The organism is Streptomyces phyllanthi (assembly GCF_009377205.1).
Lineage (GTDB): Bacteria > Actinomycetota > Actinomycetes > Streptomycetales > Streptomycetaceae > Streptomyces > Streptomyces phyllanthi.
Genome location: NZ_VJZE01000014.1, coordinates 1 through 49,327 on the forward strand (window position 1 = coordinate 1; position 49,327 = coordinate 49,327).

Here is a 49,327-nt window from a genome sequence, read left to right on the forward strand (position 1 = left end):
AGAGAGGGCCGACCCATGTCCGCAGAACATCGGCAGAACCCGCCCGATGGAATCTCCGAGAATATCGTCCACGAGTTACTCTCCCGGGCACTCGAGTCGATTCCACGCAGCGATCAGCGGCGTTGGGAAGCGCTGGTCGGGAAGCGCCGGTCGGGAAGTACCGGCCGGTGAGGCGCCGGCCCGTGAGGCGCCGGTCAGCCGCCCCAGCCGGACCGGGCGAGCATCCGGTCGGGTGTCAGCCGGCGGAACAGCGGTGCCCAGTCGCGCGGGGCCTCCCCGGGCTCGTTGTAGAGCTCGAAGGTCCTGCCCCGGGCCTCCGGGGCGACGAGTGCCTGTACACAGGCCTCGGCGACGGCCGTCCTGGAGACCCAGCCGTTCCCCCGGTCCTCCTGCTCCAGGCGGACACGGGCGCCGGCGAAGGGCTCGTCGGTCAGCCAGCTGGGCCGTATCACCGTGTACGGAAGACCGGACGTCCGCAGGGCGTCCTCGCCCCGCAGCCGCCAGTCGAGCAGTCGGCCGTAGGAGTTCATCGGGTGGTCGCGGCGGGTGACGTAGATCTGGCTGACCAGCACCACATGCGGGCGTTCGCCGCGTTCGGTGGCGGCGGCGAGCACGTTGCGCACGCCGTCGTGCATGGTGGCCTCCGGGCTGTCGGGACCGGAGTTCGCGGTTCCGGGCTCGACGGTGAACACGACGCCCGCGCAGCCCCGCAGCGCCGGGGTGAGCGTCGCCGCGTACCGTATGTCGGCCCGGTACGGCTCCACTCCGGGCGGAAGCCGGACGCCTTGCGGGTCACGGCTCACCACCCGTACCTGATGGCCCTGTTCTGCCAGCCGGTGAGTGATGTGTGCGCCGAGCCGGCCGGCTCCACCCACGACGGCGATGGGGCTCTGCATGGGGTCCCCCTCCTGGTCGAACGCCTTCGCACCCGTTCACAGCCAGCGCAGGATGTCCTCGGCGTTCCTGAGTTCGGTTCTTGCCGGCAGGCCCGTCAGCGCGGGCACCTTGAGGCGCGGGTAGACGGTCACCCCGCAGAATCTCGATCCCGGCCGGAGCACGGCGCCGTCGCCGATGGCCGACCAGCGTTCGAGGCGGGCCGGCCGGGCGCGCTCCGAGTGCACCTCGGCCATCGGTCCGAGATAGCTGTCCGCTATCTCGGCGTAGCCGCCGACCACCGCGGACTCGCCCACGGTGGACCGGACCAGGGTGCTGCCCTCGCGGACCTCGGCCCCGTCGCCGATGTCCACGCTCTCCAGGCGCACTCCCGGCCCGATCTCCACGTCCTGGCCGATCCTGACCCCGGGACCGATCACCACCGAGCCCTGTTCGATCTTCTGGGCGAGCGTGGTGCCGGTGACGTCGTCCTTCGTCTGCAGGCTGGACTCGTGGATCCAGCGCCGCCCGTCGACGTCGTCGGGGCTGTCCATCAACCTGTTCATCTGCTCGTACGCGCCGTTGAGTACGAGTCGCACGGTGTCGAGGTAGTCCGGTACGTTCCCCAGGTCGCCGAGCCTGCCGATGGTGTGCGTGGCCACCGGATGGCCATGGCGGACCAGCCAGGGCAGCAGGTCGCCGCCCCAGTCGAGCCGTTGGTGGGACTGCCGGAACAGCTCCGGCTCACGCGCCAGCAGCCGCAGCCGGCCGCAGTCCACCAGGTACATTCCCGCGTTGGTGGGCAGCGTGGTCCGCGGGTCGCGCACCGTCCGCGGGAACAGTTCGCCCAGCTCCGTCAGGCCCGGCTTCTCCACGAAGCCGCGCACCAGACCCGTCTCGCCGGTCCGCATCACCCCGTACTTGTGGGCGATCTCCGCGGGAGTGCGCGCGACCGAGGCCACCGTCACCAGGGCGCCGTGCGTGTCGTGGCTCGCCTCCATCGCCTTCAGGTCGAAGTCGAAGAGGGAGTCGACGGGCAGGACGAGGGCGCGTCCCTGCAGGTCCCACTGTTCGAGGTTGTGCAGGGTGGCCCCGGCGGAACCGGCGTTGTAGCGGTCGAAGCGGGAGCGCGAGTACGTGATCGACACGCCGTACCGCTCGCCGTGCCCCAGCAGGAGCTTGATCTGGTTGCGGTTCTCCAGACCGTGCGTCACCACGTAGAAGCGGCGGATGCCCTGTTCCCGGCAGGAGTCGAGAACCCACTCGATGAGCCGTCTGCCGACGAACGGGATGAGCGCCTTGCTCCTGATGTAGTCCGCGGACTCCAGGGTGATCGGCCTGGCCCGTTCACCGCGGCCGCCGGCCAGGATGATGCCTACCGTTTCCGGCCTGGTCGCCTTGGTTCTCATCACGCCCCAACCGTGTCGAGTGAACTGCGGTCGATGAATGAGGAGCTACGGCCACTCGTCCTCGAGCGGGCTGAACGGCCGGTCGCCGGCCGACCGCTCATGGACGATCCCCCCGGACCGAGCGGATGCCGCCGACGCCTGCTCGGTGGCTGAGAACTGCGTTGCGGAGCCGATCAATAAAGCGGTTGACAGGACTCCGAATAACTTCTTCACGGGAGAATCCGTGAGTTTCATAATCCCTCCCCTTTGGCTGAAAGACTCGTGTGCTTCCGCCTCCTGAATCATGCCGCAGGAAACAACCTCGAACTGCTTTCGGGTAGCATCGTGATCACGCAATGTAGAAACCGGAAGGGGGGTCATGTGTGTAGAAATCCGGACATTCTCCCGCAACCTCACGTCGTCACTCTCTGCGGAGAGGGTCTGGAGCGATATCGGCACGCCTTGATCAATGGTCCGTTATCCGGTGAAGTCCCTGAATGTCTCGTGGAGCTGGGGCTGCTGCGGCCATTGGCCGAAGACCCGGCACTGATGGGAGCCGTCCCTCCCGACATCGCGAGCAGCGAACTGCGGCGCCCCATCGAGCGCGCCCTCCTGGTGCAACAGCACGCCATCGCCGCCATCCGGGAGGCCCTCTACGCGGCGGAGGACGTCTACCGCGAGGAGCACCGCGAGTCAGGCACGGCGGTACGGCTGCTGAACGGCTCCGATGTCATCCGGGCCGCTCTCCAGCAGGCGCGCGAAGCCTGCGAACACGAACTGCTCACCGCCAAACCGGGAGGCACCAGGCCCCTGGACAACCTGGCCAGAGCACTGCCGAACGATCTCGTGCTCCTGTCCCGGGGAGTCAAGCAGCGGACGCTGTACCAGCACACCGTGCGCACCCACGGCCCCACCCTCGCCTATATCGAGAAGGTGACCACGGCCGGAGCGGAGATACGCACACTCGACGAACTCTTCGACCGGCTGATCATCTACGACCGGCGCATCGCCTTCATCCCGGACCCCCTGCTCGACGTCAGCACGGCGGCGCTGGTCATCGAGCACCCGGCGATCGTCCACTATCTGGCCACCGTCTTCGACCACGCCTGGCAGCGCGCCGAGCCCGTCAGCATCACCCCGGAGCAGATCCGCCCGCCGCTGATGACCGACGAGACCCGCCGGGCCGTACTCCGCCTCATGGTCGAGGGCCACACCGACGCCGCGATCTCCAAACGGCTCGGCATCAGCACGCGCACCGTCTCCACCCACATCAGGAAGGCCTCCGAGGCCCTCAACAGCCGCAGCCGCGCGCAACTCGCCTATCTGCTGGCGAAGTCGGAGCTGCTGGACGACGTCGTGCTCTGATGCGCGGTGTGCTGTGATGCGCGGTGTGCTGTGAGCGGCCCGGATGTCCGGCGTCCGCCGACGGGCCGGCGTGGCGCGCGGACCGTACGGCCGGTTCACGCCTCCGGCGCCGGCCGGGTGCTCACGCGCAGGCCGCCAGCTGGTCCGCGGCCCTCAGCACCCCTGTCACCTGACCGCCGGCCCGATCGGCGGCGCCGTGCGCGGCGGTCACCTCACGCCCCGGCAGCAGCCGTGCGAGTGTCGCGGCCACCCCTCCGGCCCCCGGGCACGCGCTCGTGACCACGAACTTGCTGTGTCTCAGGGCCAGTTCGCCCGCCGCCGCCTCCAGATGGGCGTCGTCCAGACACACCAGGTGGGCGTGTGCGAGCCAAGGGGCCGCCTTCCGTACGGCCCGCGCCAGACCGACGCCCTCCTCGCCGACGGACACCAGGCAGACCGCCTGGGCGCGCGCACCGGTGAACTCCCAGAACACGGGCGGGACCGGCGCCGGCGCCTCGGGACCGAGGTCCGCGCGCGGCCAGTCCGGGACGGGAACGTCACCGACCCGGATATGGAACGGCCGGTCGGAACGCGCCGCCGCCCGCAGGACCGCCCGCGTCTCCGCGTCACCGCAGGGCGCCGCGAGCGCCACCCCCTTCAGACGCCGCAGCACCGCGTAGTCCTCCAGAAAACCGGCGTACGGCGTCACGACCGTGGCCCCCGCCTCCAGATAGCGGGTGCGCAGGTGGAGACTGCCCGCCGCGCCGGGCCCCGTGGGGGACGCCACCGTGCAGACGAACGGGCGGAACCCGGCGGCGACCAGCCCCGACACCACCTCCACCATGGCGGAGGCGATACCGGGCAGCCCGAAGAACCGGTCTGGATGGGCCGCTTCGAAGGGGTGGCCGACGGCGCCCGGTGATGCCGCGAGGCACACCACACGGCTGTCCTGCGCGGCGACCGCGCACAGCTCCCGGCGGTAGGCCTCGTACCCGGAAAGGCTCCCCACCCCGGCGCCCGGAGTGAGCTCCCGCACCACCCCGGCCACCTCGTACGGTTCCATCTCCTCGTCTCCCCCTCGCGTCCCCGTCACCGGGATCCGTGCAGGCGTACTCGCAGAGCGAGCACGCGTGAAACCCCCCAGCAAAAGTCCCCCTCGAGTTCCCCGGACGTGACTCCTGCCGCCTCCCCAAGCGGCTGGCCTGGACCAAGGGTGCCGTCAGCGGGCCGACGTACATAAGGTGTTCGGACAACCACGTTCCGCATCCGAACCGGTGTTTGGAACACCTCTTCCCTGGTTAGCTACCACCTGGATGCGAGCGGCACCACGGGCGGAGTGACAGGTTCCGGCCACGTCGACGGTGGAGCGGCAGGCCATCCAGGCCCCCGAGACCCGTTGTGGGTCGTCCCATCCTCTCCCGGGGGCGCTAGGGGAGTGAGGAACGGGTGCCTGACGAGGGCCGCCTAGTCCGCGACGGGCTGCTCGGGCTCTTGGAGCTGCTGGCCTCGAAGGCACCGGCGCGGCGCTTCGACGAACCTCCGGCGCGGGCGCGCCTCGCCGGGGCCTCCACCGAAACGCTTCTCCTGCTCGACCGGGCCAGGGCCATGGCCCTGGACGTCCGCGGTCTGTCCGCCCGCCACCGGCAGCGTGAGACGGTCCTGTCCGCGATGGTGGACACCGCCCGCGAACTGGCCCTCTCCCACGACGTGGACGCGCTCCTCGACATCGTCGCCCGCCGCGCCCGCCTGCTCCTGGACGTCGACCTGTCCTGGGTCGGTCTGAGCGACCGGGCCGAAGACACCCAAGACGCCGAAAACGCCAAAGACGCCAAAGACGCTGAAAACGCCAAAGGCGCCGAGGACCCCGAAGGCGCCAAGGGAAACGCGCGGGTGCTCGCCGTCGACGGCGAGTGCACCATCCTCACCGTCGGCCTCCGCATCCCGCCCGGCGGTGGGGTCGGCCATGCCGGGCCGGCCCGCTCCGCGCCGTTGTGGACCCCCGACTGTCTCGCGGACGAGCGGTTCCCCCGGGTCGGGGCCCTCGACGACGTGATACGCGCGGAGGGGCTGCGCGCGCTGATGGCGGTGCCGTTGAAGGAGGGCGAGGTCGCCTTCGGCACCCTGTACGTCGCCGACCGCGCGGTCCGCCACTTCACTTCGGACGAGATCGGCCTGATGGTGTCACTCGGTGACCTCGCTGCCCAGGCCATCGGGAGGGCCCGGCTGCTCGACCGGGCCCATGAAGAGATCAGCGCACTGGAGCGGGACTCCGCGCGGGCCCGCGGCTCCTCGTCCGCGGCCCGGCGGCTGAACCGGGTGCACACCCTGCTGATCGACATGGTGCTGCGCGGCTGCGACCTGGCGGAGCTGGCGTCGGCCGCCGCGCTCCATCTGGGCGGCCCCCTGATGGTGCGCGACGCGGAGGGGCACACCCTGGCGCAGACGGGCGGCTTCCCCGAGCCCGACGAGGACGAGTTGTTCCGCCGCATGCTGGACGCACACGCCGAGCGCGCGCCGATCCGTTCCTCCGGCGGCCTGTGGCTGTGCCCGGCCACCGCCGGCGAGGAGGTGCTGGGCACCCTGTTCCTCGCCCCCGGCGGCGGTGCGTCCGATGCCGACCGGGTACGGCTCCTGGAGGTGGTCGCCCAGTCCACGGCGGTGCTCCTGCGTACGCAGGCCAGTGCGGCGGCGGCCCAGGGCGCGGGGCGCGACGAGCTGTTGCGCGAACTGCTCGGCGACTCCCCGCGGTCCCCGAAGCAACTCTCCTCATGGGCGAAGCAGCTGGGAGTCGCCCTGGACGAGCCGCATGTCGTCCTGGTCATCCGCCCGGATGGCGGCCCGCAGGGCCGGGCCCTGGTCTGGGCCGCCTCCTACGCCACCCGGCACACAGGCCTGAAGACCACCGACGAGGGCTGCCTCGTCCTGTTGCTGCCGGGCAGCGACCCCTCGGCAGCCGGGCGGGCCGCCGCCGAGAGCCTGAGCGCCGTCATCGACCGCCCGGTCACGGTCGGCTCGGCGGGACCGGTCACCCACGCGGCCTCCGTCCACCGCACGTTCACCGAGGCCGAACGGTGCCTGGACGCGATCACCGCACTCGGCAGCACCGGAGGCAGCGCCTCGCCCCAGGACCTGGGCTTCCTCGGCCTCCTGCTCACGGACCACCCCGACCCGTCGGCGTTCATCGCGGACACCATCGGCCCGGTACTCGACTACGACGAGGCACACGCCACCGAACTGGCCCGCACCCTGGAGGCCTACTTCGCCTCCGGCGCCTCCCCCCGCCGAGCCGCGGAAACCCTCCACGTCCACGCCAACACGGTCTCCCGCCGCCTGGAACGCATCACCGAACTCCTCGGCCCGTCCTGGCAGAACCCCACCCAGTCCCTGGAAGTCCAGCTGGCGCTACGCCTGCGCCGGACCCGCCACACGATCCGGGGCATGAACACGCCGTGATCAAGGCGGGTCCGGAGCGGGTGCCTGCGCACAGGCCACCACGGCTCAGGTCCGGGTGGCAGTCCGGCACCCCGCGTCGTCGGCATCCCGCACCCGCGAGTCCATCGACTCGCTGCGGTCGTACGGGTCGACCTCGCGGCCGTCTCCCGAGCCCGAGGTCGCACGATCGGCGGTGAACTCGGGTGTGAAGTAGCCGGTGTAGGTGTCGCAGCCGCCGTTGGCGGTGTCCGACGTGTAGGAGACGAGGGAGAACGTACCCGGCTCGGTGATCACCTTCGCCGGGTCGTCCCAGCTCATCACGACCTCGCGGCGCACGATGGTGCGCGCGACCTCGTCGCTTCCCTCGGCGGCGCGTACGACCGGATAGACGTACGTGACATCGGTGGTCACCTCGACCGCGCCGCGCTTCCCCTCCCGGTACGTGATCCGTCCCCGCGTCTTGACCACGTCCCCGACGAGCCGCACCTCCGACTTCTCGAACCGGCTGAACAGCCGCAGCGGATCGTTCTCCTCGCTGGGGGCGCTGAACGCGGTCGCCAGGTAGTCCTGGACGTCCTTCTGGTGCGGGTTGATCAGCGCGATCGCCTCGCTCGGCCGCTCCCCGCGCAGCACGGCGGGGTCAAGGTTGGACTCGGCGAGGAAGTCCCGGCTCCGGTCGAGCGCCCGCGCGACCTGCTTCTTGCTCATCCAGCCGGTCGCCCGTGCCGCGGGCAGCCCGATCCCGGCCGTCCCGTCGCCCCACCGCACCGCGGGCGACCCCTTGAACGGCTGCTCCAGCGTGGGCTGTTGGTCCGCCGCCTCGGTCGGTGGCGGCTGGTCCGGACGCTCCGACTCCGTGGCGAGCGGTGCGCTCTCACCGTCTCCGCCGCCGAACCATCCGACCACCCGCCCCGGATCCAGCGCCACGACGAGCAGGCCGACCGCGAGCAGCAGACCGACCACGTACCAGCCCTTGCCCCGTTTCCGCCGCGGCGGTTCGTGAGTCCGCCACCCCCTCGGCGGGCCGGGCTCCTCCCGCAGCCGCCGCGCCACCATCCGGGCCCGCGCCGACGGCTCCTCGGGGGCGTCCTGGACCCCGGCCTCGGCCTCCCGCAGGAAGCGCTCCCACTCCTCGTCCGGTATGGACGTCCCATCCTTGCCCACGACCGCTCCCGTCCCCTCCCAGAGCTCCGGCCCCTTCCCCAGGGCCGACCGGTGTCCGTGCATCATCACACGCCTCGGCGACGCCAACACGTCGGTGACAACCGGAGAGGGGCCCGCACGGCAACGCTCACGATCGCCTCGCCTCGCCTCGCCCCGGCCCGCCCGCGGGCCCGTACTACGATTCGCGGCCTGAAGATCCTCGAAGGGCGAACACCCCTTCGCGGGAACCCTGCATGACCACGACCCCAGCGGTCGAGGACCGGTCACTCCGGTCCGGGCCGAAGCGGTCAGCTGCCCTTGGGCAGCAGATGCGGTGCGTAGGCCTCGACCGCTTCCAGTAGCTCTCGCTTCGAGGGGTTCACCATGGCTCGGCCGGTGACGGTCACGGTGGGCACCGTCTCGTTCCCGTCCGCGACCGACCGGACGAACGCCGCCGCGTCGGGGTCCCGCCAGATGTTCACCCTGGTGTACTGCAGCCGTGTGAAGCGGAGTTGGGTGAGCAGCTTCATGCAGTACGTACACATGGGGCGCCAATAGACGACTACGCCACCGGGCTCCTCGGACACAGGTCTCTCCCTCGTTTCCCTTTCACGCACGCTGGTTGACCAGCGTCGAGCCATCGTGCACCAGTGGGGGCGGCCAAGGATGGGGGGACAAAACTCTCCCTGCCACGGACGCCCCTCGCGATGCCAGACTTCCCGCGTGACGTGCCGCGGCTGACCGAGCGCGGCTTCCCAGGTCCTGCGGCGACGCCCATCCCGTATCCCGCCCCCTGCCGTGCCCGCTGCGCACGGCCGACCCGTCCGCGATGCGAAGGCATACGTATGTCCATCGAACTCCCTGAGTCCGCCGTTCCACCCCCCACCGGAGCCGGCGAGTCCTCCTCGACGCCCACTCGGCGCACCTTCATCGCCACCAGTACCGCGGTGGGTGGTGCCGTCGTCGCCGGCGGCGTGATCGGAGGCGGATCCCTTCTCGGCCCGGAGGAAGCAACTGCCGCCGAGGCACCGCCCTCCAGCCGAGTCTCCCTCACGGTCAACGGCACCCGGCGGACCGTGACCGTCGACAACCGCACCTCACTGCTGGACCTGCTGCGCGAGCACTTCGGCCTGACGGGCTCGAAGAAGGGCTGCAACGCCGGGGCCTGCGGGGCGTGCACGGTCCTCGTCGACGGCGAGCGCAGCGAGATGGGGGTCCCCCCGGCCGGAGGCTGGGGGAGGGTCAACTCCTGCCTCACGCTCGCCGTCCGGCTGGAGGGCGCCGAGGTCACCACGATCGAGGGCCTGGCCGACGGGGACCGACTCCACCCGCTGCAGAAGGCGTTCATCGACCAGGACGCCTTCCAGTGCGGCTACTGCACCCCCGGACAGATCGTCTCCGGCGTCGGCTGCATCGAGGAGGGGCACACCGGCTCGCCGGAGGAGATCCGGGAGTGGATGAGCGGCAACATCTGCCGCTGCGGCTGCTACGTGAAGATCGTGCGCGCGGTCCAGCAGACCGCGGGCCGGAAGTAAGGGGCGGCCGTCATGCATCCCTTCGCCTACACCCGCGCCTCCGGCACACGAGAGGCTCTCGACGCCGGGCGCCGAGGCGGCCGTTACATCGCCGGCGGCACCACACTGGTCGACCTGATGCGCGAGACCGTCGAACGTCCCGGGAACCTGGTCGACATCAGTGGCCTGCCGCTGCGCGAGGTCAGCGTCACCGAGCGCGGGGGCCTGCGCGTCGGTGCGCTGGTGACCATGGCGCAGACAGCCGCCCACCCCAAGGTGCGAACCCTGTACCCCGTCATCTCCCAGGCGCTGGAGCTGAGCGCCTCGGCCCAGCTGCGGAACATGGCCACCATCGGCGGCAACATCATGCAGCGCACCCGCTGCACGTACTTCCGGGACGTGACCGCCGACTGCAACAAGCGCGACCCCGGCTCGGGCTGTGCCGCCCTGCACGGCTTCAACCGTACGCACGCCGTCCTCGGCACCACCGACTCCTGCGTGGCCACCCACCCCTCCGACGTGGCCGTGGCCTTCGCCGCACTGGAGGCGACCGTGCACCTGCTGGGCCCGGACGGGAAGCGCGGGGTGCCCTTCGCCGACTTCCTGCTGCGGCCCGGCAACACCCCCCACCGGGAGCACGCCATCCGGCAGGGCGAGTTGATCACGGCGGTGGAGATCCCCGCCCTGCCGCGTCCGCTGAGGTCCGGCTATCTGAAGGTGCGCGACCGTCAGTCGTACGAGTTCGCGCTGACCTCGGCGGCAGTCGCGCTGCACATGCGCGGCGGGGTGATCCGCGAGGCCAGGGTCGCCGCCGGGGGAGTGGGCACGGTGCCGTGGAAGCTGCCCGCGGTCGAGCGGCACCTCGTCGGTGAACGCCCGTCGGACGCCCTGTGGACAGCGGCCGCCGAGAAGGCGGCGGAGGGAGCCCGCCCGCTGGAGAACAACCGCTTCAAGGTCGAACTGCTCAAGCGGACCGTCGAACGCCAACTGCGCGTCGTAGGAGGTACGAAGTGAGCCCCCAGCCGCAGGCAGCCGTGGGCGCGCCGCTGTCCCGGGTGGACGGCCGGCTGAAGGTCACGGGCGAGGCACGGTACGCCGCCGAGTTCGACGTCGACGGGGTCGTGCACGCCGTCATCGTCGACGCGAGCATCGGCCGCGGCCGTATCACCGGCGTCGACACGGACGCCGCGCTCGCCCATCCGGGCGTGCTGCGGGTGATCCATCACGGCAACGCGCCGACGCTGCCGTACCGCGACAATCCGGGGTCGAACAACCTGCCCGGCCGCAGGCTGCGGGTCTTCCAGGACGACCGCGTGCTCTTCCACGGCCAGCCGGTCGCCGTCGTGGTGGCCACCACGCTGGAGGCCGCCCAGCACGGCGCGAGCCTGGTGAAGGTCGGCTACGACGCCGAGCGGCCCACGACGGACCTCGCCGAGGGCGAGCCGGGCCGGCCGGCGAACTACGCGCGCGGTGACGTGGAAGCCGGGCTGCGCGACGCGGACGTGCGGCTGGACCTGACGTATCGCATGGCGCGCAACCACCACAACCCGATGGAGACACACGCCACGATCGCCCGCTGGGACGGCAACCGGCTCACCGTGTGGGACAAGACGCAGTGGGTGCCCGGCACGCAGACGGAGCTCTCCACGGTGTTCGATGTGCCGCCGGACTCCGTGCGGGTCATCAACCCGTTCGTCGGGGGCGCCTTCGGCAGCGGGCTGCGCTGCTGGCCGCACACCGTGGTCGCCGCGCTGGCCGCGCGGGAGACGGGCCGCCCGGTCAAGCTGGTCCTGACCCGCAAGCAGATGTACTACGGCACCGGCTTCCGGCCCGCCTACGAGTACCGGCTGCGCCTCGGCGGCGACCGGAACGGCCGCCTGGTCGCCGCGGACCACGGGATCGACGCGGAGACCTCGTCGTACGAGACGTTCACCGAGGCCGTCATGTCGCCCGGGCAGATGCTCTACAGCACACCCGGCGTCCGCCAGGCCTATCGGACGGTGCCGCTGGATGTGAACAGCCCGATCTGGATGCGCGGTCCCGGCGCGGCCACGGGGTCCTACGTCATCGAGTCGGCCATGGACGAACTCGCCCACGAGCTCGGCATCGACCCGATCGAGCTGCGCCGCCGCAACGAGCCGGCCCAGGACCCGTCGGACAACGCGCCGTTCTCCACGCGCCGGCTGCTCGAGTGCTACACGGTCGGCGCCCGCGAGTTCGGCTGGGACCGGCGCAAACAGAGTCCGCGCTCGACACGTGACGGCGACTGGCTGATCGGCATGGGCATGGCCGCGGGCGTCTACCACACCGCAGTCGCTCCGGCCCGGACCCGGGCCCGCCTGAACGCCGACGGCACGGCGGTGATCGAGTCCGCCACCAGCGACATGGGCCCGGGCACGTACACCTCCCAGACCCAGGTCGCCGCCGACGCGCTCGGGCTCGCCGTGCGCGCGGTCGACTTCCGGCTCGGCGACTCCCGCTACCCGCAGACCCCGCCGCACGGCGGCTCGATGACCATGGCGAGCATCGGCTCCGCCACCCTCGACGTCTGCGACCAGCTCCGGCGGCAGGCGATCGAGCTGGCCGTCGGGGACGAGGAATCGCCGCTGCACGGGGTGTCGCCCGACGACGTCGTGGTCCGGGGCGGCCGACTGCACGTGCAGGGGAACCCGACGCGCGGCGAGACGTACCAGCGGCTGCTGACCCGCAACGACCGCGCCCGCCTCGAAGCGGAGGCCTCCTTCTCCCCACCGAGAGGGGAGCGGCGCTCCATCAGCGCCTACAGCGCCGTGTTCACCGAGGTGGCGGTGGACGCGACACTGGGTCTGGTACGGGTGCGGCGGATGCTCGCCGTGTACGACGCGGGCCGGATCATCAGCCCCAAGCTGGCGGACAGCCAGGCGATCGGCGGCATGGTGGGCGGTATCGGCGCGGCCCTGCTGGAGCACACGGTCACCGACCACCGCGACGGCCGGATCGCCAATGCCGGCCTGGCCGACTACCTGGTCCCGGTGAACGCCGACGTCCCCGACCTCAGGGCGATCTACCTGGAAGGGGAGGACTACGAGGCCGACCCCATCGGCGTCAAGGGCCTCGGCGAGGTCGTCATCGTCGGCGTGGCGCCGGCCATCGCCAACGCGGTCTTCAACGCCACCGGCCGCCGGATCCGCGAACTGCCCATCACGGCCGAGGCGTTGCTCTGACGCCCGCACTCCGGTCGGCGAGCGGCTCACCCCCGTCCCGCTGCCGGACCATCGAGGGCCGCCGCCGCGTGGAGCGACGCTCTCCGGCGGCGGCCCGCCCACGCCGGCCTCCCCGAAGGAGCCCGTTCATGCTGAACATCGCGGACACACTGCACCGTTGGTGCCGCGAGACACGCCCCTTCGCCCTGGCCACCGTCGTCGACGTCCGCGGCAGCGCGCCCCTGCCGACCGGTACGTCGGTCGCGGTGGACGCGGACGGCAACGCGGTCGGCAGCATCTCCGGCGGCTGTGTCGAGGGAGCCGTCCACGAGCTGTGTCGGCAGGTGCTCCACGACGGAGGCGTTCCGCAGCGCGCCTGGTTCGGCTACTCCGACGACGATGCCTCTGCCGTCGGGCTGACCTGCGGCGGCGAGCTCGACGTACTCGTCCGGCGCGTCGACCGGTCCGACGGGCCACACCTCGCGGTGGCCCTCGAAGAGGTCGTGGAGGGCCGGCCCGCAGCCGTGGCACAGGTCGTCGACGGCCCGGACGATCTCCTCGGCGCCACCCTGAGCGTCCTCGCCGACGGCGGCATCACCTACGGCACCCTGGGCGACGGGTCGGCGGACCGGCCGGCGGCGGACGAAGCGCGGGCGCTGCTGCGGGCGGGCCGCACCGCCCGCGTCACGGTCGGCGGGGACGGGGACGGCTGCCCCGAACCGCTGACCCTCCTCGTCCACGTCCACGCGTCCCGCCCGCGCATGCTGGTCTTCGGCGCCGTCGACTTCGCCGCCGCGCTCAGTCGGGCCGGGGCTTTCCTGGGCTACCGGGTCACCGTGTGCGACGCCCGGCCCGTCTTCGCCACGGCGGCCCGGTTCCCGTACGCGGACGAGGTGGTGGTCGACTGGCCGCACCGCTACCTGGGACAGACGCAGGTGGACGCCCGTACCGCACTCTGCGTCCTCACCCACGACGCCAAGTTCGACATCCCCTTGCTGCGCCTCGCACTTGAGCTCCCCGTCGGCTACGTCGGTGCGATGGGATCCCGGCGCACCCACGGCGAACGCCTGCGCCTCCTGCGGGAGGAGGGCGTCACGGAAGGCCGGTTGGCCCGGCTGCGGTCTCCGATCGGTCTCGACCTCGGGGCGCGTACGCCGGAGGAGACGGCGGTCTCCATCACCGCGGAGATCATCGCCCACACCAACGAGGGCACGGGCCTGCCCCTGACCCGGGGCACGGGCCCGATCCACCGGCGCCCGGTCGCCGTCAGCTGACGGAGGGCGAGGCCGGCAGTTCCTGGTCGGGGCCCGTGCACGCGCCCGCCGGCGTCCACGACCATGCCACCCACAAGACTCAAACGTCCTGACTCCGGGTAAACCAGGGAGCAGCGGAGCAGGGTCTCCGATCACCATGGGGGGAAAGACAACTGCGCGTCGGGGGAGCGGGGTTGAGGGCCTGCGTAGTCGTACTGATGGCTCTGCTGCTCGGCGGCTTCGCGTACCCCGGCCACGTCGCACGCGCGTCGGACGACCTCTGCCGTAGCGGGAGTCTCGCCAAGGCCCGGGTGAGTGCGTCCGTACGGCTGGAGCACGAACGCCGGACGCACACCAAGGTCGTCAGCCGGCTGACGGTCCGCGTCCCCTCCACATGGACGTATGCGACCGGGCTCCTCCTGGGCGAGGACTCCGAGGCCTACCGGCGGGCGATGCGCTGCCTGCTGAGGGGGCCGGGGACGCAGTACACGTGGTGGGACGAATGGCGTTCCCGCGCTCCGCGCATCACGGCGGAGAAGGACGCCGTGAAGGTCCGGGTCGACTTCTATGCCTGGGCCGACGATCAGGGCATGACCTATGTCGGCCCCTGGGACGTCGAGATCGGCAAGGACCACTGGCGCATCCGCCTGAACCCGTCCGAGGCCCTGCGGCGCGCGAGATGGACGTCCGTTGTGGTGGACCCGGGCTCCTCCAGCGCCATCATGGCCAAGCCCAGACCGGCGACCGGTGAGGGGGACACCGGTCTGGTCTGGCGGCAGAAGCCCCGCCAGGCCATGCCGGCCGTCGATGTGCGCCTGAACCCCGCCTGGCAGCGCTCGTGGGCGGCACAGGACGACCGCCTGCGCTTCCTCACCACCAGCGTGTCCGGCGAGTTGCTCTGGGACTGGTCCCTGGCCGTTCTGGTGCTCGGCGCGGCCGCCAGAACCAGACGGGCCGGGACCCTGACACCGAATGAGACGACGCACGTCACCACGGCGGCCCGGTGGGCGTGGCTGTATCTGGCGATATCCCTGGTGAACAGGGGTGAGGACGTTCTCTACCGCCTACTGGGCGACCACTTCCGCATCGACAGCTGGAACAACGACCTGCAGGCGTACCACGGTCTCTTCGTCGGCCTTGTCCTCGGCTGGGTTCTCCTCGTCTTCGGCCGTCCGCGACCCACCGTCTGGCTGGCCGGCGCGGTCCTCACCGCGCCCGTGCTGGCCGTGGCCGTCCGACCCGAGCGCTTCGGGCTGACCGCGCACGCCTTTCTCCTCGAAGACACAGACGACAACGCGATTGCGGCGCTGTTCGCCGCGGCCGGCAGCGTCTTCGCCCTCCTCCTCCTGGGGACGGCGGCGACCGGTTGGCGGCTGGCCCGCTCGGCCGGGCTGATCAGCCCTCGCTCCCCGAGGACTCCGGGCGGGCCGAACGAACCGCGCGACCTCACACTGCGCCACGCGGCACCGCTGATCGTCCTCACCGTCGGCATCATCGGCCTGTGTGTGGGGATCACCAGGGAACGGAACTGGCAGCGCGCCTCCTGGCTGAGCGCGCACGGTGACGCGGCCTACGGAATCGCCCATGTGAAAGCACTGGGGAGCGAGCTCACCTGGTTCAGCACCATCAGCACGGACTGGTGGCTCACTTACGACTGGATCCTCATCGGTCTGGCGATCCTCGCCGTCCTCCGGGCCCGGGCGCACCGGTTCGCGGCCTCCCCGCAGGACCCGGATCGGATCGACGAGCTCTGGATGCTCCTCTTCTTTCCGTCCATGGTCGGCCTGGGCCTGGGATGGTTCGTCAACAACGGCGTAGTGAGCTGGCTGTGGGTCTTCGTGAACCTCGGTGCTCTGCAGCTGGTCATCGTGCTCAGCAGGGGCAAAGGCGTACTCGACAGGCCACTGCAGCGTTCCGGGGCCCCGCTGAGAGACGCGCTCGACGAGCCACGGCGGCACGATCTGCTCGACCGGGCCCGCAGGTTCAGGGAGGTGCACGCCAAGCTGCGTCGCCTCGACCAGGGACAGTCCGACGACGAGGCGCACAGCCGACGCGTCTACGAACGCGAGCTGCGCGGCCTCCACCGCTGGCAGGCCCCCTCGGGAGCCGCCGACAAACTCCCCACCGACATCTCCGTTGTCGACGCGGCCCTCGCGCTGGGGCCCCACGCGGCATGGTGGGAGAACGGCCGTCGGGCCGCTCTGCTCGCCGGGCTCATCGGGTTGCCCGTGAGCGCCCTCCTCGTCTGGACCGAGAACCTGAGGGGGGAGTTCCTGACGACGACCCTCCACTACGGCTTCGGACTTCCCGGCGTCCTGATGGGATTCGTCTACTGGGAAGTCACCTGGGCCGGGGCCGGATTCCTGCTGGGCGCGCTCTGGCGCCGGCTCCCCGGACGCCGAGGACCGGTGCGGAGCCTGCCGATCACGGCCGCCTTCGCCCTCCCGATAGGGCTCGACGCCATCGGCAACTGGTTCACCCGGCAAGGACAGACCAACCTGGCCCTGTACGCGGCGGCCATGCTCCTGGTCATGACGCTCACCGGCATGGCCCTCGACCTGGACACCTTCCGAGGTGAACGTCGTTACTGGCAGAGCCGCCTCGGGTTGCTGCTGTCCATCTACCAGATGCGGTACTTCTCCCTGCAGATGGCCTACTTGTTCGCCCAGCTCATCGCCTTCCTCACCCTGTGGCAGTTCTTCACCGACAACGCCGGGCCCCCGGAACCGAGAGTCGGCACGTCGGGAGGTGCGGAAGGCAGCTGAGGCTGCCCCACGATCACCGTCGGGCGACACGCGGCCGCACGACCGCCGAGCCGACCACCCACGAGCCGCACCCCCACCGCGCGTCACATGCGGACGGGCCGGTCTCGCCGTTGTGCCGGCCGTCGCACTGTTACTCACCAGTCGAGATCTTCGTACCCCACCGGCGGTACGCCGACGGCTGAGAAGACGGCCAGGGCCTGCTGCCTCATGGGGGCGGCGGCTGCGTCCTCGGTTTCGTGCAGGGCGCGGCTGAGGACCATCAAGGTCCGGGCTTCGCCGAGACGGTGGCCGGTCCTGCGGTGCATGGCCAAGGCCTCGTGGCCGAGCCTGACGGCTGTGGGGTGGGCCGCCTCGGACTCCGCTATCGCGCACAGGGCCGTCAGGGCCTGGCCCTCCACCACGCGGAACGAGTGGTCGCGCGCCAGGCTCAGCGCCTGTTCGGCGTGGCTGCGGGCCTCGTCGTACCGGCCCCGTTGCTCGTGCGTGAGGGAGAGCCCCAAGACGCAGTCCGCTTCCGTGCGTTGGTGTCGCGACTCGCGGGCCAGGGTGAGAGCCCGGTGGCCGGCCCGCACCGATCGGTCGAAATCGGTCAGGCTTCGGTGGGCGGCGGCGACCGTGTTGAGGATGCCGGCCTGAATCCAGCGCCGTCCTTTGTCCTTGACCATGGCGAAGGCACGCTCGGCCTGTTCCAGCGCCTCGTCGTGGCGGCCGAGTTCGATGTTGATCCTCGCGACGGCGTCCAGCATCATGGCGCGGTCGTTGCGGTATCCGCCGCTCCTGTCACCGATCACCCCGAGACCGAGGATCTCCAGGCCATCGGCCAGACGGCCGAGTTCCCAGTACACCAGGCCAAGATTCTGCAGAGCCAGGCTGTGGTCGTTCCAGCCGATCTCCTCATTCCGCTTCATGGCCAGTTCGATGTGGCCGGCAGCCTCGCGCAGCCGGCCCAGATCCCGGCAGGTCACACCGAGGACGACCAACCCCAACGCTTCAAGGTGACGGTTTCCGACGTCACGGGTGATCCGCAAGCCGGTGACGACATGCTCGCGCGCACTGTCGAGGCGCGCCATGCTCCATTCCGCCTGGGCCATGCCGCCGAGGCCCGCCGCCTCGCCCACCGCCCAGCCGAGCTCCCGACTGATGTCGCGTACGCGTGTGTGGTGATCGACCGCCTGCCTGCCGTACCCCCGGTCCGACTTGAGCAGTCCGAGGCTGCTGTGCATGGCCGCCTGGCCGAACAGGTCGCCCTCGGCCGTGGCCGCGTCCAGCGCCGTCTGTGCGGTGGCCTCCCATGTCGCCCGCGGCAGATGGAGCCAGAAGTAGCCGAACAGCGCGTTGGTCAGGTGCCAGGCGACCGGGCGGGGACCGTGGCGGCCGGCATGGTTGATGACGGCGAGCAGATTCGCCCGCTCCGCCTCCAGCCATGGTCCGGCTCCGGCAGCGAACGAAACGTCCGGCTGATCGCCTGGGGCGAGGTCGTGGGGCAACTCCGGGAAGAGCCAGGTTCCTCCGGCGGCGCGAGCGGCGTTCAGGTACCGGATCAGGACGCGTCTCAACGCGGCACCGCGATCCGCCGCGGTCTCCTCCACCTGCGCACGCTCCTGCGCGTACTCGCGCAGAAGATCATGGAAGCGGTACCGGCCCGCCGTCGCCGGTTCGATCAGGTGGGCGGCGGCCAAGGCACTGAGCAGGCGGCGGGCCTGCTGCACCGGTGCGTCCAGGAGAGCCGCCGCGGTATCGGCGGTGAGCTCCGGGCCGGGGAACAGTCCGAGCAGGCGGAACAGCCGGCGGGCGGCAGGGGCCAGAACTCCGTACGACGCGGAGAAGGCCGTCCGCAAAGGGGAGCCGTCGTCACCGTCCGGCTCCAGCGCCTCAAGCCGGTTGCCCTCGGACATCTCAGTGACCAGGTCGGCCAGGCGCAGGCCCGGATCGCCCGCCAGCCTCGCGGCGGCCACGCGCAGCGCCAGCGGAAGGCTGCCACACAGCCGGATCAGTTCGTCGGCCGCGAGCGGTTCGGCGGACAGCCGGTCGGTGCCGAGTGTCTCGCTCAGCAGCGCGCGGGCCTCGGCCGGCAGCAGGAGATCCAACGGCAGGGCGTGGGCGCCGTCGCGGGCCACGAGATCGCCGAGCCGGTTGCGACTGGTCACGACGACGCAGCACGACGGGCTGCCCGGGAGCAGCGGACGGACCTGCTCCGCCGAGGCGGCGTTGTCCAGCAGGACCAACAGGCGCTTGTCAGCCAGCAGGGTCCGGTACGCACGCGCCTGCGCCTCGTCGTTCGCCGGTATCTCCGACGCCGCGAGCCCCAGGCTCCGCAGAAGCAGCTCAAGGGCTTCTCCGGGCCTGAGCGGCTGCCGGTCGTGGTCGAATCCGTGCAGGTTCACATACAGCTGGCCGTCCGGGAAGCGGTCACGCACCTGGTGCGCCCAGTGCACCGCCAGAGCGGTCTTGCCGATGCCTGCGGCGCCGCCGATGGCGGAGACGACCACCGTGTTCGCCACCCCCCGGCCCTGCTCCGGTGGAAGCAACGCGTGCAGTCGGGCGAGTTCTTCGGTGCGGCCGGCGAACCCCGCGGCGCCGTGCGGCAACTCGGCCGGCGCCGGCCGAGCGCTGTCGCGCGGCGGGTGAGCCGCCCGCCCCGGTGCCCCTGGTCGCATCGGCTCGGCCGCGGCGTGATCACCGCGGGCGGCGGGCCGGGAGAGCGTCTGCGCGGGAGGAGCCGCCGTACCGAGGAGGGAGGCGTCGTCGTGGCGCAGCACCGCCTCGTACACCCGGCGGAGCTCCTCACCGGGATCGACGCCGAGTTCGTCACGCAGCCGTACGCGCATGCCCTGGTAGGCGTTCAGCGCTTCCGCCTGACGTTCGCAGCCGTACAGAGCCCGCATCCGCAACGCCAGCAGTGACTCGTCGTAAGGACTCGACGCGGCCTCGGCGGCGACGTCGTCCAGGGCCTCACCGAACCGGCCGAGCAGGACCAGGCACTCGAGTCTCTTCAGCCGGAGCGCTCGCCGGCGTTCCGACAGCCGCTCCCGCTCGGCCTGCGCGTACGGTCCCGGCAGGTTGGCCAGGGGCTCGCCCCGGAACAGCGCGAGCGCCGCGGACAACTGGTCCGTCGCGGTGTCCAGGTCGCCGGACGCCTTCGTACGCAGCGCCTCGTCGCCCCGCTCGGTCAGGTCCGCGACATCGAGCCGGATCCCGTCGACGACGAAGCGGTACCAGCCCTTGCCACTGCGGATCACCGACTCCGTGTGCCGGGTGCTCTCCGCGTCGAGCGCCCTGCGCAGCGGGTTGACGTGACTGGCCAGCACCTTGTGGCCGGACGCGGGTGGCTCCGATCCCCACACCCCGTCGAGCAGTTGCCCATGGCTCACCACGGCACCCTGACGGAGCAGCAACGCGGCCAGTACGGCCTGCCGTTTGACAGGCCCCAGATCCAGTGGTGATCCGTCCCGCCAGGCTCGTAGCGGCCCGAGCACCGCGATCCGAAGCCGCTGAGGAGGTCCGCTGTCCAACTCCCCGCCCCCGCTTCCGTACATCATCGAAAATTCATCGGCGTTGCAGCGTGTCCCGACATGGTTGCAGAGACACGACTGAGAACCACTGAGATGTACGCAGACCGGCGGGCACGGAAGTCCGCTCCGGTCGGAAACCGGTAGCGCCACGCAGTGAAGTGCGGCACCGGCCATCTCGAAGGGCACCCGGTCGTGGCCCTACAGAGCAGGAGAAGTTCGCGGTTGCGACGAAGCGGTCGTCCTCGTCGCCACCGTCGCACAGGTGACTGGGAGTGTGGTGTGGTCGAGTTGGCCAGGGTGATCAGGGACCTGCGGGAGGAGGTCGGGCAGGCGATCGCCGCAGCGGAAGGCGAGGCACTGCGCTTCGAGCTGGGGTCGATCGAGTTGGATCTGTCGGTCGCGCTGGAGAGCTCCGGGCAGGCGGGCGCGAAAGTGCGGTTCTGGGTGGTGGAGTCCGGTGCGGACGCGGCGGTGAGGGCCACCTCGGCCCAGCGCGTCTCACTGACGTTGCGGCCGGCCCTGGCGGGGGCGGACGATCCGCCGTACGTCTCCGGCCGCGCCGGCGCACACGAGCGGTGAGTGCCGCTGTGGACGCTGTGGGCGGGGGAGTCGAGCCGGACGGGCTCGACCGGCGGCGGGCGGTCCAGGTCGTCACCACGCGCGGCGCGGGCCCGGGAGGGCGCGGGTCGGGTTACCAGGTGACCGGGGACCTGGTGCTCACTGCCGCGCATGTGCTGTGTGACGCGACGTCGGTTCAGGTGCGTTTCCTCACCGAGGACGGCGGTACGCGGGAGGTGTACGGCAAGCCGGTCCTGGCGGACCCCGCCTCCGACATCGCGCTGATCAGGATCGCGGACGACCCGAGCGCCGGGGGCCTGTCCGCCGACGAGGTCTCGCCGGTGCGGTTCGCCCGCGTCACGCGGACGGTGGACTGCGAAGCGCTGGGCTTCCCGAGGTTCAGGCTGCGCGCGAGTACCCGGTCGTCGGACCGCGGTGAGCCCGTGTGGTACCGGGACTCTCACCACGCGCGAGGTGACACCAGCCCGTTGTCGTACCTGCGCACGGGCCGTCTCGCAATAACCCTGAGATCCTCCCCGGAGTACGACCCCGAGCGGGGCCGCTCCCCTTGGGAGGGGATGTCGGGTGCCCCGGTGTGGAGCGGCGGGTGCGTGATCGGGGTCATCAGTGAGCACCATCGCCCCGACGGCCTCGGCACGCTCGCGGCCACCCCGGTGGAGCGCTGGTTCACGGACCTGACCCCGGCCCGGATCAGGGAACTCGGCGAGCTGATCGGTCTGCCGGTGCGCGCCGACCGACTCCAGCGGCTGCCGCGCCCGTCGCCGCGCGCGCCGGAGCCGCGGGAGGAGGCCGAGCGGCTCGCCTCCAGGGTGGCAGGGCAATGGGAGAAGGAGTGGCGGCGGCGGAAGGTGCACGACCCGTACCCGCTTCCCGTGCGCTTCCGGAACGCCGACACGGGCTTCGACCACTGGGCAAGTATTCGCAACGCCCCGCCCGGGAAGGATCCGGGGCCGCTCGTCCTGGCCGGCCGCCTCGACGAGATCGTGAAGGTGTACCGGTCCGTCCCGTCCCGTCGGCTGGTGGTGCTCGGTGCGGCCGGGTCGGGCAAGACGATCCTGACCCTGCGCTTCGTCCGCGACTGGTTGCGCGACCGGGCCCCTGACGACCGCGTACCGGTGATCTTCAGCCTCGGTTCATGGGACCCGACCACCATCTCGCTGCGCGACTGGATGTGCCATCAACTGGTGCGCGACCACGACCTCGCGCCGCCGGCCGCCCCCGGAGGGAACCCGGCCGGTGCCCTGGTCGACACGGGCTGGATCCTGCCCGTACTGGACGGCTTCGACGAGATCGCGAGCGGCCTGCGGCATGCGGCGCTCAGGGAGCTCGACCGCACGGCCACCTCACTGCTCCTCACCAGCCGTCCCGAGGAGTACGCCGAGGCCGTGGCCGACCGCCCGTTCCCCAAGGCCGCCGTCATCGAGCTGGACGGCCTCACCTTGGAGGACATCGCGCCCTACCTGCCCCGCACCAGCAGTCCCGGCCCGGACGGCGGCCTGCACAACACCGTGTGGGAACCCGTCCTGGACGAGCTGCGCGCACACCCGAGCCGCCCGGGTACGGCGAACCTGGCCACGGTACTCACCACTCCGCTGATGGTCGCCATGGCCCGCACCGTCTACAGCGACGCCCGTGGGCGCGACCCTCGAGAACTCCTGAACACCGCCACGTTCGCGACCCCCGAGGCCCTGCAGAAGCATCTCCTGGCGGCGTTCACTCCCGCCGCCTACGAGCCCACGCCGGCCGACGGCGACAGCGGTACCGGCCGTCGCTGCCGGCGGCACTGGAACCCCGACCGTGCCCAGCACTGGCTCGGCTACCTCGCCGCGCACCTGGACCAACTCGGCAGAGCACGCACGGGCGTTCCGGAACGTGACCTCGCCTGGTGGCGACTGGGCACCGCGATGCGCCGTTCTTCGCGCGTGCTCGTCATCGGGTTCCTGGCCGCACTGGCCCTCGGGGTGACGACCGCGGTCGGAAACGTGCCCGTGAACTTGATCGCGACATCGCACGGGCTCGAGTTCGCGCTCGTGCGGGGGCTCGTGGTCGGGCTCCTGCACGGGCTCGTGAACGGGCTGCTCTTCGGGTTCGTGTACGGGTTCGTCTCCCGAGGCGCGGTCGAGCCGTCGCACGTACGCATACAGGTCTTCGGCAGGACCGGGGAGCGGCGAGCGAAGGTCGCTCTCCGGTTCAGGCTCGGACTCGTGGGCGGGGTCTCGCTCGCGCTCGCGGTGTTGTTCCTGGACAGGGTCGTGGTCGAGTCACTGGGGCTGGGGGACGGGCTCGACGGCGGGCTCGTGGGTGCCCTCTTGTTCGTGCCCGGGCTCGGGCTCGGGGCGGGGCTGGTGCTCGGGCTCATGGCCTGGCTGGAAGTTCCCATCGACACCGAGTCCGGCGTCAGCTCCGCCGAGCTGTTGAGCCAGGACCGCAGGAACGTGGTCGTCTACATGCTGGTGTGGGCGCTCGTGTTCGGGTTGGGCGTCGGATTCGCCCAGGGAGCCGTGGACGGGCCTGTGTGGGGTTCCCTGGTGGGGCTCGGGTTCGGGCTCGAAGCCGCGTTCGGGGGCGGGCTCGCGTACGGGCTCGGTTTCACCACGTGGGGTCAGTGGGTGGCCCTCGTGCGTATATGGCTGCCGCTCACAGGACGCCTGCCCTGGCGGCTGATCGCTTTCCTCGATGACGCGTGCGAGCGGAACGTGCTGCGCCAGACCGGCGCGGTCTACCAGTTCCGCCACGCCCAACTCCAAGATCACCTGACGCAGGTCTTCCTGGCAGGCCGCGACGGCCGTGACGTGCGCGATGGACGCGACGGCCGTGACATGCACGACGGCCGTGACCGGCGACCTGCCGACTCCGCTGAGCCGCATGCCGAGTTCAGCACGACCTGATGGCAGCCGATGCCGTACCCGCCGAGTCGCCCCGGGTGGCCACCCCGGCCGGCCCGAAGTGCGGGTTTCATCCGAGAGATCCAAAAACCCTGACGGGGATTCAGAATGAGAACTGACAAGCACATCCAGAACCCGCGTGAGCGGCGGGCCTCGGCCCGTGCCGTCCTGAGCGGTCCAGGAGCACTTCGCTCCCTCCGATCGACGACGGCTGTGGCGGTCGCGGGCGGACTCGTGGGAGTCCTGGGAGCCGGACCCGCCGCCGCGGACCCGGTGTCGCTCACCGTGCGGTACACCTGCTCGACTCCGTTCATCGACGACCTGCCCGTCACGGTGAGGATCGATTCGGAGATCCCGGATTCGGCCGCGGTCGGACGGCCCACCCCGGAATTCGTTGTCAGAGCTGCGGTGCCGGTCGACGCGGGCGCCACGAAGATGCTGGGCAGGATCGGTGTGAAGACCGTCGAAGGCACGGTGGACGCGCAGGCACGCGTGGCTGCCCCGGAGGGGGACACCGACGTGACCTTGCCGTTCAGTGTGAAGGCCGACATCCCGGTGTCGGGGTCGTTCCACGTCAAGGCGACCGGCTCCGCCCCGGCGCTCACCTTCACGCAGCCGGGCCGCGCGAAGATCACCGTCGGCGATCTCGTCGCGCGTCTCACCCCGAGGGACGCGAGTGGCGAGGTGACGTTCCCGGGCAGGATCGACGCGCGGTGCGAGCTGGACGCGGGGCAGGAGAACGTACTGGCGTCGCCCAGGATCACGGGGGCCGGGACGACGACCGGACCGTCCGCCTCCGGCACTACGGGCGCGACCGGCGCGGCCGCCTCCGGCGCAGCGGAAACCGATGAGACCACGTCAGGTGCGACCGCGGCCGGGCCGAATGGCGTGCTCCCCCAGACCGGAGCCGGTGCCACCCCGTGGCTGCTCGGCGGCGCCGGCCTGCTGCTGGCCGTCGGCGCAGCCGCGGTCTTCGCCACACGCCGAACCCGTACGGATGACGGTGCCGGAGGACGCCGCTGAGACCTCAGCAGTCTGATGCAGGCCCCGCACGGCCAGGTGCGGGGCCCTGACCAGGCGGCGGGTGCCCTGGGGCAGCAGGCGTTCGACCTGCTGCCCCAGGCGCGGACCGTACGTGTGAACAGGGCGCTGTCCGTCCCACGTGACCGGACCGAGCCCTCCGGACGCACACATGCGCCTGCTGCAGGTCGGCCGTCTGCTCCGTCGCCGGGCGATCAACCGCCGCAGCGGCCGCGCAAATCCCACCCAAGGATCGCCGCAAGGGCGAAGGCCCGGCGTGTCCGCCGACCGGCGCACGGACCCGCGGCCCGTCACTTCCAGATGGAGCTCAGCTGCCACGCCTGCATGCGGTCGAGGGTGGCGGTGCCGCCTTCGGCGAAGACCTCGACGCCGGTGCTGGAGGGGTCGGGGAAGATCTGGTCGGTGATCACCGCTTCGCCGTTGCCGCCGAAGACCTCGACGGACGACCAGTCGACGAGGATCCGCAGCTTGACCTTGCCGTTCCTGGCCTTCAGGGGTGCGGTCTGGACACCGGGGAAGGTGCTGTTGAAGTCCACGGCGCCGGAGCGGGTGCGGTCGACGTACAGCTCCTGTGTCGTGGTGTCGTAACCGATGACGGTCTCCTCACCGCCCGCGCCGGTGCGCACCTTCAGGCCGAAGCGTTCGGCGTCCTTGAGGGAGAAGGTCGCCTCGATGTCGAGTGCCCTGCCCTTGGCCGCGGGGCCGATCAGGGGCTTGGAGGTGCTCTTGACGGTGACGCCGGACGCCGTCGCCGGGCGGTTCTGCCGGAGGGATTCCAGGCTGCCCACAGGCTTGCTGGTCAACCGGATCCGGCCGTTGACCGTGCGCAGGGCCATCTCCCGGGGAACGCTCTGCGCGCCGCGCCAGGGGGAGGTGGGGACGGAGAGGCCGTAGTCCCAGTTGTTCATCCAGCCGATCATGTAGCGCTTGCCGCCCGGCGCGTTCTCCCAGGACACCGCCGCGTAGTAGTCCTTGCCGTAGTCGGCCCAGTCGGCGCGCTGCACGACGGACCTGGCGGGCTTGTCCGCGGCGGTGAACCGGTCGGCCAGGACGTGGCCCCAGCCGCCGGTGTTCATGTCGACGACCTGGATCCGCGCCTTCTTGCCGGCGTAGGGGCGCAGGTCGAAGGAGGCCCAGTCCAGGGTCTCGCTGTCGGTGCCGGTCGCGCTGCGGACGACCTCGCCGTCGACGATCAGGTTGACGGAGGTCTCTGTGGAGACGCGGGGGGCGGTGGTGTCGGAGAGCACGATGTGGTCGACGTTGATGTGGCCCCAGCCGCCGGTGTTGTCGTCGACGATCCTGATCCGCGCCTTCTTGCCGGCGAGGTCGCCGACGTCCCAGGAGGCCCAGTTGAGTGCTTCGGCGTCCTTTCCGGTGGCGCTGCGGACGACTTGGCCGTCCACGAGGAGTTCGATCGCGGTGGGGTTGGCGGAGCCGGCCGGGTGGTTGCCGCCGCCGATGAGGAAGTTGATGTGCTTCTTGTCGATGGTGAACTCGGGCGAGGTGAGGGTGCCCGTGGTGGAGTCGCCGTTCAGGAAGGTGTTGACCAGGCCGCTGCCCAGGTATCCGGAGACTTGTTGCTGGCCGGGGAGGGCGCCGGTGGCCGGTGCGGCGCCGAAGGCGTCCCCGGTCGCCGTCCAGTCGCCGTACGTTCCGTCTTCGAAGTCGGCGAGGACCGTGCCCTCGGGCGGAGTGCCGTCCAGAACGGTTCCGGCCTCGTGCGGGTGCCGTCCGCCGCCGATCTTGAAGTTCAGGTAGGGGCTGTCGACGGTGAAGGAGGGGGAGGTGAGAATGCCGGTGGCGCCGTCACCGCCGTGGAAGCTGTTGGCGAGGCCCTTGCCGTCGAAGCCGGTGACGGCCCCCTGCCAGTCCACCGCCCCGGCGGCCGGTCCCTGTCCGAACGCCGTGCCGGTCGTCGTCCACTCGCCGAAGCCGGTGCCCTCGAAGTCCTGTACCACCGTGCCCGTGGGCGGGGTGTAGGTGCCCTTGTCGTCGGCGGTGAACTTCTTGCCGTCGAAGTCACCGATGAAGTACTGGGCGGCCGAACCGCCCGCGATGCCACCGGGGTTGATGTTGACGACCAGAACCCACTTGATGTTGTCCTTGTCGCCGTCGACCGCCAGGGGGAACAGGTCCGGGCACTCCCACACGCCGCCCGTCGCACCGGCCGGCCCGAACTCGCTCAGCAGCTCCCAGTCCTTGAGGTTCTTCGACGAGTAGAACTGCACCTTGTGCTCGGCGGACAGCGACACCGTCATGAGCCAGCTCTTGGTGGGTGCGTGCCACTGGACCTTGGGGTCACGGAAGTCCTTGGAGCCGATGTCGATGACGGGATTTCCCTGGTACTTGGTCCAGGTGCGACCCCGGTCGGTGCTGTAGGCGAGCGACTGGGCCTGCTTGCCGCCGTCCTTGTAGGCGCTGGTGTAGATCGCCACCATGGGCGGGTTCTTCTTCGTGCCGAACCCGGTGGTGTTGTTCCAGTCGACGACCGCGCTGCCGGAGAACACCATCTCCTCGTCGTCGTGCGACAGGGCGAGCGGCAGTTCCTCCCAGTGCACCAGGTCCTTGCTCACCGCGTGCCCCCAGGACATGTCGCCCCAGGAGTTGCCGTTCGGGTTGTACTGGTAGAAGAGGTGGTACTCGCCCTTGTAGTGGACGAGGCCGTTGGGGTCGTTCATCCAGTTCTTCTCCGGAGTGAAGTGGAACTGGGGTCTGTAACTCTCGGTGTACGGCGGGGTGTCGGCGGCGACCGCCTGGGGGGCGAGCGGGGCTGCGGACAGGGCGCAGACCGTTGCCACCGCCGCCATCATCCGTATGCGGGCATGCCGGGATACGCGTACCGAGCTCATGGTGTCTCCTAGTCCCGCGGTCGTCCGGGCAGCGGTGACTGCGGCCCCGGTGCGGACGGACCGAAAAGTGACGCCTCGGGCCGGCGCCGTCGTCCACGCCGCCGACCGAGGTGTCAACGTTGACTTGTGTCAGCGATGACATCGAGTGCCCGATTATGAAGCGCAGTCCGGCCGGTGCGTCAACGGTCCGGGCGAGATTGCTCCGGTACGAGCCCCCGTTCCGTCAGGTGTCTCCGTGGTCGTGGACTGCGTCAACCGGCCCTGCCGTGACGCGTTCAGGCCGGCAAACGAGCAGGTAGGAGCGGTGACCCGGGCGGCGAACAGGCAGGCGTCCGCGACGTTTTCGAGATCGGACCGGCCGGTTAACGAGTTGTTTCCGGCCTGTTGACCAGTCGGGCCTCTCGGTGCTTCACTTCCGGAACCGGTACCGAAACCGGTTCCGGGACCGATTCCGGTACCGGTTCCAAGGGTCTCTGTACGATCGGCCCTTCGGTGCGGGAGGACGTCTTCCGCCTCTGCAGGAAGGGAGGGGAGGTGACATGGGAGTCACGATCGCCGACGTGGCAGCGCGGGCCGGGGTCAGCAAGACGACGGTCTCGCGGGTGCTGAACGGCAAGGGCGAGATCAACGAGAACACCGTCTTGAAGGTCCGCGAGGCGATCTCGGAGCTCGGCTATGTGCCGAGCGCCGGGGCAGTGGGGCTCGCACGCGGTACGTCGCAGATGATCGGCATGCTGGTCCCTGACATGGCCTGGGCCTGGGCCGGCATAGTGCAGGCGGTCGTCGAAACGCTGGAGACCGAGGGCTTCGGACTGCGCATGCTGACCGTGAACCGCGGTGAGGAGTCACTGCGCAGGCTGGGCCTGCAGGTCGCCGCCAAGTCGTTCGACGGTCTGCTGGTGATCGAGCCCGAGGGGGCCCTGGCATCCATCACGGAACTGCACGAAGCAGGGCTGCCGGTGGTGCTGATCGACGACCGCTTCCAGCGGCCGGGATTCCCCTACGTGGCCACCACCAATCGGGAGGGCGGAGAGCAGGCGGCGCGTCACCTGCTGGACATCGGCCGCCGTCGCCCTCTGGTGGTGACCGGGCCCGAGGAGTACGGCTGTACTCAGGAACGGCTGGGCGGCTTCGTCGATGTCTACGCGCAGGCCGGGATCGAGCTCGACCAGCGCAGGATCGTCTGCGGTGACTTCCTGTTCGACGACGGCCGGAGCGCGGTCGCGCAGGCTCTCGCGGACGGCGTGGAGTTCGACGCGGTCTTCGGGCACAACGACCCATTGGCGGCCGGCGTGCTCGCGGCCTTGCACGAGGCCGGTCTCCGGATTCCGCGGGATGTCGCCGTGGTGGGGTTCGATGACGTCGAGGTGGCGTCGTACACCTATCCGGCACTGACCACCATCCGCCAGCCGATGCGGGAGATGGGTGCGGCGGCGGCCCGTCTGCTGCTCGACCACGTGCGGAGATCGCCGGAAGCGGCCTCCTCGCGCATCGTTCCCACCAGCCTCGTGGTCCGTGGCTCGACGACAGAGCCAAGCTCGAACTGACGCGACGTCATCGCGATGCGCACGTGATGGCGCCTCGCAGTCGGGCGGTGTGTCGCCGGTGAGTGACGCACCGCCCCCGTCTCCTTGAAGCCTCGGCGAACCACTTCGGCCTCGCCCTCCTCGCAACTCCGGGCGGCTGCGCCTGCGTTCACGCGGAACCGCCCCCATGCACCTTTCCGCTCGTGCGTTCCCGATCCGGGACACCGAACGGTGCGCCTGGCACACCCGCCCGGCCGCTGTCCCCTCCGCCTCGGATGCTCCAGCCGCGACCTGCGGATGGCCGCCGATGCCGCTGCCACCGCAGACGGTCTCCACTCGTGTGCCGACCCGTCCGGGCGCCCGCCCGCTCCCACACTTCGCCGCCCCCCGCCTCCGTATCGCTCAACGGCAAGGAGCCGCACCATGCGTATCACCACCCGTCACGCTGTCAGAACCGTCCAGACCCTGTGCGTCACCGTCACCGCGGCCCTGGTGGCCACCGGCTGCGGCCGGAGCGAGGATTCCGGCCCCGGCGACGACGCGCCCGCGAAGCTCGGCGCCGGCAAGGCCAAGGGGACGGTGGTCATGTGGTCCATGGGCGACCCCGACGAGAACCTGAAGGACCTGGCCAAGAAGTTCGAGCAGGAGAACCCGGACGCAACCGTCAAGATCACTGCCGTTCCCTGGGACGCCGCCCACGACAAGCTGACCACCGCGGTCGCCGGCGGCAACACACCGGACATGTCCCTGGTCGGAACCACCTGGATGGCCGAGATGGCCGCCATGAACGCCTTCCAGGCCACCCCGGAATCGATCAAGTCGTCGGACTTCTACCCCGGCCAGTGGGACACCACCAAGTACAAGAACACCTCCTACGGCGTCCCGTTCATCGCCGACACCCAAGCGGTCTACTACCGGACCGACATCACCACCAAGGCCGGCATCAAGGGCGCCCTGGCCGGCGACCGGGCCGGATACCTGAAGGACCTCAAGGCCATTCAGGCCACCGCCGGCAAGCAGAACCCCAAGGTGCGTCATGCCAGCGGGCTGGTGATGGGCTTCAACTCCTGGATCTTCTGGGTGCCGATGGTCTGGCAGCAGGGCGGTGACATCCACGACGCCAGGACCGGGAAGTTCACCTTCGACTCGCCCGAGGTCGCCAAGGCGCTGGAGTACTACGCGAGCGTCCCGAAGGATGGCCTGGCGCCGACCGACAGGTCGGACAACGTGCAGGGCTTCCGGGACGGGCTGATCGCCGTTTACCAGGAGGGAGCGTGGGCCGGCGGTAGCTTCCACAAGGACGCACCGGAGCTGGACGGCAAGTGGAAGACCATGCCGGTGCCGTACTCCGAGCAGCCCGCCGGGTTCGCCGGCGGCAGCGATCTGGCGGTGTTCAAGGACGCCAAGAATCCCGACGCGGCATGGAAGTTCGCCCAGTTCCTGACCGAGCCCGCCAACCTCGCGGCCTATGCCAAGGCCACCGGCAGTCTGCCCCCTTCGCCCGAGGCGTGGTCGGTGGGGAAGCTGACCGAGGACGAGAACATGAAGGCGTTCGCCGAGCAGCTCGAGGTCAGCAAGGCGCCGCCCGCCATCACGACCTGGCAGCAGATCGCCGACGCCATCGACTCCGAGCTGGAGAAGCTGATCCTCGGCAAGGCCACCGTCGCCGAGGTGCAGAAGACGCTGCAGTCCAAGGCCACCAGCATCGGCACCGGCCGCTGAGCGCCGCCCCGTGAGTATCCCTCGTACGGACGGATGACATCCATGTCCACGAAAACGCTCCCCGGGTGGAGCGACACCCACGAGCAGAGCACCGCGGGGCCGCAGCGGAGTGCCGATCGCCGGTACTCCGGGCTCCGGAGCACGGCGCGCGGCAGGCAGGCCCGGGCCGCCTGGATCCTCGCCGCCCCGTTCCTCGCGCTGTTCGCGGCCTTCATGCTGCTGCCGGTGGTGTGGTCGCTGCTGATGAGCCTGACCGACACCAAGAGCGCCGACCTGCGCACACCCCTGAACGTGTCGTTCACGGGCCTCGACACCTACGTGCGGCTCTTCCAGGACGACCAGTTCTTCACGGCCCTGCGCAACACGGGCGTGTTCGTCCTGGTGGCCCTGCCCCTGACCCTGGCCGCCGGGCTCGCCGCGGCGGTCGCCCTCGACCGGGGCATCCGCCGCTTCCGGGCCGTCTTCCGGGTCGGTTTCTACCTGCCGGTGATCACCAGCATCGTGGCCGTCGCCGTGGTGTGGAAGACGCTCCTCGAACCGCGCGCGGGACTGGTGAACCTCGTCCTGGGCTGGCTCGGGATCGACGGTCCGGCCTGGCTGGCGGACACCCGCTTCGCCCTGCCCGTCATGATCGTGATGGCGGTGTGGCGCAACCTCGGCACCGTCATGATCATCATGCTGGCGGGTCTGCAGTCCGTCCCCCAGTCCCTGATGGAGGCGGCCGAACTCGACGGCGCCGGGCCCTGGCAGCGGTTCTGGCGGGTCACCTTCCCGCTCCTGCGCCCGGCCCTGCTGCTGACCGCCGTGACCACGGGCATCGGCTATCTGCAGTTCTTCGACGAGCCGTTCGTGATGACCGGTGGCGGGCCGCTGGACTCCACCCTGTCGGCCACGTTGTACGCCTACAACCAGTTCGGCAACGGCAACTACGACATGGCGTCGGCCGCCAGCTACGTCATCTTCGTCCTCATCGTGGCGCTGACCGTACTGCAGTTCCGCGTGCTGCGAGACAAGGACTGATGCCTCATGAGCACCCTCTCCACTGCTCCGACGGCACACCCGGGCACGGACCGCACCCTGAGGCGCCGCCGCATCAGGCAGACCTGGGGCCAACCCTGGCTGTACCTACCGCTCGCCGGCGCCCTGCTGCTGATGATCGCGCCGTTCCTGTGGATGCTCTCCGGTTCCTTCAAACCCGAGGCCGACATCCGCAGAGTGCCGCCCGTCCTGATCCCCACGGCGCCCACGACCGCCAACTACGGCGAGCTGTTCAGCACGCTCGACTTCACGAGCATGTTCGCCAACTCCGTGATCGTGGCCCTCGCCGTCACCGCGGGCAACCTCATCTTCTGCTCGATGCTCGGATACGCCCTGGCCAAGCTGGAGTTCCGCGGACAGCGCGCCGTTTTCCTGCTGGTCATGGGGACGCTCATGATCCCCGGCCTGGTCACCTTCGTACCGCTGTACGTGCTGGTGTCCAACATGCAGCTGACCGGCTCCCTGGTCGGGCTGATCCTGCCGTTCCTGGCCGGCCCCTTCGGGGTGTTCCTGATGCGGCAGTTCATCTCCACCCTGCCCGACGAACTCATCGACGCCGCCCGCGTCGACGGCTGCCGCGAACTGGCCATCTTCGCGAGGATCATCCTTCCGCTGACCAAGCCGGCCCTCGCCACCCTCGGGATCATCACCTTCCTCGGCTCCTGGAACAACTTCCTGTGGCCCCTGGTCGTGGCCCAGAACGAGAGCCAGTACACGCTCCCCGTCGGCCTCGCCCTGGCCAGCAGCGGACAGTCCTTCACCCGCTTCGGCATCCTGCTCGCCGGCGCCATGGTCGTCCTGCTGCCGGTGATGATCGTCTTCCTCCTCTTCCAGCGCCAGTTCGTGGCCGGCATCGCCACCACCGGCCTGAAGTGACACGCCGACGCCCACCCCGCCGCCCTGTGTCGCACCGGCCCCGCCCGGGGCGGCGGGCAGACGGCGCGCGAGCTCCACCGCGGCAGGCGGCAGTGCCCTTGCGGCGAAGCGCTCGCCGTCGCCAACCAACTCTCTGACCTGTGACGACTCATTACCTGGAGAACACAGTGGGACAGCCCGTCCGCCCTGCCGCGTACCTGGATCCGAACGCGTCCGTGGAAGCGAGAACCGAGGACCTGCTGTCACGGATGACCCTTCCGGAGAAGGTCGGGCAGTTGCTGATGCTCGACGCACAACACGGTGACCTGGCGGACATCGTGTCGGCCAAGCTGTCCGGGTCGGTCCTGCACGTGTCACCCGCGCTGATGCCGGAGGCCATGGAACTGGCCCGGCGGACCCGGCTCGGCATTCCGCTGCTGACGGCCGACGACGGCATCCACGGCCACTCGTTCTGGCCGGGTGCGACCATCTTCCCGACCCAGCTGGCCATGGCCTGCACCTGGGACCCCTCCTTGCTCCACCGGGTGGCCCGTGTGGCCGCGACCGAGATCGCCGCGACCGGAATCCACGGGACGTTCTCCCCGGTGCTGTGCATCACCCGGGATCTGCGCTGGGGCCGGATCAACGAGACGTTCGGCGAGGACCCGTTCCTGATCGGTGAGCTGGGGGCGGCGATGGTGCGCGGCTATCAGGGTGAGGGCCTTGGCGACCCGACAGCCGTACTGGCGTACGCCAAGCACTTCGCGGGCTACTCCGAGACCCTGGGCGGGCGCGACGCGAGCGAAGCCGATCTCAGCCCGCGCAAGCTGCGTTCGTGGTTCCTGCCCCCGTTCGAGCAGGCGGTTCGTGCCGGCTGCCGCGCCTTCATGCTCGGCTACCAGTCGATCGACGGCGTGCCCATCACCGCGAACGAGTGGCTGATCAACGACGTACTCAAGGGCGAGTGGGGCTTCACCGGCACGCTGGTGACCGACTGGGACAACGTCGGCCGGATGGTCTACGACCAGCGGACCTGCGCCGACTACGCCGAGGCGGCGGCGGTCGCCGTCAACTCCGGGAACGACCTCATCATGGCCACACCCGCGTTCTTCGAGGGCGCGCAGGAAGCGGTCGCCCGCGGCATGATCGAGGAGAAACAGATCGATGACGCGGTACGGCGGGTTCTGCGGCTGAAGTTCGAGCTCGGGCTCTTCGAGGACCCCCGCACCCCCGACCCCGAGCGGCAGGCGCGGGTGATCGGCTGCCGCGAGCACGCCGACCTCAACCTGGAGACCGCCCGACGCTCCCTGGTGCTGCTGCGCAACGAGGGGATCCTGCCCCTCGAAGGGGGGCTGACCTCGGACGGAACCGGCCGCGCCGTGAGCCGGCGCACCCCGCGGACGATCGCGGTCATCGGCCCCAACGCCGACAGCACGGAAGCCATGCTCGGCGACTGGGCGGGTGCCACCGGCCAGGTCCCGTGGATGCCCGAAGGACATCCGCGCGAGTCGGTGGAGACAGTGCTCGACGGCCTGCGCGCCGTCGCACCCGCCGACTGGACCGTCACGTACGCCCGCGGAGCCGACATCGCAAGCCCCGACCAGGACGCCGGGTGGTCCACCGGGCCCGACGGCCAACCGCAGCCGTCCCCCTTCACCCCCGCCCCGGTCGACCAGGCCCAGCTTCGGGAGGCCACCGACGCGGCACAGGCCGCCGACTACGCCGTGGTGGTCGTGGGGGACACCATCGACCTCACCGGCGAGGTGCGTTCCACGGCCACGCTCGACCTCCAGGGAGGCCAGACCGCACTGCTGGACGCGGTCGCCGCCACCGGCACACCGATGATCGTCGTCCTGGCCCAGTCCAAGCCGAGCACCCTCCCGGACTCGGCACTGAACGCCGCGGCACTCATCGAGGCGTTCAACCCGGGGATGCGCGGCGGCCGTGCCATCGCCGAACTCCTCCTCGGACTCATCGAACCCGGCGGTCGGCTCCCGGTCTCCTTCGCACGCCACGTCGGACAGCAGCCGGTCTTCTACAACCAGGTACGAGGCCAGCACGGGAACCGCTACGCGGATCTCACCCAGGACCCCCTGTTCGCCTTCGGCGAGGGCCTCACCTACACCACCGTCACCTACTCCGACCTCATGGTGCAGGACGAGGACGTCCCCGCCGACGGCACCGTCAACGCCACCGTACGACTCACCAACAGCGGAAACCGTCCCGCCCTGGAAACGGTCCAGGCCTACGTCAGCGACCTGACCACCAGCGTCACCTGGGCCGAGCAGGAGCTGAAGGGTTTCACCCAGGTCGACATCCCTCCCGGCGAAAGCCTGGACGTCAACCTCACCATTCCCGCCGCGCACTGCTCACTCGTGACAGCCGACAACCGCCGCGTGGTCGAACCGGGCGAGTTCATGCTCCGCGTCGGCCCCAGCTCACGGCGTGAGCACCAGCTGAGCGCAGGATTCCGCATCCGGAACTGAAGGCCGTATACGGAAACCTGAAGGCCGCATCCGGAACTGAAGGCCTATACGGACCTGAAAGCCGCGTACGGCCGTGAAGACCCCCGCCCCGCCGGCCGGCCGCCCCGCCGAACCGAGGGCCGGCGGGGCGGGCCCCTCTGAAACACCGAAAGGCACGCGTGTGTCCACCACACCCCGCGATCCGCACTACCCCGTGGCGCACCTGCGCCCGCCCCGCAACTGGATCAACGACCCCAACGGGCTGGTCTTCCACGACGGCCACTACCACGTGTGCTACCAGTACAACCCGTACGGAGCGACCCACGCGAACCTCAACTGGGGCCACTTCCGCAGCCCCGACCTGCTGACCTGGGAGCCGCTGCCGATCGCCCTCTCCCCGACCCCGGGCGGCCCGGACGCCGACGGCTGCTTCTCCGGCAACGCCGTCTCCGACGGCGAACGACTGGTCGCCTTCTACTCCGCGCACCGCGAGGACCGCTCGTTCCAGCACCAGCCGGTCACCTGCGCCGTCTCCCGAGACGGCGGCCGGACCTTCAGCCCGCGCGGGGAACCGGTCATCCCCGAGCTGCCCGAGGACTGCACCATGTACCGCGACCCGTACGTCTGGCAGGACGGCGACGGCTGGCGGATGCTGGTCGGCGCCGCCCTCGCGGACGGACGCGCCGCCGCCCTCCTGTACGACTCGCCCGACCTGGCGAACTGGACCTACCGGGGGCCTTTCGCGGCCCGCGAGAAGGAGCCGATCACCGGCACCGACCTGCTCACCGGCGAGGGCTGGGAGTGTCCCCAGTACCTCCCGGCAGCCGACGGACGCGGCGCCCTCATCTTCAGCGCATGGAACAGACAGGACGGACCGCAGAGCGTCGCAGCCCTGATCGGCGAGGAGCGCGACGGTCACTTCGAGGCCGGCCCGGCGGTACCCGCCGACCACGGCCCCGAGTGCTACGCACCCGCCCTGCTGCGCGCACCGGGCAACCGGTGGCTGCTGTGGGGCTGGTCATGGGAAGCCCGCGACGCAGCCTGGGCCGTCGCGGACCGATGGGCCGGCGTCCTCACCCTGCCTCGCGAGATCCGTGTCGACGACGGTGGCACGCTGCGCCAGCAGCCCGCCACCGAACTGCTCGCCCTGCGCGGCAGGCACACCATCCGCGCCGCGGGCGCGACGAAGGGCCCGCAGCCGGTGGACCTCGGCAGCGTGGGCCGCGCCTTCGACCTGACGGCCCGTCTGGAGCCGACCGGTAACGCCGCTCTGCGGCTGCTCACCACCCCCGACGGCTCCGAGTACCTCGACATTCGCCTCGACCCGGCCGCGGGCGAACTGGTCGTCGATCGCGACCACGCCTCACTGGACACCCGGGCCCGCGGCGGCTCCTACCGGATGCCCTGCCCGGCCGGCCGGCCCGTCGACCTGCGCGTGGTCGTCGACCACTCCATCGCCGAAGTCTTCCTGACCACCACTGGCCAGGTCCTCACGCTGCGCTTCTACCCGACAGGGCAGTGCCCGTGGCGGCTTCAGGCCCGCACCGCACCGGGTACGCGCCTCGGCTACGCGGTCGACGCGTGGGAGCTGCACCCGCTCGTGATCAAGCAACCGAGCACCGGCGCCGCAGAGCCGACGCCGATGCCGACGCCGCCGTAGAACCGGCGCCGGTGTTGCCGTAGAGCCGACTTCAACCCTTCGGTCCCCCACCTCGGCACTGTGTCCCACCCATCTTCGAAAAAGTACTGAACAAGCAGGTCCGAAGGAGGATCTTCCATGAGCTCGTACGGTCTCGGACGACGCCAGTTCCTGGCCACCGCCGTTGGTGTCGCCGCCGCCTGGACCCAGGTCTCCGGGAATGCCGTCGCTGCCCCGCAGCTGACGCAGGCGGCCTCACGTGGCAATTCCGTGCGCGTCTGGCTGACGGACGTATCGGCCGACGAGTGGGTTGTGAGCCGGAGTGATGTGCTGTTCAAGGCAAGGAGAACGGCCAACCCGCTGACGATCAAGATCGACGACAGCGTCAGGTACCAAAAGGTCCAGGGTTTCGGGGCGGCCATGACCGACTCCTCGGCCTGGCTCATCGACAAGCTGTCCACTGCCGAGCGGACCGAGCTGATGAAGAAGCTGTTCGACCCCGCGAAGGGCATCGGCCTCAGCCTGCTCCGCTCTCCGATGGGCGCCACGGATTTCAACGCGTCCGGGAACTACTCCTACAACGACATGCCGGCGGGACAAACGGACCCGAAGCTGTCCGACTTCTCCATCCAGCACGATGTGCCGTACATCATTCCGGCATTGCGAGAGGCCCTCTCACTCAACCCGTCCATCAAGATCATGGCCAATCCGTGGAGCCCACCAGGCTGGATGAAGACCTCCGACTCCATGATCGGAGGCACCCTCAAGAGCGAGTACACCTCTGCGCTGGCCAACTACTTCGTCAAGTTCATACAGGCCTACGGCGAAGCCGGCGTGCCCATCTCCTACATTTCGCCGCAGAACGAACCCATGGGAACTCCCACCTGGCCCGGCATGTTCCTGTCCGCTTACCAGGAATCCGAGTTGATCCAGGAGATCGGCAAGGCGTTCGAGGCCAACGGAATCTCCACGAAGATCCTGGCCTGGGACCACAACTGGGATGTGCCCTCGTATCCCGAGACCATCTTCAGCGACCCCGCTGCCTCCAAGTACACCGCGGGAACCGGATGGCACATCTACAGCGGCGACCCGAACTACCAGACCTTGGTCCACAACGACTACCCGAGTAAAGAAACCTACATCACGGAAGCCACCGGAGGCGTTTGGCAGGACAGCAACCAGACGGCGTTCAGTGAGGCACTCGGTACGTGGATCATCAAGGGCACGCGCAATTGGGCGAACGGGGTGATGCTGTGGAACATCGCGCTCGACCCCGACAGGGGCCCGCTCAACAGCGACACGGCCGGTATACCCATGCTTCGTGGATTGCTCACGATCGATCCGGCCGACGGACGGGTGTCCTACAACGTGGACTACCACGCCCTCGCTCACGCCAGCAGGTTCGTCAAGCCTGGAGCACATCGCATCTACTCGAACACCTTCGGGGAAGGAAGCATAGAGAACGTCGCGTTCCAGAACCCGGATGGATCGAAGGTCCTGATCGCGTACAACTCGGGAAGCGCAGCGAAAACCTTCAGCGTGGCAGACGGGACGCACTCGTTCGACTACACCCTGAACGCCGGCGACGCCGTCACCTTCACGTATTCCGGGCCTACGCGGAGCGGCCGTACCCCTGCGGCGACCAAGGTCTCGGACCCGACACACGACTTCACGTTCAAGTCGCCATCCGGTCCGGTCACGGTCACGTACGATCCGGCACTGCTGCCCTACCAGAATGCCATCCGTACCGGAAACAAGCTGGTCACGTACTCCCTTCCGGTCGGAGCTTCCATCCAGACGACAGGAGGGGCGCTGAGCCGCGGCAAGTGGACCGCCACGGCCTCGGCGCAGCCGGACTGGGGTGTGGCCGCGAACGCGATCGACGGCGACATCAGCACCAGGTGGAGTCTCGGGCATGGGACGACGAGCGGCGACTGGTTCCAGATCGATCTGGGAAGTCCCACGAGCTTCAACAAAATCGTCTTCGACACCGGCGTGAACAATTCGTTCGACTATGTCACCAGGTATCAGATATATGTCTCGAATGACGGTGTCGATTGGGGCAGTGCGATCGCGAGCGGCAGCGGGGGCATAGGAAAGGTGGCCGTCACGTTGCCGACCCGGACGGCGCAGTACATTCGCATCGTCAGTACCGCGGCATCCGGTTTCTGGTGGGCCATCGGTGACATCGATGTGTACGGGTCCTCGCGTGGAGCCGGCTCGATCACAGCCCCGACAGCGGTATCGAACGGCCTCCAACTGAAAACCTGGACCAGCAAGGAGGGGGAGCAGGTTGCCGTGGTGTTCAACGGGACCGCAGGCAGTCGGAGTTTCAAGGTATCCGCCGATGGCTCGTATACCTATACGCTCCCGAGCGGGACATCGGCGATGTTCACGACCAAGAAGCTGTCGAGCTTCCCGACGCCGGTCTTCAGCAGTCTGACGCCGGACCAGGGCATGCCGCGCTCCAAGTTCACGATTCGCGGTTCCGGCTTCGGCGACGCGCAGGGGCTGGGTACGGTGTATTTCGGATCAAGCTATGCCGAAATAGACAGCTGGTCGGACACGAGTATCAGCGCTTACGTTCCGAGGGGACTTCCGTCGGGGAAGGTCGCGGTTTCCGTGAAGGGAGCCGGCGGAGTGCACGCAGGTGGATCCTCGTTCGATGTCATGGACCTGGGTCCCGCGCTGTCGCGGACGGGTTGGACCGCAAAGGCTTCGGACGCAAGTCAGTGGGATGCGCCCGGAAACATGCTGGATGGAAATTCCGACACCCGGTACAGCTCCGGAACGGGGCAGTACGACGGTCTCTGGATCCAGGTGGACATGGGGCAGACGCAGACTTTCAGCAGGATTGTGCTGGATGTCGGCGGCAGTGTCAGCGACTATGCGCGAAGCGCAGACATTCACGTATCTGCGGATGGAACCGACTGGACCAAGGTTTCTTCCGTGACGGACGGCCAGCGAGTCCACCTGGTCTCCTTCCCGACGCAGACAGCTCGCTACATCAAGGTCGTCAATACCGGCAATGTTGCGCGTAGCTGGTGGTCAGTCGCAGAATTCAACGTCTACGACTGACCTCGGGCTTTCGTGTGGGGCGAGCGCTGACCTCGCCCCCCGAAGCAGAGAAAGTGCCTCTGCCCGGCGAGAACAGGGATGCTGACGTCCTTGTCCCCGCACTGGGCGGAGGCACTTTCCAGGTGAAGGGCGCGCTCGGCAGTGTTCCTCCGGCGTCGAACCGTCCATCCGGGCGACCTTCAGCGTTGCAGACTGGCGATCACCAGTCTGTACGTGGAATCGCCGCCTTGGGAGATGCCGACCGAGCCGACGCCGAGGACTTTGTCGGTGCCCGGGACCGCCGCGATGTCGTTCAGCTGGAGCGACTGCTTCGCGCTGGACCTGATCCCGTCGCCGCTCGGCAACTCCGGTCTCGCGATCCCCTCGCAGTCGCCGTCCGCCGTGCGGTAGCGGCCGGCGCTGACGACCACCCCACCCTCGCCGTCGCTGACCGAGCGGCCGCGGTCGGCACACGCACCCTCCTCGTCCGGCAGCTTGGCCCAGCGGGCGCCGTTCCAGCGCAGCCGGATGTCCTGCGCGGGCGGGTCGGGTTCGTCGTCCTCGCTGTAGGAGCTGAGGGCGCCGTAGGCGCGTACGTCGTCCTTCGCCGTCGCGACGACCTCCGTGAGCTGGGCATAGGCCTCGGGCGCGGGGACCGTGTAGTGGTACTCCGGCATCTCCACGAGCTTCCAGGTGCGGCCGTCCCAGTGCACAGCGGCGGGCTGGGTGTGCGCCAGTGCGGGGTCGGTGCCCCCGGCATCCGGGTCGCGGCGGCCGACCGCCCACAGGTCGTCCGACGCGGCACCGTCGAGTGCGCTGACGGGGATGGGCAGGTCCATGGCGGTCCAGCGGCTGCCGTCCCAGTGGTACGCGCGGGACTGGCCGTCGAGGACCCAGATGTCGTCCGGGGCGAAGGCCTTGACGTCGGAGGCCCGGGGGTCGTCGGGGAGCTCGGGCAGTGCCGTCCAGCGGGCACCGTCCCAGTGGGCCATCCGCACCGAACTCAGGTTCTGCAGGCTTGCTGTCAGCAGGAATCCGCCGGAGTCCAGGGCGTCGAAGCGGGCGTCGTAGACGCTGTCACCGAACGACGCCGGCAGGGGGCGGCGCTGCCAGTCGGTGCCGTCGTAGTGCATGAGGAAGCCGTCGTCGGCCGTATCACCCCCGGCGTCGCGGAGGTCGGACTGGCCCACCACCCAGATGTCGTCGGCGGCGGGCGCTATCACGCCGGACAGTGAAGTCGTCCTCCCGTCCTCGCCCTTGAAGACCTTGTCGTATCTCCAGGTCACGTCAGGGCCGAACGCGGCACGTGCGACGACGACGGAGACGAACAGGAGCAGCAGCATGGCGAGCACCAGGTTGACCTTGAGCATGCGCGAGTTCACGTACGCCCTCCCCACATCCTGTCTCCCCGGGCCGGCCCCTGGTCGGGGCAGCATACGTTCCGGACTCTCGCCTGGATCAGGCACCGTTCGTCACCTCAGGGCTTGCTCCTGGAAGCCGGCGATGACGGGGCCGGCCGTGTAGTCCTGCCGCCGGGCCGGACTGCCGGGCCGGACTGCCGGGCTGGACTGCCGGGCTGGACTGCCGGGCGGTCGGCGCCGCGCGCTCGGCCGCCCGGCTTCTTTGTCAGGCAGCCCGTGTGTCGAGGCTGCGGCCGGACGTACGTCCCTCTCACCCCGCCCCGCGTCGCCCCGGCATCGCCCCGTCCCGGCATCGCGCCATCCGGCGTCGGGGCGTGTCCGCTGGGGCTTGTCGATGCTGCACAGCTCGGCGGGGAGATTTGTGGATGCGTGACATGGGCTGTCGAGCGGCGCCTTCCTACTGTTCACGGACACGTAAACACCCCTGCACAGCCTGCGTCGTCGAGGTGATCTGGTGAGCGTTGGATACCTGCCCTGGGGCCGACCGGACTCCGTGATGTCCCGACCCTGTCTGCGCGACGCACGGCACGAGCTGTCGTACGCGGACGTCGCGTGCCGCGCCGAGGCGGTGGCGGAGCAGCTGGCCGAGCATGGGGTCGGCGAAGGCGACGTCGTCGCGGTCATGTTGCCCAACCGGGTGGAGCTGCTGCTGGTCCTGCTCGCCGCGTGGCGCCTGGGCGCGGCCGTGACACCGGTCAACCCGGTGTTCACGGCGAACGAGGCGGAGTACCAGCTGCGTGACGCGGATGCCGTGCTCGTCGTCACCGCGGGTCCCGGCGCACCGACTGCGGGCCTGCCGTCGATCCCCGTCGACGCGCTGCGGGCGGAGCCCGACGGCGGGTTGCCGGATCGCGAGGTGCGTCCCGACGACCTGGCCCTGCTGATCTACACCAGCGGCTCCACCGGCCGCCCCAAGGGCGTGATGCTCGACCACGCCCATCTGCGGGCGATGGCGTCCATGCTGGCGGGGCACCTGAAGCTCACCGAGGACGACCACTGTCTGCTGGTCCTGCCGCTGTTCCATGTCAACGCGATCTGTGTGAGCTTCCTGTCCTCCCTGCTGGCCGGCGGGCAGCTCACCGTCCTGGAGCGCTTCGCACCGCTGCCGTTCCTGGAGGCGGTCGAGCGGTACCGGCCCACCTACTTCGCCGCCGTGCCGACCATCTACGCCCGGCTCGCGGAGCTTCCGGCGGACGTCGTACCCGACACCTCCTCGCTCCGGTTCGCCGTCTGCGGGGCGGCCCCGGTGTCGAAGGAGCTGCTGGAGCGGTGCGAGGAGCGCTTCGGCCTCGTCATCGTCGAGGGATACGGGCTCACCGAGGGCACCTGCGCGTCGACCTGCAACCCCGTCGACGGCCCGCGCAAGCCGGGCACCGTCGGCCCGCCGCTGCCCGGCCAGGAGATCGGCGTCATCTCACCGGACGGCCGCCTGCTCCCGCCCGGTGCCACCGGAGAGGTCGTCGTCCGCGGCCCGAACGTCATGCGCGGCTACCTGCGCCGCCCCGACGAGACCGCCGCCGTGCTCGTCGACGGATGGCTGCGCACCGGCGACGTGGGACGCGTCGACGACGACGGCTACCTCACCCTCGTCGACCGGGTGAAGGACATGATCATCAGGGGCGGCGAGAACCTCTACCCCAAGGAGATCGAGTCCGTGCTGTACGGCCATCCGGCCGTCCTGGAGGCCGCCGTGGTCGGCGCGCCGGACCCTCTCTACGGCGAGGTCCCCATCGCCTACGTCGTCACCTACCCCGACGTGCCGGTCACCGCCGACGACCTCTTCGACCACTGCCGGCAGCACCTCACCAGGATCAAGCTGCCGGTCGAGATCCACCTGCCGGGAGCGCTGCCGAAGAACCCGGTCGGGAAGATCGACAAGCCCTCCCTCCGGAAGTCCCTGCAAAGGGGCCCCCTGCCGCGACAGAACACCAGCTGCTGAATTCCCGCCCCTCCCACCACCGTCCCGTGAACAGTCGCCGGGCGGACGGTACCCCCTTGCCGCAAAGGAGCCGCACCATGGGGTTCAAAACGGGTGATTTCCCTCCTGTCGACCCGGAATCGTTTCTCCGCAAACCCCTGCTCGAACGCACGAGGACACTCGCGCTCCACTGGGTCGAGTACGGCTTCGGCACACCCAAGATGATCCACACGACCTACGTCGTGAAACTCCTCGTCCTCTACGTCCTGGGCGGTACCGCGGCCGCGACCGCGAGCTCCGGGGCCGGTCCGTTCTGGGACGTCGCGCACTGGTGGAACGTGCCGATCGTGTACGAGAAGCTGGTGCTGTGGACGGTGCTCCTGGAGGTGGTCGGAGTGGCCGGGTCATGGGGGCCGATCGCCGGAAAGTTCAAGCCGATGACCGGGGGCATCCTGTTCTGGGCGCGGCCCGGGACGATCCGGCTGCGGCCGTGGCGCCGGGTGCCGTTCACGAACGGCGACACCCGGACGGTCCTCGACGTCGTGCTCTATCTCGCCCTGCTCGGCTGCCTGGCCGCCGCGGTCGCGTTGCCCGGCGACTCCTCGGATCTGGTGGACCCGGCGCTGCTGGTCGCGGTGATGATCCTGCTGGTGCTGTGCGGGCTACGGGACAAGACTCTCTTCCTCGCCGCTCGAGGGGAGCAGTACCTGCCCGCGCTGGTCTTCTTCGCGTTCCTGTCCTTCACCGACATGATCGTCGCGCTCAAGCTGCTGATCGTGGTCGTCTGGGTCGGCGCGGGTCTGTCGAAGATGGGCCTGCACTTCTCCCACGTCGTCGCGCCGATGGTGTCCAACTCCCCGTCCGTGCCCGCCAGATGGTTCAAGCGCGCCCACTACCGCGACTTCCCGCGCGACATCCGCCCCTCGAAGGTGGCCGGCGCCATGGCGCATGCGGGCGGCACGTTCGTGGAGATCGTCACCCCGCTGGTGCTGCTGTTCTCCACCGACCGGGCGGTGACGCTGGCGGCCGTCGGGCTGATGGTGGTCTTCCACCTGTTCATCATCTCGACCTTCCCGCTCGCGGTACCGCTCGAGTGGAACGCGCTGTTCGCCTACGCCACGGTCTTCCTGTTCTGGGGCTTCCCCGCCCAGGACGGCTACGGGGTCGGTGACATGTCGTCACCCCTGCTGACGGCGGCCGTGGTTGCCGGACTCGCCTTCTTCCCGGTCCTCGGCAATCTCCGGCCCGACCTGGTGTCCTTCCTGCCCTCGATGCGGCAGTACGCCGGGAACTGGGCCTCCGCGCTGTGGGCCTTCGCGCCGGGAGCCGAGGCGAAGCTCAACTCCCTTCCGCACCGGCCGACGACCAACCAGGTCGACCAGCTGCAGGCGATGGGCTACCCGGCGGCGGTCGCGGAGATCACCATGCAGCAGACCATCGCCTGGCGGTCCATGCACAGCCAGGGCCGGGGCCTGTTCTCCCTCCTCATCGACCACATCCCGGACCTGGACCGATGGACGGTGCGCGAGGCGGAGTTCGCCTGCAACTCGCTGATCGGGTTCAACTTCGGCGACGGCCACCTGCACAACGAGGACCTGATCAACGCCGTGCAGAGCCGGGTCGGCTTCGCGCCCGGCGAGTGGATCGTCGTATGGGTCGAGTCGCAGGCCATCCACTCCGGCGTCCAGCACTACAAGGTCATCGACGCCGCTCTCGGCGTGATCGAGCGAGGCACCTGGCGGGTCGCCGACGCGGTGAACGCCCAGCCCTGGCTGCCGGACGGGCCGATCCCGTACAAGGTCACCTGGTCGGCCCCGGGCGCCCGGCAGCCGTCCGAACGGCGCGAGGACGGCACCGGCTCGGGTGCTTCGGGTGCCTCGGGTGCCTCGGATGTGAGGACGCCGGCGTGAGCACGGCCGTGGTGGTGGGCGGCGGGCCCAACGGACTCGCCGCCGCCGTCCTCCTGGCCCGGGAGGGCGTGCGGGTCACCGTGCTGGAGGCCGCCGACGAGGTCGGCGGCGGCGCCCGCAGCGGCGAGGCGATCCTGCCCGGCCTCCTGCACGACCACTGCTCCGCCATCCACCCCATGGCCGTGGGCTCGGCGTTCCTGCGCGGCCTGGACCTGGGCAGGTACGGCCTCGAATGGCGACTGCCCGACATCGACTGCGTCCACCCGCTCGACGACGGCACCGCCGGCGTCCTGCACCGCTCCGTCACCGAGACCGCGGCCGGGTTCGGCGGCGCGGACGGGGCACGGTGGCGGCGGCTGTTCGAGGGCCCCGTGGCGTCGTACGACGACCTGGCCGAGGACATCATGGGCCCGCTCCTGCGCCTCCCGCACCACCCTCTGCGGCTCGCCCGCTTCGGGATCCCCGCGCTGCTGCCCGCCACGACGCTGGCCCGGCTGTTCGCCGGAGAGCGGGCGCGGGCCCTGTTCGGCGGCGTGGCGGCGCACGCCTTCCAGCCACTGCACCACCCGCTCACCTCCAGCATCGGTCTGGGCATCCTGACCGCCGGGCACCGGCACGGCTGGGCGGTCGCGGCCGGTGGCTCGGGGGCGATCACCCGGGCGCTGGCCGCGCTGCTCACCGACCTCGGCGGCAAGATCGAGACGGGCGTCCGAGTGCGATCGTCATCCCAACTCCCGCCTGCGTATGTGACGTTGTACGACCTCGCCCCCGCCGCCGTGGCCGACATCCTCGGCGACCGGCTGCCGCCGTCGGCCGCCCGTGCCTACCGCCGGTTCCGCCACGGCCCGGGCGCCTTCAAGGTCGACTTCGCGGTCGAGGGCGGCGTCCCCTGGACCGCCGAGCCGGCGCGGCACGCCGGGACCGTGCATCTCGGCGGCACCTTCGCCGAAGTGGCCGCCGGGGAACGGGAGATCAGCGCCGGCCGGATGCCGGAGCGGCCGTTCGTCCTGGTCGGACAGCAGTACCTGGCCGACCCACAGCGCTCGGTCGGCGACGTCCACCCTGTCTGGACGTACGCGCACGTCCCGCACGGCTACACCGGCGACGCCACCGAGGCGATCACCGCACAGGTGGAACGGTTCGCCCCCGGTTTCCGGGACCGCGTCGTCGGCCGCACGGTGCGCACCACCGCCGATTTCCCCGCGCACAACCCCAACTACGTCGGCGGAGACATCATGACCGGCGCCAAGAACGTTCCCCAACTGCTGTTCGGTCCCCGACCCACCCTCAACCCCTACGACACCGGCCTGCCCGGCCACTACCTCTGCTCGGCCGCGACCCCGCCCGGGCCCGGTGCGCACGGCATGTGCGGGGTGAACGCGGCCCGGGCCGCGTTGCGCCACGTACGGAAAAGCTCCCGCTGAAGAGCCGGCACCGGGCGGCGGCCGGGGCGCTCCCCCTCCAGGACCTGCGGAGATACGATCTGCGGGCCAACGGGAAGGACGCGGGCGATGACACCTGCCACGGACGACGACATCCTGCCCCTGGTGGCCGAGACGGCGCGGCGGCTGAACGAACGCGAGCCGGAGATCGCCCGCACCATGAGCATGCTGCTGGCCCGCGAGATCAGCCATCTCGACGAGGACCGGCACCTCGTCGAGATGCTGGAGGCCAGCGTCGACGCCAACGTGAAGACGCTCATCCATGTCCTCGCCAACCACATCCCGATAGAACACCTGCAGCCCACGACCGCCGCCGCCGAGTACGCCCTTCGCCTCGCCCAGCGCGACATCCCCGCGCACTCGCTGGTCCGCGCCTACCACATGGGCCAGAACGACTTCATCGAGGCGTGCTTCACCGAGGTCCAGCGCCTGGACTGCTCCGCGGAGCTGAAACTGGAGGTCCTGCACCACATCTCCGACGTGCTCTACCGCTACATCGACTGGATCTCCCTGTACGTCCTGGACGCGTACGAGAAGGAGAAGAGGCGCTGGATCAGCTCCCGCGGAAACCTCCGCTCCTCCCTGATCCACAAGATCGTCGCCGGGCAGCCCGTCACCCCGTCCGTGTTCGAGCAGGAGACGGGCTACCGCCTCGACCAGTACCACGTGGGGGTGGTGGTGTGGAGCACCGCCCCGGCACCCGACCCGGAGGAGCCCCGCAGGCTGGAGCGCTTCGTCCTCGGCCTCGCCGCCCGCTGCCGCTGCACCGGCCAGCCGCTCGTCACGGCCATCGACCGCAGCATGGTCTGGGCCTGGCTGCCGTTCGGGGCCAGACAGCCCGCCCTCGACATGGGGGAGATCCGCGACCTCACCGCCGGCCTCGCCAAGAACCGCCGGCTCGCCCTCGGGTCGCCCGCCCACGGCCTCACTGGCTTTCGACGCACCCGGGAGCAGGCGCAGTCCGCCAGAGACGTCGCCCTCGCCTCCGTCGGCCCCGCCCACCCCGTGGTGAGCTTCGGCGACCAGGGAGTGGCCATCGTCTCCCTCCTGGCCAAGGACATGGACTCGACCCGACGATGGGTGCACGAGGTACTCGGCCCGCTGGCCCGGGGCGACGACCACGCCACTGAACTCCGGCGCACCCTCCACGCCTTCTTCAGCACGGGCGAGAACTACGGCAAGGCCGCCGAACTGCTCAACGTGCACCGCAACACCGTCAAGTACCGCGTGAGCAAGGTGCTCGACTCGCCCGGCCTCACCGCAGCACACGACCGCATGGACATCGCCCTGGCCCTGCAGATCTGCCACTTCCTCGGCCCCGCGGCACTGTCCGGCACCGAACTCGGAGGGCAGTGAACCCGCGAGAAGCCGCGATCAAGCCCATGCGCCCCTCCTGAGGCCGCTGGTACCTGATCAGCCACCTCTGCGAGTGAGGGCGACGCACCCTGGCGGGGAGTGCCCGATGCTGCGAAACTGCCAAGGCGAAGCGAGCGATGGGGATCATCATCAACTGAGGTGACGGGGGCCTTGATGATGTCTGCGCCCAGGCCGGATCGAGATAGAAGTCGAACACTGTTCGCGGAATTCAGGCGCGTTCTGGCCAGGGTCAAGCCAATCCTTGTGAAGGCTTCCCTGGTTGTTGTGGCTGGCCTGGGGATTGCGGCAGAGGTGTTCGACCCCTTGGGAGATTTCCTGAAGGGAAGCGATTTCCTTGGGGGGTCTTTTGTTGCGATTGTTGCCCTCATAATTCTTGACGCCGTGAGCGACCTCGGTGCGGCGCCTGAAGATGACGGCATATACCTCCTGTCCGAAGTGGAGGATTTGCGAGACTACGTGCAGCGGGCCTTCGAGTCGAAAGAAGTGCGAATCGACTTCTCCGGTTTCACCATGGAGACGCTTTTGATGGCTCTGCGGCCGGCCTTGACGAGGCTGGGAGAAAGCAGGGGGAGTAATCGAAGCATTAGGATCCGGGTGGCGGTGGCTCATTTGGATGCGCCAATGAATCTTCCGAGCCGCTTGGTCCCGGGAGAGGAGCCGAATGGCTCACCGGCGCGATCCCGGCACTTTGAGGATTCTCCGCTCGTGCGAGAGCGAGGGCGGGGGACGAAGGAGAGGAGTGTGCGATGGCTGCAGCAGTTGATTGACGGTGCACGGCACATGAACCCTCAGATGAGAATAGAGTTCGAGGTGCGCGAGTCTCCTGTCGGTCCGGCGTTCAAACTCTTTGTGATCAACGATGAAGTTGCACTCTTTGGTCTCTATGGGATAAATGACGTGGAAGTTTCCCATGGTGGAGAGCGGTTGCGAATATTGGACCCCTATGCGTTCCGCCCTGCTGGTGGCGACTTGTATCTATTGGGTTGGGATCGGCGCTCGAGGTCGCAGAGCGTTCGTAAATCTTTCGATCATTACTCCCAATGGTTCGAAAGTCTGTGGGCGATATTGGAGTACGTGTCGCCGACCTCACGTACTCCGAGGTCTGCCCCTGGATAGGTTCAGCAGAGAACCCGGTATGGCGGACCTGCTGTGGCGCCGAATGCCGTGAAGTGGCTGGAGAAGGGGAGGGTAGGGGAG

General features: G+C 69.8%; 30 protein-coding genes. 22 read left to right on the plus strand and 8 right to left on the minus strand.

Annotated features, from left to right (window positions below):
* Positions 1–194: 194 nt before the first annotated feature.
* Together FNH04_RS04255 and FNH04_RS04260 are read right to left on the minus strand one after the other, a co-directional pair.
* Positions 195–896, minus strand: coding sequence for an SDR family oxidoreductase (locus tag FNH04_RS04255; RefSeq protein WP_152780433.1), 702 nt, complete (start codon positions 894–896; stop codon positions 195–197).
* Positions 897–932: 36 nt separating this feature from the next.
* Positions 933–2,282, minus strand: a complete 1,350-nt coding sequence (locus FNH04_RS04260) for a sugar phosphate nucleotidyltransferase (protein WP_152780473.1) — start codon at positions 2,280–2,282, stop codon at positions 933–935.
* 528 nt (positions 2,283–2,810) lie between these two features.
* Here FNH04_RS04260 and FNH04_RS04265 point away from each other — a divergent pair.
* Positions 2,811–3,626: a LuxR C-terminal-related transcriptional regulator gene (locus FNH04_RS04265; protein ID WP_152780435.1), complete on the plus strand. Its 816-nt coding sequence runs from the start codon at positions 2,811–2,813 to the stop codon at positions 3,624–3,626.
* 121 nt (positions 3,627–3,747) lie between these two features.
* On the opposite strand, the gene FNH04_RS04270 is transcribed toward FNH04_RS04265, so the two are convergent.
* Positions 3,748–4,668: a transketolase family protein gene (locus FNH04_RS04270; protein WP_152780437.1), complete on the minus strand. Its 921-nt coding sequence runs from the start codon at positions 4,666–4,668 to the stop codon at positions 3,748–3,750.
* 383 nt (positions 4,669–5,051) lie between these two features.
* On the opposite strand from FNH04_RS04270, the gene FNH04_RS04275 reads away from it, so the two are divergent.
* Positions 5,052–7,058, plus strand: coding sequence for a helix-turn-helix domain-containing protein (locus FNH04_RS04275; RefSeq protein WP_322722573.1), 2,007 nt, complete (start codon positions 5,052–5,054; stop codon positions 7,056–7,058).
* A 45-nt stretch (positions 7,059–7,103) separates the two neighbouring features.
* Here FNH04_RS04275 and FNH04_RS04280 read toward each other — a convergent pair whose 3' ends face one another.
* Positions 7,104–8,201 carry a hypothetical protein gene (locus FNH04_RS04280; protein ID WP_322722574.1) on the minus strand — a complete coding sequence of 366 codons (1,098 nt, stop codon included), beginning with the start codon at positions 8,199–8,201 and terminating at the stop codon, positions 7,104–7,106.
* 287 nt (positions 8,202–8,488) lie between these two features.
* Complete coding sequence (locus FNH04_RS04285; protein WP_322722575.1) at positions 8,489–8,767, minus strand: glutaredoxin domain-containing protein; 279 nt, start codon at positions 8,765–8,767, stop codon at positions 8,489–8,491.
* 258 nt (positions 8,768–9,025) lie between these two features.
* Here FNH04_RS04285 and FNH04_RS04290 point away from each other — a divergent pair, with 258 nt between their 5' ends.
* The 5 genes from FNH04_RS04290 (at position 9,026) to FNH04_RS04310 (ending at position 16,894) form a co-directional block, all read left to right on the plus strand.
* Positions 9,026–9,715 (plus strand): (2Fe-2S)-binding protein, encoded by a 690-nt coding sequence (locus FNH04_RS04290; protein WP_152780441.1) that lies wholly within the window; start codon positions 9,026–9,028, stop codon positions 9,713–9,715.
* Between the two features lie 12 nt (positions 9,716–9,727).
* The gene (locus FNH04_RS04295) at positions 9,728–10,708 is read left to right on the plus strand and encodes an FAD binding domain-containing protein (protein ID WP_152780443.1); all 981 of its coding nucleotides are present in this window, start codon (positions 9,728–9,730) and stop codon (positions 10,706–10,708) included.
* Positions 10,705–12,897 carry a xanthine dehydrogenase family protein molybdopterin-binding subunit gene (locus tag FNH04_RS04300; protein WP_322722576.1) on the plus strand — a complete coding sequence of 731 codons (2,193 nt, stop codon included), beginning with the start codon at positions 10,705–10,707 and terminating at the stop codon, positions 12,895–12,897. The genes FNH04_RS04295 and FNH04_RS04300 overlap by 4 nt, the downstream gene beginning before the upstream one ends.
* Positions 12,898–13,025: 128 nt before the next feature.
* Positions 13,026–14,150, plus strand: coding sequence for an XdhC family protein (locus FNH04_RS04305; protein ID WP_152780445.1), 1,125 nt, complete (start codon positions 13,026–13,028; stop codon positions 14,148–14,150).
* A 173-nt stretch (positions 14,151–14,323) separates the two neighbouring features.
* A complete protein-coding gene (locus FNH04_RS04310; protein WP_228031108.1) occupies positions 14,324–16,894 on the plus strand; it encodes a DUF6185 family protein in 2,571 nt (856 codons plus the stop codon).
* A gap of 134 nt (positions 16,895–17,028) precedes the next feature.
* Here the strand turns inward: FNH04_RS04310 and FNH04_RS04315 are convergent, their stop codons facing one another.
* Positions 17,029–20,433, minus strand: a complete 3,405-nt coding sequence (locus FNH04_RS04315) for an AfsR/SARP family transcriptional regulator (protein WP_322722577.1) — start codon at positions 20,431–20,433, stop codon at positions 17,029–17,031.
* Positions 20,434–20,685: 252 nt separating this feature from the next.
* Between FNH04_RS04315 and FNH04_RS04320 the strand changes: the two genes are divergently transcribed.
* The 3 genes from FNH04_RS04320 to FNH04_RS47365 all read left to right on the plus strand — a co-directional run bounded on the left by FNH04_RS04320 (position 20,686) and on the right by FNH04_RS47365 (position 24,893).
* Complete coding sequence (locus FNH04_RS04320; protein ID WP_322722578.1) at positions 20,686–20,985, plus strand: trypco2 family protein; 300 nt, start codon at positions 20,686–20,688, stop codon at positions 20,983–20,985.
* A gap of 8 nt (positions 20,986–20,993) precedes the next feature.
* Complete coding sequence (locus FNH04_RS04325) at positions 20,994–23,873, plus strand: NACHT domain-containing protein (protein ID WP_152780451.1); 2,880 nt, start codon at positions 20,994–20,996, stop codon at positions 23,871–23,873.
* A 105-nt stretch (positions 23,874–23,978) separates the two neighbouring features.
* Positions 23,979–24,893, plus strand: a complete 915-nt coding sequence (locus FNH04_RS47365; protein WP_228031109.1) for a DUF6801 domain-containing protein — start codon at positions 23,979–23,981, stop codon at positions 24,891–24,893.
* 308 nt (positions 24,894–25,201) lie between these two features.
* Here the strand turns inward: FNH04_RS47365 and FNH04_RS04335 are convergent, their stop codons facing one another.
* Complete coding sequence (locus tag FNH04_RS04335) at positions 25,202–27,760, minus strand: GH32 C-terminal domain-containing protein (protein ID WP_152780453.1); 2,559 nt, start codon at positions 27,758–27,760, stop codon at positions 25,202–25,204.
* Between the two features lie 539 nt (positions 27,761–28,299).
* On the opposite strand from FNH04_RS04335, the gene FNH04_RS04340 reads away from it, so the two are divergent.
* From FNH04_RS04340 to FNH04_RS04370, 7 genes are all read left to right on the plus strand, one after another.
* Positions 28,300–29,307, plus strand: coding sequence for a LacI family DNA-binding transcriptional regulator (locus tag FNH04_RS04340; RefSeq protein ID WP_152780455.1), 1,008 nt, complete (start codon positions 28,300–28,302; stop codon positions 29,305–29,307).
* Positions 29,308–29,709: 402 nt separating this feature from the next.
* Positions 29,710–31,008 carry an extracellular solute-binding protein gene (locus FNH04_RS04345; RefSeq protein ID WP_152780457.1) on the plus strand — a complete coding sequence of 433 codons (1,299 nt, stop codon included), beginning with the start codon at positions 29,710–29,712 and terminating at the stop codon, positions 31,006–31,008.
* A gap of 42 nt (positions 31,009–31,050) precedes the next feature.
* Positions 31,051–32,028 carry a carbohydrate ABC transporter permease gene (locus tag FNH04_RS04350; RefSeq protein WP_228031110.1) on the plus strand — a complete coding sequence of 326 codons (978 nt, stop codon included), beginning with the start codon at positions 31,051–31,053 and terminating at the stop codon, positions 32,026–32,028.
* A 6-nt stretch (positions 32,029–32,034) separates the two neighbouring features.
* The gene (locus FNH04_RS04355; RefSeq protein WP_152780461.1) at positions 32,035–32,922 is read left to right on the plus strand and encodes a carbohydrate ABC transporter permease; all 888 of its coding nucleotides are present in this window, start codon (positions 32,035–32,037) and stop codon (positions 32,920–32,922) included.
* Positions 32,923–33,089: 167 nt separating this feature from the next.
* Positions 33,090–35,387 carry a glycoside hydrolase family 3 N-terminal domain-containing protein gene (locus tag FNH04_RS04360; RefSeq protein WP_322722582.1) on the plus strand — a complete coding sequence of 766 codons (2,298 nt, stop codon included), beginning with the start codon at positions 33,090–33,092 and terminating at the stop codon, positions 35,385–35,387.
* A gap of 160 nt (positions 35,388–35,547) precedes the next feature.
* A complete protein-coding gene (locus FNH04_RS04365; RefSeq protein WP_322722579.1) occupies positions 35,548–37,026 on the plus strand; it encodes a glycoside hydrolase family 32 protein in 1,479 nt (492 codons plus the stop codon).
* Positions 37,027–37,143: 117 nt separating this feature from the next.
* Positions 37,144–40,083: a discoidin domain-containing protein gene (locus tag FNH04_RS04370; RefSeq protein ID WP_152780463.1), complete on the plus strand. Its 2,940-nt coding sequence runs from the start codon at positions 37,144–37,146 to the stop codon at positions 40,081–40,083.
* A 179-nt stretch (positions 40,084–40,262) separates the two neighbouring features.
* On the opposite strand, the gene FNH04_RS04375 is transcribed toward FNH04_RS04370, so the two are convergent.
* Positions 40,263–41,444 carry a hypothetical protein gene (locus FNH04_RS04375; RefSeq protein WP_152780465.1) on the minus strand — a complete coding sequence of 394 codons (1,182 nt, stop codon included), beginning with the start codon at positions 41,442–41,444 and terminating at the stop codon, positions 40,263–40,265.
* A 493-nt stretch (positions 41,445–41,937) separates the two neighbouring features.
* Between FNH04_RS04375 and FNH04_RS04380 the strand changes: the two genes are divergently transcribed.
* From FNH04_RS04380 to FNH04_RS04400, 5 genes are all read left to right on the plus strand, one after another.
* Entirely contained in the window at positions 41,938–43,422 is a 1,485-nt protein-coding gene (locus FNH04_RS04380; RefSeq protein ID WP_322722580.1) for a class I adenylate-forming enzyme family protein, read from the plus strand.
* Between the two features lie 77 nt (positions 43,423–43,499).
* Positions 43,500–45,311, plus strand: coding sequence for a DUF3556 domain-containing protein (locus tag FNH04_RS04385; RefSeq protein ID WP_152780467.1), 1,812 nt, complete (start codon positions 43,500–43,502; stop codon positions 45,309–45,311).
* The gene (locus FNH04_RS04390) at positions 45,308–46,735 is read left to right on the plus strand and encodes a phytoene desaturase family protein (protein ID WP_322722581.1); all 1,428 of its coding nucleotides are present in this window, start codon (positions 45,308–45,310) and stop codon (positions 46,733–46,735) included. Before FNH04_RS04385 ends, FNH04_RS04390 begins: the two co-directional genes overlap by 4 nt.
* A gap of 87 nt (positions 46,736–46,822) precedes the next feature.
* Positions 46,823–48,109: a PucR family transcriptional regulator gene (locus FNH04_RS04395; RefSeq protein ID WP_152780469.1), complete on the plus strand. Its 1,287-nt coding sequence runs from the start codon at positions 46,823–46,825 to the stop codon at positions 48,107–48,109.
* A gap of 264 nt (positions 48,110–48,373) precedes the next feature.
* The gene (locus FNH04_RS04400; protein ID WP_152780471.1) at positions 48,374–49,246 is read left to right on the plus strand and encodes a hypothetical protein; all 873 of its coding nucleotides are present in this window, start codon (positions 48,374–48,376) and stop codon (positions 49,244–49,246) included.
* Positions 49,247–49,327 lie beyond the last annotated feature (81 nt).

Coding starts and splice junctions, on each gene's coding strand:
- FNH04_RS04295 (WP_152780443.1), top strand. CDS start 9,728: ATGCATCCCTTCGCCTACACCCGCGCCTCCGGCACACGAGAGGCTCTC.
- FNH04_RS04370 (WP_152780463.1), top strand. CDS start 37,144: ATGAGCTCGTACGGTCTCGGACGACGCCAGTTCCTGGCCACCGCCGTT.
- FNH04_RS04270 (WP_152780437.1), bottom strand. CDS start 4,668: ATGGAACCGTACGAGGTGGCCGGGGTGGTGCGGGAGCTCACTCCGGGC.
- FNH04_RS04340 (WP_152780455.1), top strand. CDS start 28,300: ATGGGAGTCACGATCGCCGACGTGGCAGCGCGGGCCGGGGTCAGCAAG.
- FNH04_RS04290 (WP_152780441.1), top strand. CDS start 9,026: ATGTCCATCGAACTCCCTGAGTCCGCCGTTCCACCCCCCACCGGAGCC.
- FNH04_RS04305 (WP_152780445.1), top strand. CDS start 13,026: ATGCTGAACATCGCGGACACACTGCACCGTTGGTGCCGCGAGACACGC.
- FNH04_RS04260 (WP_152780473.1), bottom strand. CDS start 2,282: ATGAGAACCAAGGCGACCAGGCCGGAAACGGTAGGCATCATCCTGGCC.
- FNH04_RS04395 (WP_152780469.1), top strand. CDS start 46,823: ATGACACCTGCCACGGACGACGACATCCTGCCCCTGGTGGCCGAGACG.
- FNH04_RS04255 (WP_152780433.1), bottom strand. CDS start 896: ATGCAGAGCCCCATCGCCGTCGTGGGTGGAGCCGGCCGGCTCGGCGCA.
- FNH04_RS04345 (WP_152780457.1), top strand. CDS start 29,710: ATGCGTATCACCACCCGTCACGCTGTCAGAACCGTCCAGACCCTGTGC.
- FNH04_RS47365 (WP_228031109.1), top strand. CDS start 23,979: ATGAGAACTGACAAGCACATCCAGAACCCGCGTGAGCGGCGGGCCTCG.
- FNH04_RS04350 (WP_228031110.1), top strand. CDS start 31,051: ATGTCCACGAAAACGCTCCCCGGGTGGAGCGACACCCACGAGCAGAGC.
- FNH04_RS04355 (WP_152780461.1), top strand. CDS start 32,035: ATGAGCACCCTCTCCACTGCTCCGACGGCACACCCGGGCACGGACCGC.
- FNH04_RS04315 (WP_322722577.1), bottom strand. CDS start 20,433: ATGATGTACGGAAGCGGGGGCGGGGAGTTGGACAGCGGACCTCCTCAG.
- FNH04_RS04335 (WP_152780453.1), bottom strand. CDS start 27,760: ATGAGCTCGGTACGCGTATCCCGGCATGCCCGCATACGGATGATGGCG.
- FNH04_RS04385 (WP_152780467.1), top strand. CDS start 43,500: ATGGGGTTCAAAACGGGTGATTTCCCTCCTGTCGACCCGGAATCGTTT.
- FNH04_RS04265 (WP_152780435.1), top strand. CDS start 2,811: ATGGGAGCCGTCCCTCCCGACATCGCGAGCAGCGAACTGCGGCGCCCC.